We start from the raw sequence: 40,970 nt of genomic DNA, 5'->3' as shown, positions 1-40,970 counted from the left end.
CTTCGCTCTCGCCCGCGAGTTCGTCGACCTGCCGCTCGACGATATCGACCAGCTGCTGCAGAGCCCGGAGCACCACCAGCGGGTGGGTGCGCTGAGCATCATGGGCAAGCAATTCACCCGCAAGGCGACCACCGAGGCCCTGCGGACCGAGCTGTACGAGCTCTACCTGCGACGCACCGACCGCATCAACACGTGGGACCTGGTGGACCTCAGCGGCCACCACGTTGTCGGCGGGTACCTCTTCGACAAGCCGCGGACAGTGCTCTACGACCTGGCCCGCGCGGGCGACTGGTGGGAGCGACGGCTGGCCATCTTCGCGACACTGCACTTCGTTCGCCGGGGCGAGGTGGACGATACGTTCGCCATCGCCGAGATCCTCATCAACGACCACGAGGACTACGTCAACAAGGCGGTCGGCGGGCTCCTGCGGGAAGCCGGCAAGTCCGACCAGGCGCAGCTCATCGATTTCCTCGACCGACACGCGGCGACCGCCCCCCGGGTCACCCTCCGCTATGCGATCGAGCACCTGGACCCGCCGCTCCGCCAGCATTACCTGAGGCTCCGCGACGTGACAGCAAAAGGCCCGGACGATGACGACTAGGCCGAGGCGGCGCCGGACAGCCGTCCGAGGTCGCGGACACAGACGGACGACGACGGCTCGCGTACTGGTCGGGTCGCCGCGCTGGCTGCCACACTGGACGTATGCCGAAGTCGCTGCAGGACTGGTGGAACGCGTTGTCGACTGTTGATCAGTTAGTGCTGATCCGAGGTTGGGATCGCAACCCCGTCCCGTACGGTGCTGTCCAGGTCCTGCAACGCTCGGGACTGCAGGCTGCGGGCGGACAGTGGCAGCTTCCGACGGTCTCGCTCGGATGGGGGTGAGCCGGCTACTTGGCGTTGAAGTAGTTGGCGTCCGGGTGGTGGGTGATGATCGCGTCGGTTGATTGTTCCGGATACAGCTGGAATTCCTCGGACAGCGCCACTCCGATGCGGCCCGCGTCCAGCAGGTCGACCACCTTCGCGCGGTCTTCCAGGTCGGGGCAGGCCGGGTAGCCGAAGGCGTACCGGCAGCCTCGGTAGTCGTTCTTCAGGATGCCGGCCAGGTCGGCCGGGTCGGTCGCGCCCACCGCCGCGCCGCCGGGCAGGATCAGCTCGGAGCGCACCCGGCGGTGCCAGTATTCCGCCAGGGCCTCGGTCAGCTGGACCGACAGGCCGTGCACTTCGAGGTAGTCGCGGTATTCGTTGCGGGCGAACATCTTCGCCGTGTATTCGCTGACCGGCTGGCCCACCGTCACCAGTTGCAGGCCCACCACGTCGAGCTCGCCCGCGGCGCCTCGGGGCTTGAAGAAGTCCGCCAGGCACAGGCGGCGTTCCTGGCGCTGGCGGGGGAACGTGAAGCGGGCCCGTTCCGCGGCGCCGTTCTCGTCCAGCACCACCAGGGTGTTGCCTTCGGAGTATGCCGGGAAGTAGCCGTAGACGACCGCCGCCTCCAGGACGTGGTCCGCGGCCAGGCGGTCCAGCCAGTAGCGCAGGCGGGGCCGGCCCTCCGTCTCCACCAGTTCCTCGTACGACGGGCCGGTGCCGCCGCGGGCCGCCTTGAGCCCCCACTGGCCCAGGAAGGTCGCGCGTTCGTCGAGCATCGACGCGTAGTCGTTGAGCGGGATGCCCTTGATGACCCGGGTGCCGAAGAACGGGGGTGTCGGGACGTCGACGTCGGTGGCCACGTCCGAGCGGACCGAGGTGTCGTCCAGCGGCGGCAGGTTGTCCGAGACCATGGCGCGCTGCTTCTCGCGGCGTGCTCGGCGGGCGGCGAGCGCCGCCTCCCGGGCGGGGTCGATCACCGGGGCGCCGCCGCGCTTGGCCGTCATCACCTTGTCCATCAGCGACAGGCCCTCGAACGCGTCCCGGGCGTAGTGCACCTCGCCCTCGTACTGCGAGCGGAGGTCGTCCTCGACGTACGCGCGGGTCAGCGCCGCGCCGCCGAGCATCACCGGATATCGCGCCGCGACGCCGCGCGTCGCCATCTCCTGCAGGTTCTCCTTCATCACGACCGTGCTCTTCACCAGCAGGCCGGACATGCCGATCGCGTCCGCCTGGTGCTGCTCGGCCGCCTCGATGATCGCGTTGATCGGCTGCTTGATGCCGATGTTGACGACCTCGTAGCCGTTGTTGCTCAGGATGATGTCGACCAGGTTCTTGCCGATGTCGTGCACGTCGCCTTTGACCGTGGCGAGCACGATGCGGCCCTTGCCCTCGTCGTCGGTGTTCTTCTCCATGTGCGGCTCGAGGAGCGCCACCGCCGCCTTCATCACCTCGGCGGACTGCAGCACGAACGGCAGCTGCATCTGGCCGGAGCCGAACAGCTCGCCGACCGTCTTCATGCCGTCGAGCAGCACGTCGTTGACGATCGCCAGCGCCGGCTTGGTCCGCAGCGCCGCCAGCAGGTCTTCTTCGAGGCCCTTGCGCTCGCCGTCGATGATGCGGCGCTTGAGGCGCTCCTCCAGCGGCAGCGACGCCAGCTCCTGCGCGCGGGACTCGCGGGCCGACTTCACGTCGACGCCCTCGAAGAGCTGCAGGAACTTCTGCAGCGGGTCGTAGCCCTCCGCGCGGCGGTCGTACACCATGTCCAGCGCGACCTGGCGCTGCTCCTCCGGGATCTTGGACATCGGCAGGATCTTGCTGGCGTGCACGATCGCGCTGGTCATCCCCGCCTGGACGCACTCGTGCAGGAAGACCGAGTTGAGCACCTGGCGGGCCGCCGGGTTCAGGCCGAACGAGATGTTGGAGACGCCGAGGGTGAAGTTGACGCCCGGGTACAGCTCGCTGATCCGCCGGATCGCCTCGATCGTCTCCAGGCCGTCGCGGCGGGTCTCCTCCTGGCCGGTGGCGATCGGGAAGGTCAGGCAGTCGACCAGGATGTCGGACCGGTTCATGCCCCAGGTGCCGGTCAGGTCGTCGATGAGCCGGGCGGCGACCCGCACCTTCCAGCCGGCGTCGCGGGCCTGGCCCTCCTCGTCGATGGTCAGCGCGACCACCGCCGCGCCGTGCTCCTTGACGATCGGCATCATCCGGGCGTAGCGGGAGCCGGGGCCGTCGCCGTCCTCGTAGTTGACCGAGTTGACCACGCAGCGGCCGCCGAGCATCTCCAGGCCCGCCTCGACGACCTGCGGCTCGGTGGAGTCGAGCATGATCGGCAGGGTCGACGCGGTAGCGAAGCGGCCGGCCAGCTCGCGCATGTCCGCGGTGCCGTCGCGGCCCACGTAGTCGACGCAGAGGTCGAGCAGGTGCGAGCCGTCGCGGGCCTGGCTGCGGGCGATCTCCACGCAGGCCTGCCAGTCGCCGGCCAGCATCGGCTCGCGGAACGCCTTCGAGCCGTTGGCGTTGGTGCGCTCGCCGACCATCAGCACGCCGGCGTCCTGCCGGAACGGCACCTCGTGGTAGATCGACGCCGCCGCGGGGGCATGCGAGACGGAGCGGGGGGCCGCCTTGAGGCCGCGGACCCGGTCGACGACGGCCTCGATGTGCGCGGGCGTGGTGCCGCAGCAGCCACCGACCAGGGAGACGCCGTACTGCAGGACGAAGCGCTCCAAGGCCTCGGCGAGCTCCTCCGGCGTGAGCGGGTAGTAGGCCCCGCCTGCGGCGAGCACCGGCAGGCCGGCATTCGGCATGACCGACACCGGTACGGTCGCCGACTGCGACAGATACCGCAGGTGCTCGGTCATCTCGGCCGGGCCGGTGGCGCAGTTCAGTCCGATGAGGTCGATGCCGAGCGGCTCCAGCGCGGTCAGCGCCGCGCCGATCTCGCTGCCCAGCAGCATCGTGCCGGTGGTCTCCACGGTCACGTGGCAGATGATCGGCACCTCCCGGCCGACCTCGGCCATCGCCCGGTGCGCGCCGACCACCGCGGCCTTGGTCTGCAGCAGGTCCTGACAGGTCTCGATGATCAGCGCGTCGGCGCCGCCGAGCACCAGGCCGGCCGCGTTGTCGTGGTAGGCGTCACGCAGCGTGGTGTAGTGGGTGTGCCCGAGGGTGGGCAGCTTGGTGCCGGGACCGATCGAGCCCAGGACGTACCGGGGCTGCTCGGGGGTCGAGAACGCGTCGGCCGCCTCGCGGGCGACCGCCGCCCCGGCCACCGACAGCTCGCGGATCCGATGCTGGATGTCGTAATCGCCGAGGTTGCCGAGATTCGCACCGAAGGTGTTGGTCTCGACGCAGTCGGCACCGGCGGCCAGGTATGCCTCGTGCACGCCGCGGACCACGTCGGGCCTGGTCACGTTGAGGATCTCGTTGCAGCCCTCGAGATCCTGGAAGTCGATGCCCACGTCGAGGTCGGCGGCCTGCAGCATCGTGCCCATCGCTCCGTCGGCGACGAGGATCCGATCGGTCAGCGCGGCAAGGAAGGAATTCGGCACCATGCAAGGCTAATCGCACATCCCCCGCAGATCGAACGACACCGTCCGACAGGTGGACACACTGTGACCGGGCTCTCCACGCAAAGCCGGGGGTCGGCGCGGCCATCGGGTGGGATCTCGCGCGTACACGTAGGCTTTGCGTACGTGAGGTACGAAAGGTTGGCACCGTGACAGAGTTCGACGGTCTACCCCTGCTGCGCTCCCCCGTGGCGATCGCCGCGTTCGAAGGGTGGAACGACGCGGCCGACGCGTCGACGGCCGCGGTGGAGCACCTCGAGCAGGTGTGGCAGGCCCGCGAGATCACCACCATCGATCCCGAGGAGTTCTACGACTTCCAGGTCAGCAGGCCGACGATCACCATGACCGAGGGCGAGACCCGCAAGATCGAGTGGCCGACCACCCGGTTCAGCGTGGCCAGCCCGCCCGGCACCGACCGCGACGTGGTGCTGATCCGCGGCATCGAGCCGAGCATGCGCTGGCGCACCTTCTGCGAGCAGATCCTCGAGGTCTGCCACAGCCTCGAGGTCAACCGCGTGGTGCTGCTGGGCGCGCTGCTCGCGGACGTGCCGTACACCCGGCCGCTGCCGATCAGCGGGTCCGCGTCGGAGAAGGAGGTCGCGGAGAAGTACAAGGTCGTCCCGACCCGCTACGACGGCCCGACCGGCATCGTCGGCGTGCTGCAGGAGGCCGCGGACCGCGCCGACGTGGACGCCCTGTCGTTCTGGGTGCACGTCCCGCACTACGCGAACAACCCGCCGTGCCCGAAGGCGACGCTCGCCCTGCTGAGCCGCCTCGAGGACGTGCTGGACCTGCCCGTGCCACTGGCCGACCTCGCCGAGGAGGCCGACGAGTGGGAAAAGCGCGTCCGCGCCGCCGCCGAGCAGGACACCGAGCTCGGCGACTACGTGCGCGAGCTGGAGGAACGGGTCGGCGACGAGGGGATCAAGCCGCTGACCGGCGACGAGATCGCCAACGAGTTCGAGAAGTACCTGCGCCGCCGGGGCGGCTCGGCGGGCCCGACCGCCGGCTCCTGGTAGGCGCGACTCGCCGGCACGGCCCCGCCTCGCGCGGGGTCGTGGCGGAGGTCAATCGCGATCGAACTCGCCGGCGGCGACCGCCGCCGTGAACGAGACCCACTGCTCACCGGTGAACGTCAGCACCGGCCCGTCCGGGTCCTTGCTGTCTCGCATGTGAATGCCCGTGTCATGCTGCGCGACCTCAATACAGGCGGTGTCGGCACATCGTTTTATCCAGTGAAGCGGCATGTCAGGATCGATCTGCATTTTCGCCTCCATGGCCGGAGCTACACAGAGTACTTGCTCTGCCACACAAACCGAAAATAAATGATCGCGCCCCGGCCGGAAACCGGGGCACGATCATGTTCTACCGACCTTGAAACTCACCGGCCTTGATTGCTTCGGTGAACGTCGACCACTCAGCGTTGCTGAACCGCAGAAACGGCAGATCGGGATTCTTGGAATCCCGCAGCCCGACCGCGTCGGGCGCGATCCTTGCAACCTCTACGCATGCACTATCAGCGCAATACGAACTTTTCAACCATTCGACCACGGATCTTCAAACTTTCCCGTGAAGGTCTTCGTCCCGGTAAGGCCGAAGCACGCGACACCTCGCGTGATCATGAGGGCCTGGAGGCCCATACGCCCGGAAGGTCCGGCCTGCGGCACGTCGTCACGCACCTCGGATCATCGACGCACGAAGGACCCCGACCTGCGCGCTGATCAACCGCAACGAGTCAGCCTCGCCGTAGCACCGCTGCCACATGTCCTCGAATCTGGCACGATAAAAGGTCACCCGCTTCGTATCGTGCTCGATCGCATCGGTGGCATAGTCCTCCCGATAGAGCACCGCGTCCTCGGGATCTTCACTGAGGTCGAGAACCGTGAAAGCGCCGAGCATGCCGACCCACGCACCGTCGGACAATTTGACGATTCTGATGTGGACGTTGGGACGCTGGGCAATCTTCGCGACGGCCTCGAGTTGATCCACCATGATGGCGCGGCCGCCGACCTCCCGGCCAAGGACACCCTCATCCAGCATGAGGAGGTAGGTCGGCGCATCCTCATGGTCGATGATGCGCTTGGAGCGCATCATCCGGACATCGAACCGAACCTTTCGGTCTTCGTCGGTCAGCGTTTTGTCGAACCAGCCGAGCAGGTGCTCCGCCATCGCCGGGGTCTGGACCACACCGGGGATGAAGAACGGCTGATAGGCCCTGATGGCCGTCGCCTCCGCCTCGAACTGCATCAGCTGGCGCAGGCCGGGCGTCAGGTGTTCGCGATATTCCGCCGGCACCGACCAGCGCTGCCGGCGCGAGATCGCCGCGTCCTTCGTCAGTTGCCGGACGGTCGCTTCGTCGTGGACGCCATAGACGCCGAGGAGCGCCTGCAGATCGGTGATCGAGATCCCGACGTCGCCGTTCTCGATACGCTGCACCTTCGACAAGGACCACCTGAGCCGGTCAGCCACGTCGCTCTGGACGAGGCCGAGGGCGAGGCGAGCCTTGCGCAGCTCGCGACGCACCCGCCGCCGAGCGACAGCAGGTGGCTCATCCCGCGCGGCTCCCATACGACCCCGCCTCGCTGATACCCAGGCCCGCCCTCTGCAGGGGATACGCCTGTTAGCTACGTTGCTAAGTGCAACATAGCAGCTTCGACGAGGGGAAGCACGCTCCTCCACGGGGTTCACACTGCCAAAAACGAGGCAGCCACGCGAGGGTTTCGCATGATTCGTTCATGCTTTTGCGTGACAAGTGCGAGGCATCTAACAGCCATATGGCAGATAGCCGGGTCGCGGTCAGCGTTGTTGCTCCCGGGCACGCTGGAGGCCTCGGCACACCTGGTTGAATTCCCGCTGGTCGTCCGACGCGAACACGAGCACCCGCCGGCCTCGGTACGTAGCCACCAGCTCATGATGAGCAGGCGGGCCCACCCGCAGGCACACGAAGGCGCACACCAGCAGCCCGACAAAGATGACAGCGGCCAGCGCGACGGACGCCCGCCCGGCGACCGGCACGATCACAAGGCTGCCGACCAGCGCCGACACGCCCATCGAGCGCGCGCCGCCCGGGCCTCGGGCGGCCTGCTGCCGGATAATGTAGACGTCGGCGAGTTCCGACAGGGCATAGCTTCGCGACGCCGATTGGGCGACGGTGATCGCATCCGCGGTGATCAGCGCCCGCGGCCCCCGGTAATACACCCTCATCGCTCCTCCTTCACGAGGCTTACGGGAGGAGACAGGTGCGTCGGGGTAGGCGTTTCGGGGGTTCCCCTCCCCCTCGCGCGGGGATGGAGACCAGTGGCATCCTGCCGATGCCGCCGCCTTCCTGGTTGCGCAACGCCTCCTTGAGGTGACGCACAGCAAGTATGTGACCGATACAGGCTTGATCGCCAGACTTCTATCTGCTGCATAGCAGATAGAGCTACACCGCGACCGACACGATCACCACATACGGGACCAGCGTCGCATCCGGCCACCTCCGATCCACCCGATGTCGCTCTACCCGCACGTGGCCGGCAAGGAGGAGCTGCTGCTTCTCATGATGGACCGGCTGCTGGACTTCGGCCTGCGGCGCCTGCTGGACGGGCTCGCGCCGATGCTGGAGGGCTGATCAGCGCCAGAACGTGGCGACCGCGGCGTTGATCAGCGTCATGGCGATGATGCCGATGAAGTGGCCCCGGTTGACCTCGGCGCGCTTGCGCGGCACGAAGACCATGATGAAGATCAGGATCGCGATCACCAGCTTCACGGCCAGTTTCACCGGGCTGGGCTCGTCGTCACCGCCGCCGCGCAACGGCGCCGCCAGCGCCAGGCCGGTGAGCACCTGGATGATCGAGCCCCACAGCATCGCCGGGTTGATCCGCAGCTTGCCCGAGACGAACTGCGCGATCGCGCCGCCGAGCAGCAACGCGAAACCGATCAGATGCGCGTACCGCAGGATCAACCGCAGTGCCTCCACGCCAGGGCTCCTCTCATCCAGGTGGGGACAGCCTAGGGGGACGGGCGGCGGGCGATCGTCAGCAGGTGGCTGCTCGCGCCCAGCAGGCTCGGCTCGTCCTCGACGCGGCGCAGCTTGTCGAGCATGATGCCGGTCAACCGCTCGTCGGCGAGGAAGTCCGTCAGCCGCGTACCGGTCGTCCACACCGGCCCCTCCACCGCGACCGTGCGCGGGGCATCCAGACCGGCCTCGGCCGCCTCGGCGGCCGGCTCCTCGGGGCGGTGGAAGTAGGCGCTGGTGAACCACCTCGACTCCGCACCGGCGTTGAGATGCACGCCGTCGCCCAGCGCCCGGTCCACGATCGACACGAACTCCGGGTCGGCGAAGTAGCCCTTCACGACGCCGTCGAGCAGCGAAGCGAAGCGGCTGATCACCGCGCCGACAACCACCCCGCCCGGCCGGACGGCCCGCGCGGCCTCGCGCCACGCCATGACCCGGTCCGCGCGGTCCGGCAGGTGATAGAGCGGGCCGAACAGCAGCACGGCGTCGGCGCTCGCATCCGGGCAGGGCAGCTGCCGCGCGTCACCCGGCACGGCGGTCACCCCGGGCAGCGCGCCGGCGGCGGCCACGTGGTCCGGGACCGGATCGATCACCTGTACGGCGTAGCCGGCCTCGGCCAGCGGACGGGCGTAGACCCCGGTGGCCCCGCCGACGTCGACGATCCGGGCCGGCGCGGGCGGCAGCACCCGGGTCAGCACGTCCCAGGTGCGCAGGAACTCCAGGCGGCCGGTGCCGGCGGCGAGGCGCAGGCGCTCACCGCCGCGTTCGTAATATTCGAGGATCTCGGGGCTCAGCATGTCCACCATGCTCGATGCCCAGGCCCGCGCGGTCGACCGGGTTTTCCGCGTGTCGCTGTCGCCCGGGGCACGCCGGGTAACGCATCCTAGGAACCTAGGGTCTGGAGATGTGCCATGACGATCAATCCCGGCGCCGCCGAGTTCCCGCACCGGCAGATCGCCGCCCAGCTGCGCGAACGCATCCGCCGCGGCGACTGGAATCCCGGCGAGCGGCTCCCCTCGATCCCCGCGATGGCCGAGATGTTCGGCGTGGCCAAGCAGACCGTGCAGCGCACCGTCGACCAGCTCCGGGTCGAGGGCATCCTGATCACCAAGCCGGGCTCCGGCACGTACGTCCGCGGCACCCGCCGCCGGCTCAACCGGCTCTCCCGCGGCCGGTACGGCGCCCACCGCGGCTACCACGCGGACCTGGCCGCCCGGTACCGCCAGCAGCTCGCCGGTGTCGGCCGCGAGGCCGCGCCGCCCGAGGTGGCGGACGCGTTCGGCGTCCGCGACGGCACCGAGATGCTGGTACGGCGGCACCTGGTGCGCGCCGACGACGCCACGGTCGAGGTGGGCGCGTCGTGGTTCCGGGTGACCGACGCGACCGGGACGTCGCTGGAGCGGGCCGAGTCGTTCGGCCGGCCGCTCTACCAGGAGGCCGAGGAGGCGATCGGGCGGCGCTACGCGTCGGCGACCGACACCATCAGCGCCCGGCAGCCCAGCCGGGAGGAGGCGGAGATCCTGCAGATCCGCCCGGACACCCCGGTGCTGCACCTGCTGCACGTGGCGTTCGACGAGACCCGCAAGCCGATCGAGGTGGCCCAGGCGACCTGGCCGGGCCCGATGACGACGCTCACCGAGGAATACCGCATCCCAGCGCCGGCCCCCGAGCCCGACCCGGATCCGGGCCTCACCCTCGCATGACGACGTCCTTGTGCGACAGCAGACCGGCGGTGAAGCACAATCGGTACGCCGGCGACAGCGAGCGCGCGACGGTCCGGTAGAAGCGGCACTCGTCCGTGCCCGGTGGATCTCTCGGCGCGCCCTCCGGCCGTTCGGCGTTGTCCGCCTGATACGCCGGCAGCCGGGGTGCCACGGACGGCTCGCTCTCTCCGATGCGCAGCTGGGCGTACACCTGCGGGCCGAGCACCGACCGCGGCGCGGTGTAGACGTCGTACCCGAAGCTCAGCGCCAGCACGGCGACCAGGACCACCGACGGCACCCAGATCGCGCCCAGGATGCTGCGCCGCGCCCGCCGGCGCGCCAGGTCGAGCTTCCGCCGCGCGCCCGGCCGGGCGGCCGCGGCCCCGGCGTCGAGCGGCAGCCGGGCGGTCACCTCGAAACCGCCGCCCGCCGGGCGCGCTCGCAGCCGCCCGCCGGCCAGCCGGACGCGCTCATCCAGGGTGACCAGCCCGTAGCCGCCGGGCCCCGCCCCGGGCAGCGGACCCGCCGGCGGCGCCGCGCTGGTCACCGTAATGATCGCTTCCCGGGCCGGGGCGTCGACGCCGAGCCGCACGGTGACGGCGGCGCCCGGCGCGTGTTTGGCCGCGTTGGTCAGGGCCTCCTGCACCACCCGGTACGCCGCGCGGTCCGCCATCGGCGGCAGCGCGGGCAGCGTGCCGTCCAAGGTCACCGCCATCGACGAATCGGCGGCCCGTTCGACCAGGGCGGCCACAGTGTCGCCGAGCGGCAGCACCGGCGCCGGGTCAGTGTCCTCCCGCAGCACCGTGATGACCTCTCGGAGGCGCTCGGTGGTCCGGGCCGCGGACTCCCGCAGTTCACCCGCGGCGGTCCGGGCGGAGGCGTTCAGCCCCGGGTCCACCTGCAGCGCGGCGGCGCGCAGCGCGAGCAGGCTCAGCTCGTGACCCAGCGAATCGTGCATGTCGGCGGCGATCCGGGACCGCTCCCGCAACCGCATCCGTTCGCCGATCAGCTCCTGTTCCCGCTCCAGCCGTTCGGCGAGCTCCCAGCCGGCCCGGACCAGTTCGTCGTGCTGGCGGGCGTACCGGCCAGCCAGCCAGGGGATCATCAGGTTCAGCAGGGCGGCACCGAGCAGGGTCAGCCAGGTCGACAGCGACGCGCCGGGCCGGACCGCCACCAGCACCAGCCCGGCGAGACACACCCCGCCGAAGAACAGCAGGCCGGTACGCAGCTCCGCGGTCCGCCGGCCGAGCAGGAAGCTCAGCACGATCATGGCGATCATGAACATGTCGGTATACAGCTCCGGCGACGCGGCCAGGCTCAGTCCGACCGGCACGGCGGCCGCCACGACCGGGTGCCGCCGCCCCACGGCGACCGCCACTCCCAGGAGCAGGACCACGACCACCCGCCCGGCGAACGGCACGGCCAGGTCGTAGGTGAAGAAGACCGGCGCGCCGACCGCGAGCCACACCAGGAGGTCGACGCCCCGCCGGATGCTCAGCAGGCGCATGGCGCAGCACGCTACGCGCCGGTGCCCGGGCCGCACATCTGGCGAAAGTCAGTAATCGGTGCCCGGCGGGATCAGGCCGGCCTCGTACGCCAGCACCGCCGCCTGGACGCGGTTCCGCACCTCCAGGCGGTTCAGCACCGCGCTCACGTACGCCTTGACCGTGCCCTCCACCAGGAACAGCCGCTCGCCGATCTCGGCGTTGGACAAGCCGGCGCCGACCAGTGCCAGCACCTCCCGCTCGCGGGGGCTGAGCACCGCGATCCGCTCGCGCGCCGCGGTCCGCCGGCTCAGCCGGCCGCCGCTCACCTGCTGGATCACCCGGTGCGCGATCCGCGGCGACAGGTACGCGGCGCCGCCGTGCGCCGCCCGCACCGCCGCCATCAGCTCGTACGGATCGCCGGACTTGAGCAGGAAGCCACTCGCGCCGCCGTCCAGCGCGGCGGTGATGTAATCGTCCTCGGAGAACGTCGTCAGGATGACCACGGCCACGTCCGGCGCCGCCCGGCGCAACTCCGCCGCCGCGCCGAGGCCGTCCAGCACCGGCATCCGGATGTCCAGCAGCGCCACGTCCGGCCGGTGCGCGCGGGCCAGATCGACCGCCGCCCGGCCGTCGGCGGCCTCGGCCACCACCTCGATGTCCGGGGCGGTGGCCAGAATGGCGCGAACACCGGCCCGCACGACGGCCTCGTCGTCGGCGAGCAGGACGCGGATCACCGTTTTGACGGTAGTACGGGTCCGCCCGCGGGCCTCACTCGGCATTGATCGCGGCGAGCAGGTCCAGGTCGGCCGCGCGGCGGGCGGGCCAGAGCGCGGCGAGGGCGCCCACCAGCGCGGCCGCGGCCAGGCAGAGCGCCAGCCGGCCCCACGGCAGCACGAGGACCCAGGTGTCGACGCCCAGGGCGGCGACCAGCTTGCCGACCGCCCAGCCCAGGAAGACGCCGAGCCCGACGCCGAGCACCCCGCCGAAGAGCGAGATGACCATCGACTCCAGGCGGACCATCCGCTTGACGCCGGTACGGTCCAGGCCGATCGCGCGGAGCAGGCCGATCTCCCGGGCGCGTTCGTGCACCGACATCGCCAGGGTGTTGACCACTCCGAGGACCGCGACGACAACGGCCAGCCCGAGCATCCCGGACAGGATGGTCAGGATGACGCCGACCGTGCCGGTGATCTCGCCGGCCAGGTCCTGCTTGTCCTTGATCCGGATCGCCGGGCTGTCGCCCAGCGCCGCCCGCAGGGTCCGCTCGGCCGCCTCGCCGGCGCCGCCCCTGGTCTTGACCAGGATCTCGGTGTCGGTGACACGGTCCAGGTGCGGGTCCATCACGGAGATGTCGGTCTTCACTCCGCCGTCGAAGTCGCTGTCGTAGCGGCCGGTGATCGTCAGCTCGTCGGGGACGCCGTCGGGCCAGGTGACGTCGATGGTGTCGCCCAGCCGCCAGCCCTTCGCCCGGGCGGTCTCCACGTCGACGATGGCCGTGTGCCCGGCGGCGAACGAGCCCTCGGTCATGCCCAGGTTGAGCAGCTCGCCGATGTCGGCGGTGCGGAAGCCGACCACCGTCTGCTCGACGCCGTCCACCCGGGCGGGGATCTCGCGCCTGGGTGACACCGCGGTGACCTCGTCCAGCTCGCCCAGTTTCGTCGCCGCGTCCGGCGCCAGCGGTCCGGAATCGACCATGCTGACGATGTAGTCGCCGCGAACGAAGTCCGCGGCGGCCAGCTCGTGGACGGCCCGGTCCGCGCCGGCGCCGATCACGGTCAGGCCGGCGATCAGGGTGAGGCCGACGGTCAGCGCGGACGCGGTGGCCGCGGTGCGGCGCGGGTCGCGCTCGGCGTTCTGCCGGGCCAGTGTGCCGATGACCCCGAACCGGCGCAGTGCCGGCGCCGCGGCGGCGATGATCGGCCGGGACAGCAGCGGGGTCAGCACGAACACGCCGGTCAGCAGGAGCGCCGCACCCACGCCCAGCCAGAGCCCGCCCTCGGCCATGGTGGTGGCGGCTGTCACCAGCACGGCACCGGCGGCGGCCAGCACGGCACCGGTGATGTTCCGCGCCAGCAGCGACCGTGCGCTGACCGGTGCGTGCCCGCTGCTCATCGCGGCGATCGGCGAGACCCGCCCGGCGCGGCGGGCCGGCAGCCAGGCGGCGAACAGGGTGACGCCGACGCCGAGGGCCAGCGAGACGACGACCGTGGTGGCGTCGACGACCAGGGGGCCGTCGGGCAGCGTGCCGTCGGTGGCGGACAGCACGGCGCGTACCCCGGTCCCGATGCCGATGCCGACCGCGAGCCCGGCCGCGGAGGCGACCAGACCGACCACCGCGGCCTCGGCCAGCACCGAGCGGGTCACCTGGCGGCGGGTGGCGCCGACCGCGCGCAGCAGCGCGAGCTCCCCGGTGCGCTGGGTGACCAGCATGGTGAAGCTGTTGAGGATCAGGAAGGCGCCGACGAACAGAGCGACACCGGCGCAGGCGAGCAGCACCTGGGACAGCGCGTGGAAGCTGTCGGCGTTCATCCGCGCCTGCTCGGCGGCGAGCTCCGCGGCGGTGACGGCCTGGATCCCGTACGCCAGGAGGCCCTGCGCCCGCTGCCTCAGCTGGTCGGGGCTGGTGCCCGGCGCGACCGTCAGGTCGATCTGGTTGTAGCGGCCGGGTTCGGCGAAGAGCCGCTGGCCGGTGGCGGTGTCGAAGAGGGTGAGGGTGCCGCCCGCGGCGACGTTGCCGTCGTCGGTGGCGAAGATGCCGGTGACCCGCTCCGTCCGGACGGGGCCGCTCACCGACAGCCGGACGGTGTCGCCGACGGCGTATCCGGTGCGCTCGGCGGTCCGGGCGTCGATGGCGATCTCGCCCCCGGTCTCGGGCGCCCGGCCCTGAATCATCGGGTAGCGGGCGTCCTCGCCGTCGGCGCCGTCGTAGTTGGCGCCGGTCGTGGCCCAGCCCTCGCCGACCAGCTGCCCGTTCGGGCCGGCCAGCGCGGCGAAGCCGGACACCGAGCCGACGACCGCGGCGGCGCCGGGCAGGGCACGTGCGCGGATCAGCAGGTCCCGGTCGAGCAACCGACCGGTGTCGTGGCCGACCGCGCTCCGGGCGGCGCGCAGCCGGACGTCGACGCCGGTGAAGCTGTCCTCGGCGCTAGCGGTGTAAGCGGCGGACACCGTGCTGGTGAAGACCAGGGTGCCGGCGACGAAGGCCACGCCGAGCAGGACGGCGAGCGCCGTCAGCAGCAGCCGGGCCCGGTGCGCGAGCACATTACGCAGGGCGGCGCGGACCATGGGTCAGCTCACCCGCCCCGCGGCGTCGAAGGCCTTCACCCGGTCGAGGATCTGGTCGGCGGTCGGCGCGCGCAGCTCGTCGACGACGCGCCCGTCGGCGAGGAACACCACGCGACCGGCGGAGGAGGCGGCCACCGGGTCATGGGTGACCATCACGACGCTCTGACCGAACTCACGCACCGAGTCGCGCAGCAGCCCCAGCACCTCGGCGCCGGAGCGGGAGTCAAGGTTGCCGGTCGGCTCGTCCGCGAAGATGATCTCCGGCCGGGAGGCCAGCGCGCGGGCTACGGCGACGCGCTGTTGCTGGCCACCCGACAGCTGGCCGGGCCGGTGGGCGAGCCGGTCGGCCAGCCCGACGGCGGCGATCACCTGGTCCAGCCACTCCCGGTCCGGCCGGCGGCCGGCGATGTCCAGCGGCAGCGTGATGTTCTCGGCCGCGGTCAGCGTCGGCAGCAGGTGGAAAGCCTGGAAGACAAAGCCGACCTTGTCGCGGCGCAGCCGGGTGAGCTGGTCGTCCTTCATCCCGGTCAGCTCCGTCGCGCCGATGCGGGAGGAGCCGGACGTGATGGTGTCCAGGCCGGCCATGCAGTGCATCAAGGTGGACTTGCCGGAGCCGGAGGGGCCCATGATGGCGGTGAACTCCCCGCGGCCGAACGCCACGGAGACCTTGTCCAGCGCCACCACCCGGGTCTCGCCCTGGCCGTAGATCTTCGTCAGGTCTGTGGCTCGGGCGGCGTTGTGGTTCGCGGCTTCTTCCATGCCGCTGAAGGTAGGGATGACGGCGCTGTGCTGCTGCCTTCGATCGTCATCCTGCGCTACTGACTTTCGTCAGGTCTGACCTTCGGGTTGGGCTTTCTTGCGTTTGGTGGGTTGGGCTTTCTTGCGGTTGGTGGGTTGGGCTTGCTTGCGGTTGGTGGGTTGGACTTGCTTGCGGTTGGTGGGTTCGACTTGCTTGCGGTTAGTGGGTTGGGCTTGCTCGCGGTTGGTGGGTTGGACTTGCTTGCGGTGGACGGCCGGGCCCGGGGGTGACCACGCACTGCTGGTGGGTCGTTTCTATGCAGTGCGTGGTCACCCCCGGCCCCGTCCTTGCATGCTCGCCGGATGCGGCTGGGTGATGGGTCCCGCGCGCCCTGGTTGCCAGCGCGGGCTGGGCGGTCACCGTGCGGATCTGGTCTGGCTGCCGCGCCGGGGTGACGCCAGGGGATGGTGTCGGGCAGGCCGGGGTGGGTGGTGGGTCGTGCGACGCACCTCGCCGGTCACTGAGGCGGTCGGTTGCGGCGCGGCGCGATCGTGGACGCCGAGGGTGCGGAGCGCGCCATTCGCCCTCTCGACTTTCGCCATTTCTGGATCGCTTGCCCCGCTGGGCACCCGCCATCCGCCCACTTCATCCTGCCTGCTGGCCACGGCTCCGAGAATCTTACGGCTCGCCGCTGACCAGGCAATACGCAAGATCTACTTTCGCATCGGCCCTGACTTGCGGCTGTGCCCGCACAAGATGGCGAAACTCGGGCTCCCTCTCCGGTGCAAGATCCACTGGCTGGAGGATCACGCATCGGACCACGCGGGCGGCTCTCGCGGGTCGTCGGCGCCCTGCGGGACGTGCGGAGTCCTCGCACCCGGCGCGGCGGCCCGCCTCGCAGGGGTGGTCGGCCGTTGAGCACGACGACCGTGCGGTGGATGGCGTGGATCGGTGATCGATCTGATCAACGCCACTCTGGACGTGCCGAGTCGGGAAGCGGTACTGCGCGGGGCAGCGCTCACAGATCTTGGAGATCTTCGGTGTGCTCGCCCCAGCTCATCAAGGTCGCGCCGGACGGCGACAAACAGGCGGCTTGAGAGGTTAGCTGCCAAAATGTGGCACGGCATGTTCACCGAGTGGTAGGTAACCCGGCATCCGGGAACAGGGTCCACGCGCTGGACGCGGTGTCGCATGGTGGTCAGCGAATACGGCCGCCACACTCCGGGCGGATGGACCACCCGCCTCGCAGAGGGAACGGGTTCCGACGACCGCTTCATGGGCGCTGTCACCGGGATCGTCCTGCCGACAGCACACCGGACACTCAGGGACGCGGCTCCAGGCGGGCCGCTGGCTGCGAAGATCTCGACGGCAGTCACCAGCCGGTTCTCCGCGAACGCATCGACCTCGGGCAACCCACCGAATTGGCAATAGTCGAGCGACCTTCGAGTGCCATGGTCCTTCGACGATGCCTCGGCCCGGCGGGGGCTTTTGCTGATGCTGCGTCTGCCGCACGACACCAGGCATCGCGTTCTGGACGGCCGGCGAGGACTGGCGTGGCCCGCCCACCGCGAGTCCGCGATCCACCCAGGCGGATGCCCACGCCACAGCCGGATGCCCTCGCCGCAGGGCTCGGCAATCGCGGTCAGGCCCATGTTGGTGGTCTCCGGGGGCAGTTCGTTACGCGCCCAGCGCTTGGGTAACCGACCGCCACCGTGACCGGCGAGGTGCGTCCGCACGACCCACCACCCAGCCCGGCCTGCCAGACAAGAATCCCCTGGCGTCACCCCGGCGCGGCAGCCAGACCAGATCCGCACGGTGAGCGCCCAGCCCGCGCTGGCAACCAGGGCGCGCGGGACCCATCACCCAGCCGCATCCGGCGAGCATGCAAGGACGGGGCCGGGGGTGACCACGCACTGCATAGAAACGATCCACCAGCAGTGCGTGGTCACCCCCGGGCCCGGCCGTCCACCGCAAGAAAGTCCAACCCACCAACCGCGAGCAAGCCCAACCCACCAACCGCGAGCAAGCCCAACCCACCAACCGCAAGAAAGCCCAACCCCGAACTACAGGCGGATGCCCAGGAGGGCGTCGACCGTCAAGGCCATCAGAGCCGGCGCCTGGGCATCGTCGCCCACGCCGGACACAGCCGCCTCGGACCAGGCGTCGACCAGGGCCAGGGCCGCCGGGGTGTCGAGGTCGTGGCGCAGGGCCTCGCGCACCGCGGCCAGCAGGCCCTCGCCCGACGGGCCGGCCGGGGCCGCCGCGGCCTCGCGCCAGCGGGCCAGGCGCTGCTGGCCGGCCTTGAGCACGTCGTCTGTCCACTGGCGGTCGGTGCGATAGTGCTCGGCGAGCAGGCCGACGCGGACGGCCATCGGGTCCACGCCGTCGGCGCGCAGGCGGGAGACGAAGACCAGGTTGCCCTTGGACTTCGACATCTTCTCGCCGTTCAGGCCGATCATGCCCGCGTGCACGTAGTGCCGGGCGAACGGGGCCGTGCCGGTGAGCCGCTCGGCGTGCGCCGCCGAGCACTCGTGGTGCGGGTAGAGCAGGTCGTTGCCGCCGCCCTGCACGTCGATCGTCTCGCCGAGCAGGCCCAGGGCGATGGTGGCGCACTCGATGTGCCAGCCGGGGCGGCCGGGGCCGAGGTCGCCGCCGTCCCAGGCGGGCTCGCCGTCGCGGGCGCCGCGCCACAGCAGCGGGTCGAGCGGGTCGCGCTTGCCCGGGCGCTCCGGGTCGCCGCCGCGCTCGGCGGACAGCGCCAGCATCTCCTCGCGCGAGAGGTGGGACTCGTAGCCGAACCGCGGGGCCGCCTCGATCGCGAAGTAGACGTCGCCGGTGCCGTCGTCGAGCCGGTAGGCCGCGCCGGCCTCGATCAGCTCGCGCACGTGCGCCGCGATCGCCGGGATGGACTCGACCGCGCCGACGTAGTGCGCCGGCGGGATCATCCGCAGCGCCTCCATGTCCTCGCGGAACAGGGCCGTCTCGCGCATCGCCAGGACCACCCAGTCCTCGCCGTCGCGGGCCGCGCGCTCCAGCAGCGGGTCGTCGATGTCGGTGACGTTCTGCACGTAGCGCACGGCCAGGCCGGCGTCGCGCCAGGCGCGCTGGACCAGGTCGAACGTGATCATCGTGGCGGCGTGGCCGAGATGGGTCGCGTCGTAGGGGGTGATGCCGCAGACGTACATCGTCGCGATGTCACCCGGGGTCGTGGGCTGCACCGACCGGCGGGCCGAATCGTAAAGCGCGGGCGGCGTCGCGGCCCCCGGCAGCGTCGGCACCTCGTGCCCCGTCCATGCGTCCATGGTCAGGAGCCTATCCAGCACCACCGACAGAAAACCGCCGGGCGTGAGTAAAGCCTCAGACCGGCGGCCAGGGCACGGCCGGCCAGTCCTGGGGCGGCTTCGGGAAGCGGGCCGCGCGCAGCAGCCGGCGCACGCGCAGCCGGGCGTGCTGCACCTCGGTCAGCGTGAGGTGCTCCTCCAGAGCCGCGCCCAGCGCGCCGTCGAGCTGCGCGCTCAGCGCGGACAGCACCTCGACGGACTCGGCCGGGATCGCCTTGCCCGTCCAGCCCCAGAGCACCGTGCGAAGTTTGTTCTCCACGTGGAAGCAGACGCCGTGATCGACGCCGTGGATGCGGCCGTCGGGGGCATACAGCACGTGGCCGCCCTTGCGGTCGGCGTTGTTGATGACCGCGTCCAGCAGCGCCAGGCGGGACAGCCGCGGGTCGTCGGCGTGGGCCAGCGCGTACGCGTCGCCGTCGTCGTCACGGGCCGCGGCGACCGCGAACCAGCCCGGCGGCACGTCGTAGGCCGGCACGAAGCCGATCAGGGACTCGGCCTCCGCCGGCTCGTCGATCCAGAGCTGGCAGGCGCCCGGGCCGAGCGGGCCGTCGCGCAGGATCGTCGGCGGCACCAGCCCCCCAGCCGGTCGCCTGGGAGACCAGGAACGCGGACACCTCGCGCCCGGCGAGCGTGCCGTCCGGGAAGTCCCAGAGCGGCCGCTCGCCGCGCACCGGCTTGTAGACGCAGCGCCGGGTCAGCCCGTCGAGGGTGATCTCGGCGCGCAGGGTGGTGTTGGAGGCGTCGACAAGCCGGCCCTCGAGCTCCATCTCGCCACGGCTGAGCAGCTCGAGGGCGTCGGACTCCTCGAGCACGCTGGCCGGCTCCGTCGTCACCGGTGGTAGCCGTTGTGCCGGGGGCAGAGGTGGCCGGCCGGGTCGAGCGGCTGGCCGCAGAGCGGGCACGGCGGGCGGCCGGCCGCGACCACCCGGCGGGCCCGGTCGATGAACGCGCGGGTCGCCTCGGGGGTCAGCCGGACCCGGAGCCGGTCGAGGTCGTCGTCGGGCTCGTCGTCATCGTCGTCGATCGGGTCGTCGTCATCGTCGTCGGCGATGGGGTCGTCGTCCTCGCCGAGCTCGACCTCGGCGTCGGCCTCGCCGGCCTCGATCGCCTCGATGACGACCGTGGTGGTGTCGACGTCGAAGGCGAGGCCGAGCGTGCCGACGCGGAACTCCTCGTCGACGGGGGTGTCGAGCGGCTCGTTGTCGTTGATCGCGAGCACGGGGACCTCGGGCAGGTCGACGCCGAACCGGCGGCCGGCCTCGGTGAGCAACTCCTCCAGCTTTTCGGCGAGCAGCGACACCTGGACCTTTTCCAGCGCCACGCTGACCACCCGGCCGCCACCGCGGGCCTGAAGGAAGAATGTCCGGTCACCCGGCTCGCCCACCGTCCCGGCGACGAACCGCTCGGGCGGCTCGAAAGCATGCACCTGGTGGGTCATGGGTTCGACCCTATCCGCCCGCGCGCGCGAGCGCTCTGCCCACCGGCACGGTTCGCCGAGGGCGCAACGCATACACACACTGTGGTAACACGCCGGCTACCGAACGTGCTCACGCGCCGCCGCCTGAGCCACCGCCCACGGCCGCGTCGGACTCCGGCAGCGCGCCCTCGGCGGGCTTCGGGGGCACCAGCGCCGACAGGTCGGCGGTGTCGTTGAGCCGTACCAGGAACGGGCGGGTCGGGGTGTAGCGGATGACGCTGACCGACGCCGGATCCGCCACCAGGCGCTGGAACTCGTCGAGGTGCAGGCCCATCGCGTCGGCCACGATGGCCTTGATCACATCGCCGTGGCTGCACGCCAGCCAGAGCGCCTCCGGGCCGTGCGTGGCGGTCACCAGGGCGTCCCAGCGGCGGATCGTGGCCACGGCCCGCGCCGACATGGCCGCCATCGCCTCGCCGTTGGGAAAGACAACCGCGCTGGGGTGCTGCTGGACGACCGGCCAGAGCGGCTCGGCGGCGAGTTCGGAGAGCGGGCGGCCCTCCCAGTCGCCGTAGCCGCACTCGATCAGTCCCTCGTCGACCTCCGGCACGATCTCCGGCAGGGCCAGCTCCAGGGTCTGCCGGCAGCGGATCAGCGGGCTGGTCACCACGGCGGCGAGCGGCAACTTGCGCAGCCGCTCACCGACCCGCTGGGCCTGGCCCCGGCCGGTGTCGTCCAGCTCGACCGGCAGCCGGCCGGCGAGACCCCCGGTGGCGTTGGCGGTGGTCCGCCCGTGGCGGAGCAGCAGAACGGTGGCCACGGCTACTCGGCCACGCCCGAGGCCTCGTACGCCTCCGCGACGGTGCGCAGGGTGGCGATGCCGCTCTCCAGGTCGCCCACGTACGGGCTGACCGAGAGGGTGCCGACGCCCGCGGCCGCGTATTCGCGGATGCGTTCGGTGATCCGCGCCTTCGGGCCGATCATCGCCGTCCGGGTGATGAAGTCCTGCGGGATCGCGGCCGCCGCCTCGCGCGGCTTGCGGTCCAGGTAGAGGTCCTGGATCTCCTTCGCGGCGTCCGCGTAGCCCATCCGGACGGCGAGCTGGTTGTAGAAATTCTGCTCGCGGCTGCCCATGCCGCCGACGTACAGCGCCGTGTACGGCCGGATCTGGTCGGCGCCCGCCGCGATGTCGTCGCCGACCACCACCGGCACGGTGGGCGCCACGTCGAAGCCGGTCAGCCCGGCGCCGGACCTGACCCGGCCCCGCTCGATGTGCTGCAGATACTCCCCCGCGGCGTCGGGCGCGTAGAAGATCGCCAGCCAGCCGTCGGCGATCTCGCCGGCCAGCTCCAGGTTCTTCGGGCCGACCGCCGCCAGATAGATCGGGATGCGGTCGCGCGGCGGGTGGAAGCCGAGCCGCAGCGCCTTGCCGGGGCCGTCGGGCAGCGGCAGCGTGTAGTGCTCGCCGTCGTAGGCCACCGGCTTGCGGGCGACCGCCAGCCGGACGATGTCGACGTACTCGCGGGTGCGGCCCAGCGGCTTGCCGAAGCGCACGCCGTGCCAGCCCTCGGAGACCTGCGGGCCGGAGACGCCGAGACCGAGCCGGAACCGGCCACCGGAGAGGGCGTCGATGGTCGCCGCGGTCATCGCGGTCATCGCGGGGCTGCGGGCCGGGATCTGCATGACGGCCGCGCCGACGTCGATCGACCGCGTCTGGCCGGCGATCCAGGCGAGCATGCTCGGCGAGTCCGAGCCGTACGCCTCCGCCGCCCACACCACCGAGTAACCGAGCCGGTCGGCCTCCTGGGCCATGGCGAGATGGTCGGCGGGCGTGCTCCACGAGGTCTGATATCCGAGGCTGAGTCCGAGCCGCACGGGTCCTCCCGTTTCTGCCGCGGGAGCACCGATGCCCCCGCGATACGCAGCCTAGGCGAACACGCTCAGTGATCTTCACGGTGTTGGGTCGCCTACCCGACGGATCGCGGCCCTATTGAGCTGCCGGGAGCGTTTCGCGGCCGGGCGCGTCTGAATAAGGTTCACCCATGCAACAACGACCGCTCGGCCGAAGCGGGCTGGCGGTCTCCCGGCTCGCCCTCGGCACCATGACATGGGGCCGGGACACCGATCCCGACGACGCGGCCGCCCAGCTCAAGCTCTACCTGGAGGCCGGCGGCACGCTGATCGACACCGCCGACGTGTACGGCGACGGCGACGCCGAGACGGTCATCGGCTCCCTGATCGACCACCTGGTGCCCCGCGACGAGGTGCTGATCGCCACCAAGGCCGGCCTCGGCGAGTACGGCTACCGCCGCCGCGACAGCTCCCGAGGCCACCTGCTGCGCACCCTGGACGCGTCGCTGCGCCGGCTCGGCACCGACTACGTGGACCTGTGGCAGGTGCACGGCTACGACCCGCAGACGCCGCTGGAGGAGACCCTGTCGGCGCTGGACCACGCGGTCAACAGCGGCCGGGTCCGCTACATCGGGGTGTCCAACTTCGCCGGCTGGCAGACCGCCCGGGCCGCCGCCTGGCAGCAGGCCTTCCCGTCGCGCGCCCCGATCGTGGCCACCCAGGTGGAGTATTCGCTGCTGGAGCGCGGCATCGAGCGCGAGGTGCTGCCGGCCGCGGCGGCGCTGGGCATCGGCGTGCTGCCCTGGTCGCCGCTGGGCCGGGGCGTGCTGACCGGCAAATACCGCAACGGCCGCCCATTGGACTCGCGGGCCGCCACCGAGCACCTGGCGCCGTTCGTGCAGACCTACCTGGAGCCGCGCAGCTCGAGCATCGTCGAGGCGGTGGTGATCGCGGCCGGCGGGCTGGGCGTGTCGCCGCTGGAGGTGGCGCTGGCCTGGATCCGGGACCGGCCGGGAGTGGTCGCGCCGATCCTGGGCGCGCGGACGGCCGGCCAGCTGCAGGGCGCGCTGCAGAGTGACGACCTGGTGCTGCCCAGCGAGATCGCCGACGCGCTCGACGACGTGTCGGCGGTGCCGGTCGGCTACCCCGAAAGGGAGGGCCTGACCGGCCCGGGGACTGGTGACATGCCTGGCGCGGGGGCATATTAGGACGCATGGACTACGAGTACGCGCCGCTCCGGTTGCCTTCGAACGTCGATCGCTTGACCGCTGCGGCGCAGCTGGCGATCCAGGCCGAATTCTCGGGATGGGAGCTGGCCCGCGTCCAGCTCTTCCGGGACGGAACCAGGCAGGTGATGCTCCGCCGCAAGGTCCAGGGCACCCTGGTGCCGGGCCTCTCCACCTAGCGAAGAGAAAAGCAGCCGCCCGCCTCGTTGAGGCGGGCGGCTCTCGCCTGTCACAACTCAGTGGTTGTGGCCGGCGTGTTCGTCTTCTTCTTCCTCGGTGAACGGGTGTTCGTCCAGCCGGCCGACCAGTTGGTCGTCCGGGGCCGGGGCGAACGGTCCGGCGCCGTCCTCGTCCTCGAAGGCCTCCAGGTCGAGCGGGGCCTTCACCTCGCTCACCGTGAGCAGGCCGTCGAGCGGCTCCAGCTCCGGCACGTCCAGCGAGGAGAGCGAGCCGTCGCCGGCCTGGAGCAGCTCCAGCACGGCCTCGCCGACGGACTCGACGTCGCCGGCCTCCTCGTCGGCCGGCACCAGGTTGCGGCGGGCGGCGTCCGCCACCCGCAGCAGGGCCGAGACGCTGGGCACCCGGTAGTCGCGGCGCTGGCGCACCGAGATCACCCGCGGGTGCGGGTCGGTGTCGCCACTGCCGATGCCGCCGCCGGCGCCACCGAAGCGCTGGTCGGCCTCGTCGGGGTCGATCGACTCGACGTCCCACGGCGTGACCTCGCCGAACGCGTCGAGCAGCCGCTCGTCGTAGGCGAACGACGTGTTGTTGAGGTTGACGTACGCCTGCCACACATCGTCGTCGTCCACCCGGCCTTGGGCGGCCTTGACCGCCGCCAGGTGGGCTTTCGCGGCCTCGACGACGAGCTCGAGGGCGGCGTCGAGTTCCGCGTACTGGTCGGTCATGGTGTGAAAAGTCCTCTCATCAGCTCGCCTGCAGCAGTCGGTCGAGCACACGCACGCCGAACTGTAGTCCTTCCACCGGGACGCGTTCGTCCACGCCGTGGAAGAGCGCGGAGAAGTTGAGGTCGGCGGGCAGTTTGAGGGGCGCGAAGCCGAAGCAGCGGATGCCCAGCGTGCTGAACGCCTTGGCGTCGGTGCCGCCGGAGAGCATGTACGGCACCGTGCGGGCGCCCGGGTCCTCGGCGCGCAGCGCGGCACCCATCGCCTCGACGAGCGCACCGTCGAAGCTGGTCTCCAGGGCGTCCTGCCGCGAGACGTGCTCGATCTCGACGTCCGGGCCGATCACCGCGCGCAGCTGCTCCAGGAACAGCTCGGCCTGGCCGGGCAGGGTGCGGCAGTCGATGGTCGCCGACGCCCGGCCGGGGATGACGTTGTCCTTGTAGCCGGCCTCGAGCCGGGTGGGGTTGGCCGTGTTGCGCACGGTGGCGCCGATCAGGTTGGCGATCGGGCCGAGCTTGGCGATGGCCAGCTCCGGCTCGTCCGGGTCGAGGTCGACCCCGAGCGCCTCGGAGATCTGCTCCAGGAACGAGCGCACGGTCGGGGTGACGACCATCGGGAACTTGTGCCGGCCCACCGCGGCGACGGCCTCGGCGAGCGCGGTGACCGCGTTGTCGTCGTGCACGAACGAGCCGTGCCCGGGGCGTCCCCTGGCGTGCAGGCGCAGCCAGTCGATGCCCTTCTCCGCGGTCTCGATGAGATAGAGCCGCAGGTCGTCGTTGACCGTGTAGGAGAAGCCGCCGACCTCGCCGATCGCCTCGGTGCAGCCTTCGAACAGCTCGGCGTGCTCGCGGACCAGCCACTGCGAGCCGTACTCCATGCCCGCCTCCTCGTCGGCCGTGTAGGCCAGGACGATGTCGCGGGGCGGGACGTAGCCGGTGCGCTGCCAGCCGCGGACGACGGCGAGCGTCATCGCGTCGAAGTCCTTCATGTCGATCGCGCCGCGGCCCCACAGGTAGCCGTCCTTCTCCTCGCCGGAGAAGGGTGGCACCGACCATTCGCTGGCGTCGGCGGGCACCACGTCGAGGTGGCCGTGCACGAGCAGCGCGCCCCGGCTGCGGTCGGCGCCGGGGATGCGGGCGACGAGGTTGGCCCGCCGGGGTGCGGACTCGAGCAGCTCGACGGCGATGCCGACGTCGCTGAGCCGCTCCGCGACGTATTCGGCGGCGACGCGTTCGCCGACGGTGGTGCGCGGATCGCCGGTGTTGCTGGTATCGATCCGGAGCAGGTCGCGGCAGATCCCGACGACCTCGTCGACGGCGGAGACAGGTTCCATCCGCTCTTCTTACCAGCTCGCCGCCTGAGGTGTTTGGCGGGAGATCGGGTGCGGGTAAGACGGCTCCGACCCACCGGGCCAGAGAAAAGGAAGCACAGTGTCAGTTCCGCTGCCTCCCCTGCCGCCCATGGGCGGTGAGACGACCGGCCCCAACGTCGTCGACCTCATCGGCCGGGAACACCGCGAGCTGCTCGCGCTCTGCGCGGAGCTCACCGGCGAGGGAACCGACGCCGCGCGCCGCCGGTCGATCGCCCAGGTGCTCAGCGCCGGGCTGTCGCGCCACCTGTCCGCCGAGGAGCAGTACCTCTACCCCGCCGTGCGCTCGATCGTGCCGGACGGCTACGCGCTGGTGGACCGGGAGATCGTCGAGGACCGGGCCCTGCTGGAGGCGCTGCGGCTGCTGGAGGCCGCGGGCGACGGCGACCGGCCGGCGCGCGCGGCCGACGTCTGCCGGCGGCTGACCCGGCACGCGGACGCGGCGGCCGCCGAGTTGCTGCCCATGCTGCTGCAGATGGCCCCGGTGGAGGATCTGATCCGGCTGGGCAACCGGGTCGAACTGGCCGAGGAGGCCGCGCCGACGCGACCGCACCCCGGTACGCCGTCGACGCCGCCGTGGAACAAGGTGGTCGATCCGGCGGTGGCAGTGGTGGACAAGATGCGCGACATGATGAGCCGGCGGACCACGTACCCCCAAGATCTTTAAGCAAAGCGCATAGTGGACGGCGATTTCACAGATAGTGAAATCTATCTCACGCTACGCGTGGGTAACCCCGTACCGGTTAGCGGGTTCTGTCCTTTTGGTTAACCTATTTGTCACAAGTGGAGGATCTTTGACTGGCCGAAGGTCTAGCCGATATCCCGCGAACGTCCTACCGTCACGCTATGAACCTGGAGCTGCGGCATCTCAAGGTGGTTGTTGCCATCGCGGAGACGGGCAGCGTGACGAAGGCGGCGTCGCTGCTGGGCCTCGCCCAGCCGGCCCTGACCGCTCAGCTGCAACGCATCGAGCGGACCCTGGGCGGGCCGCTCTTCGAACGTGACCGCCGCGGTGCTCGGCCGACGGCCCTCGGCGAGCTGGTGCTCTCCCGGGCCAGGGTGCTGCTGCCCGCGATGAAGGGCCTGCAGGACGAGGCGGCCCGGCTCGCCGGGTCCGGCACGGACGAGAACGTGATGACCCGGTACCGGATCGGCGCGATCGGCGGACCGGTCATCGGCGGCATGGTGCACCGGCTCTCCGAGGCCCAGCCGGACGCCCAGATCACCACCCACGCGTCGTACTACGTCGACGAACTGTGCACCATGGTGCTGGCCGGCAAGCTCGACTACGCCCAGGTCGGCGTCTGCGGCGACGCCATCCCGTCCGCCGACTACGGCCTGGTGTGGCAGACCATCGCGGTCGACGGCGTGTGCGTGCTGATGCCCGACGACCACCCCGCGGCCAAGGGCATCGACGTCGATCTGGCCGAGCTGGCCGAGGAGCAGTGGGTGGCCGGCACCGGCGACGGCTGCTTCGCCGACTGCTTCGCCGCCGCCTGCGCGCGGGCCGGGTTCACCCCGCGCCGGATGCTGGAGACCGACATCCGCGGCTGCGTCGACATGGTGGAGTCCGGGCTGACGCTGGCCCTGTGCCAGCCGACCTTCCGGCCGCCGGCGGGGCTCACCCACCGGCCGCTGCGGGGCGCGCCGCTGCGCTGGCGCCAGGTGCTCGGCTGGCACCCGGACAGCCCCGCGGCCCGGGTCGCGCCCCGGCTGATGGGCATCGGCCGGCGAGGCCTACCACGAGGTGGTGGCCCGCAACCCGCTCTACATCGAGTGGCTCGAGGACTATCCGCAGCTCGGCGGGGCCCAGCTCGCGGCGGCCTAGCCGACACCGGAAAGCCCCGGCCCTGACCAGGACCGGGGCTTCCTGCCGCTCAGGTCAAGCGGCCACCGCCGGTGCGGGCGACGCCACCTCGAAGGTCAGCCGGCCGCCGGCCGTGTCCACCCGTACCGTCTGCCCGGGGGCCAGGTCGGCGCCGAGCAGCATCCGCGAGAGCGGGTTGTCCAGCTCGCGCTGGATCGTGCGGCGTAGCGGCCGGGCGCCGTACTCGGGCTGGAAGCCCTTGTCGGCGAGCCAGTCGATCGCCGCCGTGGTGATCTCCAGGCCGACGTCCCGCGCGCGCAGGCGCCGGCGCGTCTCCCCCAGCAGCATCTCGGTGATCCGCCGCAGCTGCCCGGTCTCGAGCTGCCGGAAGACGATGACCTCGTCGATCCGGTTGAGGAACTCCGGCCGCAACTGCTCGCGCAGCCGCCGGTCGAGCTTGTCCCGCAGCTCCCGGTCCGGCGCGGAGGAGTCCGTGCCGAAGCCGACCGTGCGCTTGGAACCGTCGATGAGGTCCGAGCCGATGTTGCTGGTCATGATCAGTACGGTGTTCTTGAAGCTCACGGTCCGGCCCTGGCTGTCGGTCAGCCGCCCGTCGTCCAGCACCTGCAGCAGGATGTTGAACACGTCCGGGTGCGCCTTCTCGATCTCGTCCAGCAGCACCACCGAGTACGGCCGGCGCCGCACGGCCTCGGTGAGCTGGCCGGCCTCGTCGTAGCCGACGTAGCCCGGAGGCGCGCCGACGAGCCGGGAGACGGTGTGCCGCTCCTGGAACTCGCTCATGTCGAAGCGGACCATCCGGTCGGTGTCGCCGAACAGCGCGCCCGCGAGGGTGCGCGCCAGCTCGGTCTTGCCGACGCCGGTCGGGCCGAGGAACAGGAAGCTGCCCACCGGCCGGTCCTCATCGCCCAGCCCGGCCCGGGACCGCCGGACCGCCTCGGCGACCGCGGCGACCGCCTCGTCCTGCCCGATCACGTGCTCGTGCAGGTGAGCCTCCAGGCGCAGCAGCCGGTCGCGCTCCTCCTCGGTGAGCTGCGCGACCGGGATGCCGGTGGCCCGCGACACCACCTCGGCGATGTCCGCCGGGGTCACCTGCGGCACGCTGGAGCCAGTCACGCCGGTCACGCCGGTTCCGTCGATCTGCGCCCGGAGGGCGTTGATCTCGTCGCGCAGCGCGGAGGCCTTCTCGTAGTTCTCCGCGGCGACCGCCTGGTCGCGGTCGCGGGTCAGCTGCTCGACGGCCCGCTCCTGCTCGCGCACGTCCGCCGCCGGCGTCTTGACCCGCAGCCGCACCCGGGCGCCGGCCTGGTCGATCAGGTCGATCGCCTTGTCCGGCAGGAAGCGGTCGGTGACGTAGCGGTCGGACAGCTCCGCCGCGGCGTCGAGCGCCTCGTCGGTGATCCGCACCTGGTGGTGCGCCTCGTAGTTGTCGCGCAGTCCGCGCAGGATCGCCACGGTGTCGGCGACGCTCGGCTCGCCGATCAGCACCGGCTGGAAGCGCCGGGCCAGGGCCGCGTCCTTCTCGATGTGCTTGCGGTACTCGTCCAGCGTGGTCGCGCCGACCACCCGCATCCGGCCGCGGGCCAGGGCGGGCTTGAGCATGTTGCCGGCGTCCATGCCGCCGCCCTCGCCGCCGCCACCGGCGCCGACCAGGGTGTGGATCTCGTCCAGGAAGACGATCAGGCCGTCGCCGTGCTCCTGGATCTCGTCGATGACCTTGCGCAGCCGCTCCTCGAAGTCGCCGCGGTAGCGGGTGCCCGCGACCAGGCCGGCCAGGTCGAGCTGGATGACGCGCTTGCCCGCGAGGGTCTGCGGCACCTCACCGTCCACGATGCGCTGGGCCAGGCCCTCGACGACGGCGGTCTTGCCGACGCCGGCCTCGCCGATCAGCACCGGATTGTTCTTGGTACGCCGCGACAGGATCTCGACGGCCTGCTCGATCTCCTCGGCCCGGCCGATGACCGGGTCGATCTCGCCGCGGCGGGCCAGCTCGGTCAGGTCGACGCCGTACTCCTCCAGCGTGGGTGTGCCGCCCGGGCCGCCGGGCTGGTCGGCACGGCCGCCGCGGCCGGGCTGCGGCTCGGCCCGGCCCAGCGAGCGCGGGTCGATCCGGGCGGCCAGCAGGCGGCCGGCCGTGGAGTCGGCGTTGAGGCCGAGCGCCATCAGGATGTGCTCGGGGCCTACGTAGGAGGCGCCCACGGCGCGCGAGAGCTGCAGGCCGTCCAGCAGCGCGCGCTTGGCGGCCGGGGTCAGGGCGATCCGGTCGGGCAGCTGAGCGCCCGGGGCACGGGTGGCGCCGCCGAGCTCGGCGAGCAGGGCGTCCGGGTCGGCGCCGGCCCGGCGTACCAGGGTCTGCTGTGGCTCCTGCTGGAGCACCGCCCAGAGCAGGTGTTCGGTGTCGAGGTCCGCGATGCCGATGCCGGCGGGCGCCACCTCGGCGGCCCGGCGGGCGGCGCCGAACAGGACCTCGCGTGCGTCCGCGCTCATGAATCTCGTGATATCGATCCGCTGGGCGGACCGGCGTGGCTCGGCCGCGCCGAGGAAACGGGCGAACAGATCGTCGAATTCACCGGGGCCGCCTGGCCCCAGGGGTCCGATGCTCATGGTGTCTTCTCTCTGCGGGTGGATCGGTGTCCGGGACAGCACAGCGTCCTGAACGATCGTTTGATTCCGGTGTGAGACGCTCGTTACGTGAACGTCGGGCTGCTGGTCGTCGACGCCGCCAACGTCCTCGGCTCCAAGCCGGACGGTTGGTGGCGGGACCGCGCCGGGGCCACCGCGCGCCTGCGCGACGGCCTCGTGGGTATCAACGCCGCGGGGCTGCCGGATCTTCCGGGACCGGTCGAGGTCGTGCTCGTGGTGGAGGGCCGCGCCCGGGACGTTCCGGGCGTGGCCGGGGTCCGGGTCGAGCGGGCGCCCGGCTCCGGGGACGACACGATCGTGGCGCTGGTGGCCGCCGAGGGCACGGACCGGCAGGTCGTGGTGGTTACCGCCGATCGCGAGCTGCGCCGGCGGGTGATCGCGCTCGGCGCGGAGGTGCGCGGGCCCTCGGCGGTTCCGCGATGAGGGCGTGCGAGCATGAATTCGCGAAAGGGGCGTGCGGGCACGACCGCCCCAACGTGAGGCGACTATTCTGAGTCTTTACCGCCGTGTCGATACCGCAGGAGGCTGCACGAGTGGCCAGCGTCGCCGAGCTCAGAGCGGCCGTGGATGCCGCACTCCAACAGGTCACGGAGGGTCAGGCGGCCATCCAGGCGGCCCGTGAGAAGCTCGGCGAGGCCCAGCAGAGCCTGGCCGCCGCGCTCGACGGCAGCGCCAACGACGCGGTCGGCGCCGCGCACGCCTCCCTCTCGCAGGCCGACCAGCAGCTGGAGGAGTGCTTCGGCGCCACGCTGCTCGCGGTCGAGCAGGCGCAGACCTACACGGCGACGCTGTAACGCGATGTCACTGCTGCAGGAACTCGGCGCCCAGCTCCGCGCCACGTCCGACGAGTTGCCCACCGGCGAGGTGACGGTGGCGATGGAGCGGCTGCGCACCGCCACCGAGCTGCTGAACTGGGTGCGGCAGACCTCGGTCGACCCGATCGGCGTGCCGCAGCTCGGCAACGCCACCGAGCACGCCGAGCACGCCGCCGCCGCCCTGCGGCTGACCCAGGACGCCATCGCCGCCTATCTGGCCGCCCTCGGCCTGGCCGCCGACGCGGGCGCGCCGCCGGACCAGGACTGGAAGGCCGGCCTGGAGAAGAAGGACAAGCAGGACGAGCCGGCACCGGCCCCGGGCCAGCAGGAGCAGCAGCCCCCGCCGGAGCAGCTCGGGCCCTGGTGGCGCGAGCGGGTGGAGCAGCTGACCGGCGAGGCGCCGCCCCCGCCGCAGGCCAACGGCGCGCCGCCGCCGGAACGCACCGCCGACACCGCCGAGCTGCTGCGCCGGGTCGCCGCCGGGGTGCGCTCGGGCGACCGCGCGCGACTCGGCCGCGACCTGCACGGCGTCAACGCCGCCACCGGGCTCGGCCTGTCTGCGGTCACCCCGCCGGTGCTGCGCCGGCTCGCCGGCGACCTGCTGGGCCACGAGCCCGGGCCCGACGACCTGCAGCGGCTCCGCGGCGCCGCCGGCGGCCGGGTCAAGTCGCTGCTGCCGGGCACCCCGCCGGCCACGCTGGACACCCTGCTGGCCCGGATCTGCCGGACGCCCCCGACCGAGCAGGCCCCGGCCCACCCGGCCGACTCGGCGGTCACCGCGAGCGTGCTGACCGGGGTGCTGCTGGCCCGCCTGGGCCGCGACCCGGCGACGCTCGACCCGGGCGCCCCCGAGCCGTTGCGACCCCGCGGCGTCGATGCCTGACTCCAAGGCGCAACAGGTCGTCGAGGTCCGTGCCGCGCTGTCGCACGCCCTCGGCGCGGCCGACGACACCCTCGAGGCGGCCCAGCGCGCATACGAGGCAGCCGTGACCCGGCGGGCCCGGGTGGTCGCCGCCGCCCGCGAGCGCCGGATCCGGCTGGCCGGCGAGCGCGACAAGCGGCTGCGGGAGATCGACGAGCAGCACGACCGCGACCTGGCCGCGCTGGCCGGCGCCGCCGCCGAGACGGCGCTGGTGGCCGCGCCCGGCGCCGCCGGCCTGCCCTGGGCGCAGTGGCGGCCGACGCCCGCCGGCACCCAGGTCCCGGCGCCGGAGCTGCGGGTGGGGCGGCTGCTGCTGCCGTACGACGGGGAGGTGCCCGCACTGGTGCCGCTGCTCGATCACGGGCATGTGGTGGTCGAGGGCGACGAGCGCATCGGTGACGACGTGGTCGCCGGCCTGCTGCTGCGCGCGCTGGGCAGCTCGCAGGCCGGCCGGGTCCGGCTCACCGGCTACGACCCCGAGCAGCTCGGCGGCGGCCTCGCCGGGTTCGCCCCGCTGGCCCCGGCCGGGGTGCTGAGCTTCGTCGGCCCGGGCGGGCTGCCGGCGCTGCTGGACGAGCTCGTCGACCACGTCCGGCGGATCAACGAGACCGTGCTGGCCGGCGAGCACTCGTCGCTGCGCGAGCTCGCCGCCGCCACCGGCCGGCGGCCCGAGCCGTGGCGGGTGGCGATCCTGCTGGGCGCCGGCCGCGCCGACGAGCTGTCGCGCCACGAGCGCAGCCAGCTCGACCGGCTGCTGCGCACGGGTGCCGCCTGCGGCGTACACCTGATCATGCGGGGTTTCCCGGTGCGGCCCGCCGCCGGCATCGAGGTGGTCCAGGCCGCCGAGGGCGACGCCGCGCGCCTCGGCGGTTGCGGTGACCTTCCGGTACGCCTGGACGCCGGGCCGCCCGCGTCCGTGGTGACCCGCACCTGCCGGCAGATCGCCGAGGAGGTGGCCGCCGGGCCGGCCCCGGTCGCGCTGGACAGCCTGCTGCCCGAGCAGGAGTGGCAGCAGAGCTCCGCCCGCGCGCTGACCGCGCCGCTCGGCGACAGCCCGCAGGGCGCGCCCGTGCACGTGACGCTGAGCGACTACCCGCCGCACGCCCTGATCGCCGGGCCGTCGGGCACCGGCAAAACCAACCTGATCTACGCCTGGATGGGCTCCCTCGCCGCCCGCTACTCCCCCGCCGAGCTGGCGTTCTACCTGCTGGACTTCAAGGAGGGCGTGTCGTTCGCCCGGTTCGCCCCGGGCCGGCGCGACCCGAGCTGGCTGCCGCACGTCCGGCTGGTCGGCGTCAACGTCAACACCGACCGGGAGTTCGGGCTGGCCCTGCTCCGCTTCCTCGCCGACGAGCTGCGCAGCCGGGCGGACGCGGCCAAGCGGCACGAGGTGACCAACCTGGCCGAGCTGCGGGCGGAGGATCCCGGCGGCACGTGGCCACGCATCGTCGCCGTGGTGGACGAGTTCCAGGTGCTGCTCTCCGGCCGCGACGCGGTGGCGGCCGAGGCCGTCAACCTGCTCGAGGACCTGGCCCGGCGGGGCCGCTCCCAGGGCATCCACCTGGTGCTGGCCAGCCAGGACGTCTCCGGCATCGAGGCGCTGTGGGGCCGGCCCGCGCTGGTCGCGCAGTTCTCGCTGCGGATCGCGCTGCCCCGGGCCCGGCGCGTGCTGGCCGAGACGAACCAGGCCGCCGACTCGCTGCCGCGCTACCACGCGGTCGTCAACGCCGACTCGGGCGCCACCGAGGCGAACCGGGTGGTCCGGGTGCCCGACGCCGGCAACCGGGAGCGCTGGAGCGAGCTGCAGCACCGGCTGTGGCGGCACCGGCCGGCGGAGCTGAGCGCGCCCCGGCTCTTCGACGGCGACGCGATCCCCCGGCTGGAGGACAGCCCGGAGTTCCGCGTGTTCACCCCGGCCGACACGGTGGCCGCGCCGGTGGTGCTGCTCGGCGAGACCATCGACGTCACCTCGCGATCGGCGCGGACGGTGCTGCGCCGGGCGCCAGGCCGGAACATCGCGGTGCTGGGCACCCGGGTCGACGAGGCCTGCGCGGTGCTGGGCACGGCCGCGCGGTCGCTCGCGGCCCAGTTCGCGCCGGGCGCGGCACGGTATTCGGTAGCCTGCCTGGACACCGACGCGGAAGCCGCGGTCTCCGCACTGCTCGCGCAGCTGTCCTCGGACGACACGGGCAAATTCACCGAAGCCAACATCGACTTCCTGCTCGAGGACGCCGCCGCGTCCGCGCAGTCCGGGACCGCGGCCGACAAGCCGCACTTCATCTTCGTGTACGCGGCCGACGCGGCACCCAAAGGCAGCCACGAGCTGCTCCGCCAGATCATGCGCCACGGCCCGGAGCGGCGCATCCACGTGATCGGCTGGTGGCGCGGGGCGGCGCTGCTGCGTGACACCCTCGGCGGGCAGGCATCCCGGACGGACATGGTGGGAGCGTGGGTGGCGCTGGACGTGCACGGCAGCGAGCTGTCGCCGTACTACCCGGGACACGGCTCGCCGAACTGGTATCCGCGGCCCTGGCGGGCGCTGCACTTCGACCGCTCGGTGCACCGCGGCGCCGAGGTGATCATCCCGTACGGACCGTCATGATCGCCCTCGTCACCACCCTCGTCACCACCCTCATCGCCACCCTCATCGCCACCCTCATCGCCACCCCGGAGCCCTCATGACCGCGCCGGAGCCCTCATCCGCGCCGGAGCACGACGGCACGGTGGAACGCCGCACGCCGGACTACCGCGGCGTCGTCCGGAAGCTGACCAACCTGGACAAGGAGGCCGTCGCCCACCGCGCCGAGGCCCGCGCGTGGCACGACAGCCGCGCGATCGAGGCCGACAACGCCGTCCGCGCCGCCGACCAGCGCATCCGCGAGACGCGGGCGGCGTGGCAGTCGGCCCAGCGCGAGCGCGAGGAGGTCGACGCCCGCTCCGCGGTGCTGTGGGCCGAGTTCGCGCACAAGGCCGGGCGGGTGGCCGACCGGTTCGGCGCGCACGCCCCGCAGCCGGCGGTGCCACACCAGCGGGACCGCGACGCGGAGGACTACCTGCAGGAGGCGGCGGCCACCGCGGCGTGGGCGCCCACGCCGCGCAAGCCGTCCAGCGGCGCCTCGCTGCTGTACGTGGTGCTGGGCGCGCTCGGCGGGGCGGTCGGGGTGGCGGCGTGGTCGACGCTGCGCTGGGCCGGGCGGGAGGCCGGTGGCGACCTGGCGACCGGGCTGCCGGTGGTGGCGCTGGTGGTCGCGCTGCTCGGCCCGATCCTGGCCGTGGTCACGGCCAAGCGGGTGGCGGATCGGCGCAGCGCCCAGCTGGACGCTTCCGCGGTGGCGACCGTGCTGATCGCGAGCCTGATCGCCGCCGGGCTGGTCCTGGCCCTGGCCCGGGGCGGCGCGGCGGCCTAAGCGGCGTAGCGTGCCGGCCTGAGCGGCGTAGCGTCCCGGCCTGAGCGGCGTAGCGTCCCGGCGCGGCGGCCAGAGCGACGTAGCGTCCCGGCGCCGCACGGCTTTGGCGCAGCATCCGCTGACCTCGAAAGCGCCAAGGCCGGTGGGTGCGTCAGTCGGGCGCAGCCGGGACCGCCACGGCCTCGCGCAGCAGGCGGCGGGCCAGGATCACGCGGTCGGTGTCGTCCGCCAGGTCCGGCAGGTCGCCGACGCGGTGCGGTGCGCCGTCCAGCGCGGTGCGCACCGCCGCCGCGCAATAGCCAGGGAAGCGCAGCGTGCGCCCGGTCAGCAGGAGCATCACGTGCTCCGGGCCGTCCGGGTGCAGTTGCCAGCGCAGCCCGTCGCGGACCGTGATGCGGTCGTCCACGCCGAGCCGTTCCGCGGCGTCGAGCTGGGCCAGCGGCCGCAGCGGGGCCGGGCGCTGGGCGGGCCAGTCCCGGTCGCGGAGGCGGGCCGCCACGGCGACCGGGTCGGCGTCGAGCAGCCAGTCGCGCAGGGCCTCGACCGTGCGGGCGAGCTCCGGCGCGACGGCGTCCGGGTCGGCGACGTCCAGGGCGTACGGCAGGGTCGCGCGCAGCCGCTGGTCCTCGGCCGCGAGCTGAAGCAGCTCCGTCACCAGCGCGTACCGGGTCAGGGCCCGGACGCCGAAGGTGAGGTGCAGGGAGCGTTCGCCCTGGGCCTCCGCCGAGTGCAGCCAGCCGCGGGGCAGGTAGAGCGCGTCGCCGGGGGCGAGCACGACGTCGAGGGTCGCCGGGCCGTCGGCCACCGCGCCGACCTCGTCCGCGTGGCCGGCCCAGCCCTGGCGTTCGAGGGGTTCCGGCAGGACGGGCTCGTGGATCCGCCAGCGCTTGGTACCGTCCACCTGCAGCACGAACACGTCGTGGTGTCGTAGTGGGTGGCGAAGCCCTTGTTGCCGGCCGGCGTCAGGTAGGCGTTGACCTGCAGCGGCTGCCGCAGCTCCGCGCCGAGCCGGCGGGCGTAGTCGGTCAGCGGCGGCCAGATCCGGTGCAGACCCTGCAGGACCAGCGTGGCGCCGCCCGCGTACAAGCTCATGATCTTGTCATCGATCACCTGATCGCCGACCTCGGCGCCGGCGCCGCCGCTGCCGGTGAAGGCCGCGGTGGGCAGCACCGTGCCCCGGTCGGCGACCCGTAGGAACGGGGTACGCAGGCCGCGCTCGCTGAGCAGCTCGTCGACCGCGTCCGGGGACAGCAGGTCGGTGAAGCCGGCCGGGTTGGCGAGCTCCACGGCCCGGGTGAGCAGCGGCTGGCGCCCCCAGTAGGCCTCGGCGAACTTCGCCGGGTCGACGGCGATCGCCCGGGCCAGAGCCGGGCGGTCCTCGTCGCCGCCCGGCACCGGGTTCGTCATCGCCGCGAACCTCAGGACGCGGTGCCGTCGGCGCCGCCGTCGTGGCCGGCCGGGTTGGCACCGCCGTCGGCCGGGCCCTCGGCACCGGCACCGCCGTCGGCGCCACCGTCCTGACCGGCCGGGTTCGCGCCGCCGTCGGCCGGGCCCTCGCCCGCGCCACCGTCCGCGCCGCCGTCCTGGACGTTGGGGTTGGCGCCGCCGTCGGCCACGCCCTCGCCCGAGATGCCGCTGCCGCCGGTGATGTCGCCGTCGCTGAGTCGCATGATTGGCTCCTTCGTGTCGCCCCGGCGCCCGGGGCAGGTGGAGATCTGGTCGTACCCCGGGTCGATCACGTCTAACCGATGCGGAACGTGGGTATCGCCACGGCATGCTCGTGATCGGAACCTCGGGCTGGCAGTACAAGGACTGGCGGGGCGACGACCGGCTGTATCCGCCGAAGCTGCCGCAGCGACGCTGGCTCGAGACGTACGCGGAGTCGTTCGCCACCGTCGAGGTCAACAACGCCTTCTACCGGCTGCCGGAACGCGCCACGTTCGCCAAGTGGCGCGACGGCACCCCGGACGACTTCGTCTTCGCGGTGAAGATGAGCCGCTACCTGACCCACATCAAGCGGCTGCGGGAACCCGCCGAGCCGGTGGCCCGGTTCCTCGGCCGCGCGGAGGCGCTCGGCACCAAACTCGGCCCGGTGCTGCTGCAGCTCCCGCCCACCCTCAAGATCGACGTGTCGGCGCTGGACGAGACCCTGGGCCTGTTCCCGGAGGGCGTCAAGGTCGCCGTCGAGCCGCGGCACGACTCGTGGTGGACCGACGAGGTCCGGGACCTGCTGCGCCGGCACAACGCGGCGCTGAGCTGGGCCGATCGCAAGGGCCGGCCGGTGACCCCGCTCTGGGTCACCGCGGACTTCGGCTATCTGCGGCTGCACGAGGGGGGCGCGCAGCCGTGGCCGCGCTACGGGCGTACGGCGCTGGCGAGCTGGCTGGACCGGCTGCCCGGCGTACCCACCTATGTGTTCTTCAACAACGATCCCGGCGGCGCGGCAGTCACCGACGCTGCGGCGATGGCCGCGCTGGCGCGGCGGCGTGGGATCGAGGTCACCCGGACGCCGTAGGTTGGTGGGGTGCTGAACGTCGAGCTGAACGGGCAGGCGCCAGACCTGGCGCGGCTGCACCGGATCGCGACCCTGAACTACGGGCACTACACGTCGCTGCAGGTGCGCGACCACCGGGTGCGCGGCCTGGCGCTGCACCTGGCGCGGCTGGCCGACGGGGCCGAGGAGTTGTTCGGCCACCGCATCGGGGTGGACGAGGAGCACCGGCTGCTCGGGCTGATCCGGCACGCCCTCGGTGATGTCCGGGACGCTTCCGTCCGGGTGACCTTCGTGCCGGGTTCCGGCGAGCAGGCCCCGCCGGACGTGCTGGTGTCGGTCTCCGACCCGGCGCCCGAGGAGCCCGGCCCGCCGCTGCGGGTGCAGACCGTGCGATACGAACGCGAGCTGCCCGAGCACAAGCACCAGGCCACGATGGGGCTGAACTACCGGGTACGCGAGGCGCGGCTGGCCGGCTTCGACGACGCGCTCTTCCTCGGCCACGACGGCCGGGTCCGCGAGGGCACGTCCTGGAACGTGGCGTTCTGGGACGGGGCGCGGGTGGTGTGGCCTGCCGCGCCGATGCTCAAGGGCGTCACGATGGTGCTGCTGCAGATCGCCATGAGCATGACCGGCACCCCGTGGCAGGTGCGGCCGGTCGACGCCGAGGAGCTCAGCGGCTTCGCGGCGGCGCTGGCGGTGAACTCACACTGCCCGGCGCGGCCGATCGCGAGCATCGACGAGCTGCCGCTCAAGGAGGACGGCCTGCTCGCCGAGACGGTGCGGGCGGCGTGGGCCACGGTGCCCTGGGACGAGCTTTAGTCCATCAGGTCGATCAGGGTGGCCGCGTCAGGTGCAGGCTTCGCGCGCGGAAACGGGGATCTCCGAAGGTGGGGATTTGTCGGCTGCCGGCTGCTGGCCCTTGGCGATCACCGGCTTGGTGCCCTTGAAGTCTCCGTGGTAGCGGCGCACGTTCTGATACCCGCCGACCATCCTGTAGGGGTTTTCCTTGGGTCCGAGAACGACGCTCTTCTTCTGGTCGCCCGTGATGTAGCTGATCTCGACGCCCCATTCGTAGTAGCCGGTGCAGGCGTACACCTCGAAGTCGAGCTCCGCGGGATCGTCGCGGGACACCGTGAAGGTCCGGCCGACCTTCTCCGCCGGCGGCCGCTCCGCCGTCCCCAGTTCTTCGGCTTTCACTCCCCGCTCGACGACGCCGCGGTCTTTGATGACGTCATGGTCGAGGAGCACGTCGAAGAGCCGATAGATGGCGCTGCCGCCACAGGGTTCCTTGAACTCCAGGCCCCAGGCCGGTGTCAGTGCCTGCCGTTCATGAATGACGAGATCGATTCCCACGATGTACACCGGGTTGCTCGTCTTGGTCGTCAGGGTCACGTAGAGGTTTCCCCGGTACCAGCCCACGGCGCCGAGGTCGGTGATGGCCGCGCGCCGCAGTTCCTCGTCTCCGCCGGGTGCGAACTCGGTGATCTCCTTGGTTCCGGGCAGTCCCGCGATGTTCGGGTCCTGATCGCACTGGAGATCCTCCATCCACGCCGCGTCGTGCACGAGGGTGGGCTCGTCCGGCCAGACGCTCTGCGTCACCTTCTGGCCCAGCGGCGTGAGGACGGCTCCGGCGGCGAGCAGGGCGACCGCGCCGAGGCCCGACAGGATCTTGGCCGTCCGGGCGGTCTTCGGTTCGGCGGTGGCTTTCTGGCCTTTCTTCTTTTTCGGCACCTGCGACTCCCGGCGGCTCGAAACTAGCGGATTCCTGCCCGGCAGGGGTGGGCCGAGCGCAACTGCGGATGATTGGCGGCTACCCGACCGAGCAGGCCACAGGCGGCGCGGACGCGCGCCCAGGGTCCGATCTCGGAGATCAGTATTCCGTCGGGGAAGCTCATGGCGAATCGTTTGCCCCCGCGATCCACGGCCAGCCGGCCCGGACCGCCCGACCGCACGGTCGTCTGATCGCTGATGGTGCCGACGGGATCCGTGTAGCGCACGTCCCAGAGGGTGGCACCACCGTCGGAGTCGGAGGTCACCAACCTCCGGCCGTCCGCGGTGAGCGCGACGTCGTCGATGCCGGTGCCGGGCGCGTAGAACTCCCGGATCACCCGGAATCCATCGACGTCCCAGAGCGTCATCGTCTGTCTCGGCAGGTTGTGCCAGGCGACCAGCGCACCGTCGCCGCTGGTGGCCACCGCGGTGGGGAAGTTCTCCCCCTCTCCCGGCAGCGAGACGAACCGGACCTCTTCGGTCGTGCGCAGGTTGTGCAGGCTCCACAGCCGGACCGAGTAGTCGCCAGCGGTGGCGAGGAACCGTCCCCGAGGGTCGAAGGCGAGCGACAGCACCGGCCCGGGAGTCACCAGCTTGCCCGGCCAGGCCGCGCCGTCCACGACATCGACGACTCTCACGGTCTTCTGGAAGCCGTACGCGATGGCGTCCCCGTCCGGGGAGAAGGCGGCGACCGCCCAGGCCGTGCGGCTGTCTCCCTTGGGCAGGCTGGTCGACCACACCCGCTCGGCGCCGGCGAGATCCCACGCGGCGAACTGTCCTCCGCGGCTGCCGGCGGCCAGCATGGTGCCGTCGCGGTTCCAGGCCAGCGTGGTCACGTAGTCGCCGCCGTCCAGGCGGAAGCTCGCCACCTGGCGAAGGCCATCGCCGAGCACGCGGACGCTCCGGTCGTCGCCCGCGTAGGCGATCAGACGGCCGTCAGGGCTGAACTGGATGGGTGAGTTCAGCTGGGCCGGGATGAGCATCGGCTTCCGGAGGTCGATCAGGGCGATGAGGCCGGACGCCGACCCCACCGCGACCAGTTGCCGGGATCGCGCGAGGGCGAGCACGTCCGATCGGATGCCCAGGGAGGACAGCTCGACGTCGGGCCGGGCGCGCCGCAGCGGGGAGTAGTTCCAGATCTCCAAACCGCCGAGCTCGGCCTCGTCGGAGGCGCGCCGGCCATAGACGAACAGGTTGCCCGACAGCGGCTCCACCGTGGCCGGCTGATCCCACAGGTGCGCGACGTCCTTCGGCGGGGTGGACGTCGCGAGACCCTCCGGCACCCGCTCGCGGCGGCGCACCGGATCGAGTGACCACGTCGCCCTGGTGCCGTCCCCGAGGCCGGCC

At 72.1% G+C, this 40,970-nt stretch carries 33 protein-coding genes and 4 pseudogenes; 14 read left to right on the top strand and 23 right to left on the bottom strand.

The features are described 5' to 3' along the window. The coding region (locus DMB66_RS19895) for a DNA alkylation repair protein (protein WP_148112753.1) at positions 1-601 on the top strand (601 nt) is incomplete at its 5' end. Positions 602-887: 286 nt separating this feature from the next. On the opposite strand, the gene metH is transcribed toward DMB66_RS19895, so the two are convergent. Next, the gene (gene metH, locus DMB66_RS19890; protein WP_125805602.1) at positions 888-4,415 is read right to left on the bottom strand and encodes a methionine synthase; all 3,528 of its coding nucleotides are present in this window, start codon (positions 4,413-4,415) and stop codon (positions 888-890) included. A gap of 164 nt (positions 4,416-4,579) precedes the next feature. Between metH and DMB66_RS19885 the strand changes: the two genes are divergently transcribed. Further along, entirely contained in the window at positions 4,580-5,449 is an 870-nt protein-coding gene (locus DMB66_RS19885) for a PAC2 family protein (RefSeq protein WP_125805601.1), read from the top strand. Between the two features lie 48 nt (positions 5,450-5,497). Here the strand turns inward: DMB66_RS19885 and DMB66_RS19880 are convergent, their stop codons facing one another. The 6 genes from DMB66_RS19880 to DMB66_RS19855 all read right to left on the bottom strand — a co-directional run bounded on the left by DMB66_RS19880 (position 5,498) and on the right by DMB66_RS19855 (position 9,224). Continuing rightward, positions 5,498-5,695, bottom strand: coding sequence for a DUF397 domain-containing protein (locus DMB66_RS19880; protein ID WP_125805600.1), 198 nt, complete (start codon positions 5,693-5,695; stop codon positions 5,498-5,500). Between the two features lie 100 nt (positions 5,696-5,795). Then, complete coding sequence (locus DMB66_RS19875) at positions 5,796-5,981, bottom strand: DUF397 domain-containing protein (protein ID WP_125805599.1); 186 nt, start codon at positions 5,979-5,981, stop codon at positions 5,796-5,798. Positions 5,982-6,101: 120 nt separating this feature from the next. Further along, a complete protein-coding gene (locus DMB66_RS19870) occupies positions 6,102-6,953 on the bottom strand; it encodes a helix-turn-helix transcriptional regulator (RefSeq protein ID WP_158647289.1) in 852 nt (283 codons plus the stop codon). Between the two features lie 273 nt (positions 6,954-7,226). After that, entirely contained in the window at positions 7,227-7,634 is a 408-nt protein-coding gene (locus tag DMB66_RS19865; RefSeq protein WP_125805597.1) for a DUF6232 family protein, read from the bottom strand. A gap of 406 nt (positions 7,635-8,040) precedes the next feature. Continuing rightward, positions 8,041-8,388, bottom strand: coding sequence for a hypothetical protein (locus DMB66_RS19860; RefSeq protein ID WP_125805596.1), 348 nt, complete (start codon positions 8,386-8,388; stop codon positions 8,041-8,043). Between the two features lie 32 nt (positions 8,389-8,420). Beyond that, complete coding sequence (locus DMB66_RS19855; RefSeq protein ID WP_125805595.1) at positions 8,421-9,224, bottom strand: bifunctional 2-polyprenyl-6-hydroxyphenol methylase/3-demethylubiquinol 3-O-methyltransferase UbiG; 804 nt, start codon at positions 9,222-9,224, stop codon at positions 8,421-8,423. A gap of 114 nt (positions 9,225-9,338) precedes the next feature. Between DMB66_RS19855 and DMB66_RS19850 the strand changes: the two genes are divergently transcribed. Then, positions 9,339-10,130, top strand: coding sequence for a GntR family transcriptional regulator (locus tag DMB66_RS19850; protein ID WP_125805594.1), 792 nt, complete (start codon positions 9,339-9,341; stop codon positions 10,128-10,130). Here the strand turns inward: DMB66_RS19850 and DMB66_RS19845 are convergent. From DMB66_RS19845 to DMB66_RS19805, 9 genes and pseudogenes are all read right to left on the bottom strand, one after another. Then, a complete protein-coding gene (locus DMB66_RS19845) occupies positions 10,117-11,637 on the bottom strand; it encodes a sensor histidine kinase (RefSeq protein ID WP_125805593.1) in 1,521 nt (506 codons plus the stop codon). The genes DMB66_RS19850 and DMB66_RS19845 overlap by 14 nt on opposite strands. A 48-nt stretch (positions 11,638-11,685) precedes the next feature. Beyond that, positions 11,686-12,351, bottom strand: a complete 666-nt coding sequence (locus DMB66_RS19840) for a response regulator transcription factor (protein WP_199752510.1) — start codon at positions 12,349-12,351, stop codon at positions 11,686-11,688. Between the two features lie 34 nt (positions 12,352-12,385). Further along, positions 12,386-14,902 carry an ABC transporter permease gene (locus DMB66_RS19835; RefSeq protein WP_125805591.1) on the bottom strand — a complete coding sequence of 839 codons (2,517 nt, stop codon included), beginning with the start codon at positions 14,900-14,902 and terminating at the stop codon, positions 12,386-12,388. Between the two features lie 3 nt (positions 14,903-14,905). Then, positions 14,906-15,661, bottom strand: coding sequence for an ABC transporter ATP-binding protein (locus DMB66_RS19830; protein WP_125805590.1), 756 nt, complete (start codon positions 15,659-15,661; stop codon positions 14,906-14,908). A gap of 2,043 nt (positions 15,662-17,704) precedes the next feature. Next, the gene (mshC, locus tag DMB66_RS19825) at positions 17,705-18,943 is read right to left on the bottom strand and encodes a cysteine--1-D-myo-inosityl 2-amino-2-deoxy-alpha-D-glucopyranoside ligase (RefSeq protein WP_125805589.1); all 1,239 of its coding nucleotides are present in this window, start codon (positions 18,941-18,943) and stop codon (positions 17,705-17,707) included. Between the two features lie 55 nt (positions 18,944-18,998). Further along, a pseudogene (locus DMB66_RS19820) lies at positions 18,999-19,749 on the bottom strand (SCO1664 family protein). Positions 19,750-19,811: 62 nt separating this feature from the next. After that, positions 19,812-20,420 (bottom strand): DUF3090 domain-containing protein, encoded by a 609-nt coding sequence (locus DMB66_RS19815; RefSeq protein ID WP_125805588.1) that lies wholly within the window; start codon positions 20,418-20,420, stop codon positions 19,812-19,814. Between the two features lie 109 nt (positions 20,421-20,529). After that, on the bottom strand, positions 20,530-21,219 hold the full coding sequence (locus tag DMB66_RS19810) for a histidine phosphatase family protein (RefSeq protein ID WP_125805587.1): 690 nt from the start codon (positions 21,217-21,219) through the stop codon (positions 20,530-20,532). 2 nt (positions 21,220-21,221) lie between these two features. Further along, a complete protein-coding gene (locus tag DMB66_RS19805) occupies positions 21,222-22,274 on the bottom strand; it encodes an LLM class F420-dependent oxidoreductase (RefSeq protein ID WP_125805586.1) in 1,053 nt (350 codons plus the stop codon). Positions 22,275-22,441: 167 nt separating this feature from the next. On the opposite strand from DMB66_RS19805, the gene DMB66_RS19800 reads away from it, so the two are divergent. Both DMB66_RS19800 and DMB66_RS19795 read left to right on the top strand, forming a co-directional pair. Then, positions 22,442-23,458 carry an aldo/keto reductase gene (locus DMB66_RS19800; protein ID WP_125805585.1) on the top strand — a complete coding sequence of 339 codons (1,017 nt, stop codon included), beginning with the start codon at positions 22,442-22,444 and terminating at the stop codon, positions 23,456-23,458. A gap of 5 nt (positions 23,459-23,463) precedes the next feature. Beyond that, entirely contained in the window at positions 23,464-23,655 is a 192-nt protein-coding gene (locus DMB66_RS19795) for a DUF5703 family protein (RefSeq protein ID WP_125805584.1), read from the top strand. A 57-nt stretch (positions 23,656-23,712) separates the two neighbouring features. Here DMB66_RS19795 and DMB66_RS19790 read toward each other — a convergent pair whose 3' ends face one another. After that, a complete protein-coding gene (locus DMB66_RS19790; protein WP_125805583.1) occupies positions 23,713-24,381 on the bottom strand; it encodes a hypothetical protein in 669 nt (222 codons plus the stop codon). Positions 24,382-24,400: 19 nt separating this feature from the next. After that, a complete protein-coding gene (locus tag DMB66_RS19785) occupies positions 24,401-25,711 on the bottom strand; it encodes a M20/M25/M40 family metallo-hydrolase (RefSeq protein WP_125805582.1) in 1,311 nt (436 codons plus the stop codon). Positions 25,712-25,838: 127 nt separating this feature from the next. On the opposite strand from DMB66_RS19785, the gene DMB66_RS19780 reads away from it, so the two are divergent. Next, complete coding sequence (locus DMB66_RS19780; protein ID WP_233624709.1) at positions 25,839-26,414, top strand: hemerythrin domain-containing protein; 576 nt, start codon at positions 25,839-25,841, stop codon at positions 26,412-26,414. A 179-nt stretch (positions 26,415-26,593) separates the two neighbouring features. Beyond that, a pseudogene (locus DMB66_RS19775) lies at positions 26,594-27,575 on the top strand (LysR family transcriptional regulator). A 54-nt stretch (positions 27,576-27,629) separates the two neighbouring features. On the opposite strand, the gene DMB66_RS19770 reads toward DMB66_RS19775, so the two are convergent. Further along, entirely contained in the window at positions 27,630-30,176 is a 2,547-nt protein-coding gene (locus DMB66_RS19770; protein WP_125805580.1) for an ATP-dependent Clp protease ATP-binding subunit, read from the bottom strand. Between the two features lie 87 nt (positions 30,177-30,263). Here DMB66_RS19770 and DMB66_RS19765 point away from each other — a divergent pair, with 87 nt between their 5' ends. The 5 genes from DMB66_RS19765 (at position 30,264) to DMB66_RS19745 (ending at position 35,359) form a co-directional block, all read left to right on the top strand. Next, entirely contained in the window at positions 30,264-30,638 is a 375-nt protein-coding gene (locus DMB66_RS19765) for a hypothetical protein (protein WP_125805579.1), read from the top strand. Between the two features lie 110 nt (positions 30,639-30,748). Then, a complete protein-coding gene (locus tag DMB66_RS19760; RefSeq protein ID WP_125805578.1) occupies positions 30,749-31,009 on the top strand; it encodes a hypothetical protein in 261 nt (86 codons plus the stop codon). A gap of 4 nt (positions 31,010-31,013) precedes the next feature. Continuing rightward, positions 31,014-31,913: a hypothetical protein gene (locus tag DMB66_RS19755; RefSeq protein ID WP_125805577.1), complete on the top strand. Its 900-nt coding sequence runs from the start codon at positions 31,014-31,016 to the stop codon at positions 31,911-31,913. Beyond that, on the top strand, positions 31,906-34,554 hold the full coding sequence (locus tag DMB66_RS19750; RefSeq protein ID WP_125805576.1) for an FtsK/SpoIIIE domain-containing protein: 2,649 nt from the start codon (positions 31,906-31,908) through the stop codon (positions 34,552-34,554). The genes DMB66_RS19755 and DMB66_RS19750 overlap by 8 nt, the downstream gene beginning before the upstream one ends. 76 nt (positions 34,555-34,630) lie before the next feature. After that, on the top strand, positions 34,631-35,359 hold the full coding sequence (locus DMB66_RS19745) for a hypothetical protein (protein ID WP_125805575.1): 729 nt from the start codon (positions 34,631-34,633) through the stop codon (positions 35,357-35,359). A 151-nt stretch (positions 35,360-35,510) separates the two neighbouring features. Here DMB66_RS19745 and DMB66_RS19740 read toward each other — a convergent pair. Both DMB66_RS19740 and DMB66_RS19735 read right to left on the bottom strand, forming a co-directional pair. After that, positions 35,511-36,766, bottom strand: a pseudogene (locus DMB66_RS19740) (cupin domain-containing protein). A 17-nt stretch (positions 36,767-36,783) separates the two neighbouring features. Next, a pseudogene (locus tag DMB66_RS19735) lies at positions 36,784-37,029 on the bottom strand (BatC protein); the annotation flags it as partial. Between the two features lie 104 nt (positions 37,030-37,133). Here DMB66_RS19735 and DMB66_RS19730 point away from each other — a divergent pair. Both DMB66_RS19730 and DMB66_RS19725 read left to right on the top strand, forming a co-directional pair. After that, positions 37,134-37,874, top strand: a complete 741-nt coding sequence (locus DMB66_RS19730) for a DUF72 domain-containing protein (RefSeq protein WP_125805574.1) — start codon at positions 37,134-37,136, stop codon at positions 37,872-37,874. 9 nt (positions 37,875-37,883) lie between these two features. After that, positions 37,884-38,672: an aminotransferase class IV gene (locus DMB66_RS19725; RefSeq protein ID WP_125805573.1), complete on the top strand. Its 789-nt coding sequence runs from the start codon at positions 37,884-37,886 to the stop codon at positions 38,670-38,672. 27 nt (positions 38,673-38,699) lie between these two features. Here DMB66_RS19725 and DMB66_RS19720 read toward each other — a convergent pair whose 3' ends face one another. Further along, on the bottom strand, positions 38,700-39,584 hold the full coding sequence (locus tag DMB66_RS19720; protein WP_125805572.1) for a hypothetical protein: 885 nt from the start codon (positions 39,582-39,584) through the stop codon (positions 38,700-38,702). Between the two features lie 23 nt (positions 39,585-39,607). Next, a partial coding sequence (locus DMB66_RS19715; protein WP_199752508.1) for a WD40 repeat domain-containing protein occupies positions 39,608-40,970 on the bottom strand: 1,363 nt, incomplete at its 5' end.

The organism is Actinoplanes sp. ATCC 53533, from assembly GCF_003947245.1.
The sequence above is the reverse complement of the archived record's forward strand: the minus strand, read 5'-3'. Positions and strand labels throughout refer to the sequence as shown.

Coding starts and splice junctions, on each gene's coding strand:
- metH (WP_125805602.1), bottom strand. CDS start 4,415: ATGGTGCCGAATTCCTTCCTTGCCGCGCTGACCGATCGGATCCTCGTC.
- DMB66_RS19880 (WP_125805600.1), bottom strand. CDS start 5,695: ATGCAGATCGATCCTGACATGCCGCTTCACTGGATAAAACGATGTGCC.
- DMB66_RS19865 (WP_125805597.1), bottom strand. CDS start 7,634: ATGAGGGTGTATTACCGGGGGCCGCGGGCGCTGATCACCGCGGATGCG.
- DMB66_RS19855 (WP_125805595.1), bottom strand. CDS start 9,224: ATGCTGAGCCCCGAGATCCTCGAATATTACGAACGCGGCGGTGAGCGC.
- DMB66_RS19850 (WP_125805594.1), top strand. CDS start 9,339: ATGACGATCAATCCCGGCGCCGCCGAGTTCCCGCACCGGCAGATCGCC.
- DMB66_RS19845 (WP_125805593.1), bottom strand. CDS start 11,637: ATGCGCCTGCTGAGCATCCGGCGGGGCGTCGACCTCCTGGTGTGGCTC.
- DMB66_RS19835 (WP_125805591.1), bottom strand. CDS start 14,902: ATGGTCCGCGCCGCCCTGCGTAATGTGCTCGCGCACCGGGCCCGGCTG.
- DMB66_RS19830 (WP_125805590.1), bottom strand. CDS start 15,661: ATGGAAGAAGCCGCGAACCACAACGCCGCCCGAGCCACAGACCTGACG.
- mshC (WP_125805589.1), bottom strand. CDS start 18,943: ATGGACGCATGGACGGGGCACGAGGTGCCGACGCTGCCGGGGGCCGCG.
- DMB66_RS19815 (WP_125805588.1), bottom strand. CDS start 20,420: ATGACCCACCAGGTGCATGCTTTCGAGCCGCCCGAGCGGTTCGTCGCC.
- DMB66_RS19800 (WP_125805585.1), top strand. CDS start 22,442: ATGCAACAACGACCGCTCGGCCGAAGCGGGCTGGCGGTCTCCCGGCTC.
- DMB66_RS19795 (WP_125805584.1), top strand. CDS start 23,464: ATGGACTACGAGTACGCGCCGCTCCGGTTGCCTTCGAACGTCGATCGC.
- DMB66_RS19790 (WP_125805583.1), bottom strand. CDS start 24,381: ATGACCGACCAGTACGCGGAACTCGACGCCGCCCTCGAGCTCGTCGTC.
- DMB66_RS19785 (WP_125805582.1), bottom strand. CDS start 25,711: ATGGAACCTGTCTCCGCCGTCGACGAGGTCGTCGGGATCTGCCGCGAC.
- DMB66_RS19780 (WP_233624709.1), top strand. CDS start 25,839: ATGGGCGGTGAGACGACCGGCCCCAACGTCGTCGACCTCATCGGCCGG.
- DMB66_RS19770 (WP_125805580.1), bottom strand. CDS start 30,176: ATGAGCATCGGACCCCTGGGGCCAGGCGGCCCCGGTGAATTCGACGAT.
- DMB66_RS19755 (WP_125805577.1), top strand. CDS start 31,014: ATGTCACTGCTGCAGGAACTCGGCGCCCAGCTCCGCGCCACGTCCGAC.
- DMB66_RS19750 (WP_125805576.1), top strand. CDS start 31,906: ATGCCTGACTCCAAGGCGCAACAGGTCGTCGAGGTCCGTGCCGCGCTG.
- DMB66_RS19745 (WP_125805575.1), top strand. CDS start 34,631: ATGACCGCGCCGGAGCCCTCATCCGCGCCGGAGCACGACGGCACGGTG.
- DMB66_RS19730 (WP_125805574.1), top strand. CDS start 37,134: ATGCTCGTGATCGGAACCTCGGGCTGGCAGTACAAGGACTGGCGGGGC.